This window comes from Pseudoroseicyclus aestuarii, from assembly GCF_003217255.1.
GTDB classification, from domain to species: domain Bacteria; phylum Pseudomonadota; class Alphaproteobacteria; order Rhodobacterales; family Rhodobacteraceae; genus Pseudoroseicyclus; species Pseudoroseicyclus aestuarii.
Genome location: NZ_QJTE01000001.1, coordinates 163609 through 221126 on the forward strand (window position 1 = coordinate 163609; position 57518 = coordinate 221126).

49 protein-coding genes, 1 tRNA gene and 2 pseudogenes (2 of these 52 only partly in view) are annotated in these 57518 nt (G+C 68.2%); 14 read left to right on the forward strand and 38 right to left on the reverse strand.

Going from position 1 to position 57518, the window contains the following annotated elements:
* From DFP88_RS00830 to DFP88_RS00840, 3 genes are all read right to left on the reverse strand, one after another.
* Nucleotides 1-587 carry the 5' portion of a hypothetical protein gene (locus tag DFP88_RS00830; RefSeq protein WP_110812556.1) on the reverse strand. Its footprint begins 523 nt before the window's first position, so the window shows 587 of its 1110 coding nt (coding positions 1-587); the start codon lies at nt 585-587; the stop codon falls past the left edge of the window.
* 249 nt (nt 588-836) lie between these two features.
* Nucleotides 837-2240: a type I glutamate--ammonia ligase gene (glnA, locus tag DFP88_RS00835; RefSeq protein WP_110812557.1), complete on the reverse strand. Its 1404-nt coding sequence runs from the start codon at nt 2238-2240 to the stop codon at nt 837-839.
* 45 nt (nt 2241-2285) lie between these two features.
* The gene (locus DFP88_RS00840; protein WP_110812558.1) at nt 2286-2624 is read right to left on the reverse strand and encodes a P-II family nitrogen regulator; all 339 of its coding nucleotides are present in this window, start codon (nt 2622-2624) and stop codon (nt 2286-2288) included.
* Between the two features lie 160 nt (nt 2625-2784).
* Between DFP88_RS00840 and DFP88_RS00845 the strand changes: the two genes are divergently transcribed.
* The 6 genes from DFP88_RS00845 (at nt 2785) to DFP88_RS00870 (ending at nt 9727) form a co-directional block, all read left to right on the forward strand.
* Nucleotides 2785-4308: an NAD(P)H-hydrate epimerase gene (locus DFP88_RS00845; RefSeq protein ID WP_245904621.1), complete on the forward strand. Its 1524-nt coding sequence runs from the start codon at nt 2785-2787 to the stop codon at nt 4306-4308.
* Nucleotides 4309-4338: 30 nt separating this feature from the next.
* Entirely contained in the window at nt 4339-5778 is a 1440-nt protein-coding gene (locus tag DFP88_RS00850; RefSeq protein WP_110812559.1) for a cryptochrome/photolyase family protein, read from the forward strand.
* Between the two features lie 4 nt (nt 5779-5782).
* On the forward strand, nt 5783-6997 hold the full coding sequence (locus tag DFP88_RS00855) for an SAM-dependent methyltransferase (RefSeq protein ID WP_110812560.1): 1215 nt from the start codon (nt 5783-5785) through the stop codon (nt 6995-6997).
* A 38-nt stretch (nt 6998-7035) separates the two neighbouring features.
* Entirely contained in the window at nt 7036-7479 is a 444-nt protein-coding gene (locus DFP88_RS00860; protein WP_110812561.1) for a TrgA family protein, read from the forward strand.
* 25 nt (nt 7480-7504) lie between these two features.
* The gene (locus DFP88_RS00865; protein ID WP_181418528.1) at nt 7505-8608 is read left to right on the forward strand and encodes an NUDIX domain-containing protein; all 1104 of its coding nucleotides are present in this window, start codon (nt 7505-7507) and stop codon (nt 8606-8608) included.
* 84 nt (nt 8609-8692) lie between these two features.
* Entirely contained in the window at nt 8693-9727 is a 1035-nt protein-coding gene (locus DFP88_RS00870) for a cysteine synthase A (RefSeq protein WP_110812563.1), read from the forward strand.
* A 133-nt stretch (nt 9728-9860) separates the two neighbouring features.
* On the opposite strand, the gene DFP88_RS00875 is transcribed toward DFP88_RS00870, so the two are convergent.
* Complete coding sequence (locus DFP88_RS00875) at nt 9861-11063, reverse strand: AI-2E family transporter (protein WP_110812564.1); 1203 nt, start codon at nt 11061-11063, stop codon at nt 9861-9863.
* Between the two features lie 249 nt (nt 11064-11312).
* On the opposite strand from DFP88_RS00875, the gene DFP88_RS00880 reads away from it, so the two are divergent.
* Nucleotides 11313-11402: transfer RNA gene (locus tag DFP88_RS00880), tRNA-Ser, on the forward strand.
* Nucleotides 11403-11756: 354 nt separating this feature from the next.
* Here the strand turns inward: DFP88_RS00880 and DFP88_RS00885 are convergent.
* The 10 genes and pseudogenes from DFP88_RS00885 to DFP88_RS17515 all read right to left on the reverse strand — a co-directional run.
* Nucleotides 11757-12794: an Ldh family oxidoreductase gene (locus DFP88_RS00885; protein ID WP_110812565.1), complete on the reverse strand. Its 1038-nt coding sequence runs from the start codon at nt 12792-12794 to the stop codon at nt 11757-11759.
* Nucleotides 12795-13055: 261 nt separating this feature from the next.
* Nucleotides 13056-14585 (reverse strand): aldehyde dehydrogenase (NADP(+)), encoded by a 1530-nt coding sequence (locus DFP88_RS00895; protein ID WP_110812567.1) that lies wholly within the window; start codon nt 14583-14585, stop codon nt 13056-13058.
* A gap of 89 nt (nt 14586-14674) precedes the next feature.
* The gene (locus DFP88_RS00900; RefSeq protein ID WP_110812568.1) at nt 14675-16333 is read right to left on the reverse strand and encodes a hydantoinase B/oxoprolinase family protein; all 1659 of its coding nucleotides are present in this window, start codon (nt 16331-16333) and stop codon (nt 14675-14677) included.
* A gap of 3 nt (nt 16334-16336) precedes the next feature.
* Nucleotides 16337-18418: a hydantoinase/oxoprolinase family protein gene (locus DFP88_RS00905; protein ID WP_110813264.1), complete on the reverse strand. Its 2082-nt coding sequence runs from the start codon at nt 18416-18418 to the stop codon at nt 16337-16339.
* 30 nt (nt 18419-18448) lie between these two features.
* Nucleotides 18449-19414, reverse strand: coding sequence for an ABC transporter permease (locus tag DFP88_RS00910; RefSeq protein ID WP_110812569.1), 966 nt, complete (start codon nt 19412-19414; stop codon nt 18449-18451).
* Nucleotides 19411-20949, reverse strand: coding sequence for a sugar ABC transporter ATP-binding protein (locus DFP88_RS00915; RefSeq protein ID WP_110812570.1), 1539 nt, complete (start codon nt 20947-20949; stop codon nt 19411-19413). Before DFP88_RS00915 ends, DFP88_RS00910 begins: the two co-directional genes overlap by 4 nt.
* Before the next feature lie 117 nt (nt 20950-21066).
* Nucleotides 21067-22098: a sugar ABC transporter substrate-binding protein gene (locus DFP88_RS00920; protein ID WP_110812571.1), complete on the reverse strand. Its 1032-nt coding sequence runs from the start codon at nt 22096-22098 to the stop codon at nt 21067-21069.
* An 86-nt stretch (nt 22099-22184) separates the two neighbouring features.
* Nucleotides 22185-22697, reverse strand: coding sequence for a hypothetical protein (locus DFP88_RS17275; protein WP_110812572.1), 513 nt, complete (start codon nt 22695-22697; stop codon nt 22185-22187).
* Nucleotides 22697-23047 (reverse strand): amidohydrolase family protein, encoded by a 351-nt coding sequence (locus tag DFP88_RS17435; RefSeq protein ID WP_281268136.1) that lies wholly within the window; start codon nt 23045-23047, stop codon nt 22697-22699. Before DFP88_RS17435 ends, DFP88_RS17275 begins: the two co-directional genes overlap by 1 nt.
* Before the next feature lie 94 nt (nt 23048-23141).
* Nucleotides 23142-23921, reverse strand: a pseudogene (locus tag DFP88_RS17515) (amidohydrolase family protein); the annotation flags it as partial.
* A gap of 188 nt (nt 23922-24109) precedes the next feature.
* Here DFP88_RS17515 and DFP88_RS00935 point away from each other — a divergent pair.
* The 4 genes from DFP88_RS00935 to DFP88_RS00950 all read left to right on the forward strand — a co-directional run bounded on the left by DFP88_RS00935 (nt 24110) and on the right by DFP88_RS00950 (nt 28283).
* Complete coding sequence (locus DFP88_RS00935) at nt 24110-24823, forward strand: GntR family transcriptional regulator (protein WP_110812573.1); 714 nt, start codon at nt 24110-24112, stop codon at nt 24821-24823.
* A gap of 178 nt (nt 24824-25001) precedes the next feature.
* Nucleotides 25002-25937 carry a dihydrodipicolinate synthase family protein gene (locus DFP88_RS00940; protein WP_110812574.1) on the forward strand — a complete coding sequence of 312 codons (936 nt, stop codon included), beginning with the start codon at nt 25002-25004 and terminating at the stop codon, nt 25935-25937.
* Between the two features lie 39 nt (nt 25938-25976).
* The gene (locus tag DFP88_RS00945) at nt 25977-26909 is read left to right on the forward strand and encodes a 4-hydroxyproline epimerase (RefSeq protein WP_110812575.1); all 933 of its coding nucleotides are present in this window, start codon (nt 25977-25979) and stop codon (nt 26907-26909) included.
* A 96-nt stretch (nt 26910-27005) separates the two neighbouring features.
* Nucleotides 27006-28283 carry an NAD(P)/FAD-dependent oxidoreductase gene (locus tag DFP88_RS00950; protein WP_110812576.1) on the forward strand — a complete coding sequence of 426 codons (1278 nt, stop codon included), beginning with the start codon at nt 27006-27008 and terminating at the stop codon, nt 28281-28283.
* Nucleotides 28284-28384: 101 nt separating this feature from the next.
* On the opposite strand, the pseudogene DFP88_RS00955 reads toward DFP88_RS00950, so the two are convergent.
* The 17 genes and pseudogenes from DFP88_RS00955 to DFP88_RS01035 all read right to left on the reverse strand — a co-directional run.
* A pseudogene (locus DFP88_RS00955) lies at nt 28385-28802 on the reverse strand (transposase); the annotation flags it as partial.
* A gap of 108 nt (nt 28803-28910) precedes the next feature.
* Complete coding sequence (locus DFP88_RS00960; protein ID WP_110812578.1) at nt 28911-30695, reverse strand: ABC transporter ATP-binding protein; 1785 nt, start codon at nt 30693-30695, stop codon at nt 28911-28913.
* Nucleotides 30692-31633 carry an acetamidase/formamidase family protein gene (locus DFP88_RS00965; RefSeq protein ID WP_110812579.1) on the reverse strand — a complete coding sequence of 314 codons (942 nt, stop codon included), beginning with the start codon at nt 31631-31633 and terminating at the stop codon, nt 30692-30694. The genes DFP88_RS00960 and DFP88_RS00965 overlap by 4 nt, the downstream gene beginning before the upstream one ends.
* Before the next feature lie 3 nt (nt 31634-31636).
* On the reverse strand, nt 31637-33256 hold the full coding sequence (locus DFP88_RS00970; RefSeq protein ID WP_110812580.1) for an ABC transporter substrate-binding protein: 1620 nt from the start codon (nt 33254-33256) through the stop codon (nt 31637-31639).
* 20 nt (nt 33257-33276) lie between these two features.
* Complete coding sequence (locus DFP88_RS00975) at nt 33277-34197, reverse strand: ABC transporter permease (protein ID WP_110812581.1); 921 nt, start codon at nt 34195-34197, stop codon at nt 33277-33279.
* A complete protein-coding gene (locus DFP88_RS00980; RefSeq protein WP_110812582.1) occupies nt 34197-35105 on the reverse strand; it encodes an ABC transporter permease in 909 nt (302 codons plus the stop codon). Before DFP88_RS00980 ends, DFP88_RS00975 begins: the two co-directional genes overlap by 1 nt.
* The gene (locus DFP88_RS00985) at nt 35102-35692 is read right to left on the reverse strand and encodes an ANTAR domain-containing response regulator (RefSeq protein ID WP_110812583.1); all 591 of its coding nucleotides are present in this window, start codon (nt 35690-35692) and stop codon (nt 35102-35104) included. The genes DFP88_RS00980 and DFP88_RS00985 overlap by 4 nt, the downstream gene beginning before the upstream one ends.
* Complete coding sequence (locus tag DFP88_RS00990; protein WP_181418529.1) at nt 35689-36816, reverse strand: transporter substrate-binding protein; 1128 nt, start codon at nt 36814-36816, stop codon at nt 35689-35691. The genes DFP88_RS00985 and DFP88_RS00990 overlap by 4 nt, the downstream gene beginning before the upstream one ends.
* Before the next feature lie 599 nt (nt 36817-37415).
* Nucleotides 37416-38129, reverse strand: coding sequence for a FadR/GntR family transcriptional regulator (locus tag DFP88_RS00995; protein ID WP_110812585.1), 714 nt, complete (start codon nt 38127-38129; stop codon nt 37416-37418).
* Nucleotides 38126-38965, reverse strand: a complete 840-nt coding sequence (locus DFP88_RS01000; protein WP_245904623.1) for a sulfite exporter TauE/SafE family protein — start codon at nt 38963-38965, stop codon at nt 38126-38128. The genes DFP88_RS00995 and DFP88_RS01000 overlap by 4 nt, the downstream gene beginning before the upstream one ends.
* A gap of 1 nt (nt 38966) precedes the next feature.
* Entirely contained in the window at nt 38967-39722 is a 756-nt protein-coding gene (locus DFP88_RS01005) for a DUF1028 domain-containing protein (RefSeq protein ID WP_110812586.1), read from the reverse strand.
* 2 nt (nt 39723-39724) lie between these two features.
* On the reverse strand, nt 39725-41515 hold the full coding sequence (locus DFP88_RS01010; RefSeq protein ID WP_110812587.1) for a gamma-glutamyltransferase family protein: 1791 nt from the start codon (nt 41513-41515) through the stop codon (nt 39725-39727).
* Between the two features lie 10 nt (nt 41516-41525).
* Nucleotides 41526-42425 (reverse strand): ABC transporter permease, encoded by a 900-nt coding sequence (locus tag DFP88_RS01015; protein WP_220032268.1) that lies wholly within the window; start codon nt 42423-42425, stop codon nt 41526-41528.
* Nucleotides 42425-43369 carry an ABC transporter permease gene (locus DFP88_RS01020; protein ID WP_110812588.1) on the reverse strand — a complete coding sequence of 315 codons (945 nt, stop codon included), beginning with the start codon at nt 43367-43369 and terminating at the stop codon, nt 42425-42427. Before DFP88_RS01020 ends, DFP88_RS01015 begins: the two co-directional genes overlap by 1 nt.
* 57 nt (nt 43370-43426) lie before the next feature.
* On the reverse strand, nt 43427-44941 hold the full coding sequence (locus DFP88_RS01025) for an ABC transporter substrate-binding protein (RefSeq protein ID WP_110812589.1): 1515 nt from the start codon (nt 44939-44941) through the stop codon (nt 43427-43429).
* Between the two features lie 58 nt (nt 44942-44999).
* Nucleotides 45000-46103, reverse strand: a complete 1104-nt coding sequence (locus DFP88_RS01030; protein ID WP_110812590.1) for an ABC transporter ATP-binding protein — start codon at nt 46101-46103, stop codon at nt 45000-45002.
* Nucleotides 46103-47104, reverse strand: a complete 1002-nt coding sequence (locus DFP88_RS01035; RefSeq protein ID WP_110812591.1) for an ABC transporter ATP-binding protein — start codon at nt 47102-47104, stop codon at nt 46103-46105. The genes DFP88_RS01030 and DFP88_RS01035 overlap by 1 nt, the downstream gene beginning before the upstream one ends.
* A gap of 301 nt (nt 47105-47405) precedes the next feature.
* On the opposite strand from DFP88_RS01035, the gene hisD reads away from it, so the two are divergent.
* On the forward strand, nt 47406-48695 hold the full coding sequence (hisD, locus tag DFP88_RS01040; protein WP_110812592.1) for a histidinol dehydrogenase: 1290 nt from the start codon (nt 47406-47408) through the stop codon (nt 48693-48695).
* On the opposite strand, the gene DFP88_RS01045 is transcribed toward hisD, so the two are convergent.
* Nucleotides 48692-50068, reverse strand: a complete 1377-nt coding sequence (locus DFP88_RS01045; protein WP_110812593.1) for an amidase — start codon at nt 50066-50068, stop codon at nt 48692-48694. The genes hisD and DFP88_RS01045 overlap by 4 nt on opposite strands.
* Nucleotides 50061-50222 (reverse strand): hypothetical protein, encoded by a 162-nt coding sequence (locus tag DFP88_RS16960; protein WP_181418530.1) that lies wholly within the window; start codon nt 50220-50222, stop codon nt 50061-50063. The genes DFP88_RS01045 and DFP88_RS16960 overlap by 8 nt, the downstream gene beginning before the upstream one ends.
* A 70-nt stretch (nt 50223-50292) precedes the next feature.
* Here DFP88_RS16960 and DFP88_RS01050 point away from each other — a divergent pair, with 70 nt between their 5' ends.
* Nucleotides 50293-51486 (forward strand): nuclear transport factor 2 family protein, encoded by a 1194-nt coding sequence (locus DFP88_RS01050; protein WP_245904625.1) that lies wholly within the window; start codon nt 50293-50295, stop codon nt 51484-51486.
* A 63-nt stretch (nt 51487-51549) separates the two neighbouring features.
* Nucleotides 51550-52554 (forward strand): LacI family DNA-binding transcriptional regulator, encoded by a 1005-nt coding sequence (locus DFP88_RS01055; protein ID WP_110812594.1) that lies wholly within the window; start codon nt 51550-51552, stop codon nt 52552-52554.
* 4 nt (nt 52555-52558) lie between these two features.
* On the opposite strand, the gene DFP88_RS01060 is transcribed toward DFP88_RS01055, so the two are convergent.
* The 5 genes from DFP88_RS01060 to DFP88_RS01080 form a co-directional block, all read right to left on the reverse strand.
* Nucleotides 52559-54226: an alpha-glucosidase gene (locus DFP88_RS01060; RefSeq protein ID WP_110812595.1), complete on the reverse strand. Its 1668-nt coding sequence runs from the start codon at nt 54224-54226 to the stop codon at nt 52559-52561.
* A 2-nt stretch (nt 54227-54228) separates the two neighbouring features.
* A complete protein-coding gene (locus DFP88_RS01065; RefSeq protein WP_110812596.1) occupies nt 54229-55287 on the reverse strand; it encodes an ABC transporter ATP-binding protein in 1059 nt (352 codons plus the stop codon).
* 4 nt (nt 55288-55291) lie between these two features.
* Complete coding sequence (locus tag DFP88_RS01070; RefSeq protein ID WP_110812597.1) at nt 55292-56167, reverse strand: carbohydrate ABC transporter permease; 876 nt, start codon at nt 56165-56167, stop codon at nt 55292-55294.
* A gap of 8 nt (nt 56168-56175) precedes the next feature.
* Entirely contained in the window at nt 56176-57210 is a 1035-nt protein-coding gene (locus DFP88_RS01075) for a carbohydrate ABC transporter permease (protein ID WP_110812598.1), read from the reverse strand.
* Between the two features lie 92 nt (nt 57211-57302).
* Nucleotides 57303-57518, reverse strand: partial view of an ABC transporter substrate-binding protein gene (locus DFP88_RS01080; RefSeq protein WP_110812599.1) — the final stretch only. The gene runs 1023 nt beyond the window's last position; only the last 216 of its 1239 coding nucleotides appear in the window; its start codon lies off the right edge, out of view; its stop codon occupies nt 57303-57305.

The window sequence follows — 57518 nt, forward strand, 5'->3', positions numbered from 1 at the left end:
ATGAAGATGTTCTCACCGCCAGCGGCGGGGCGGGGCGCGGCCTGAACGCGGGGCTTGGCGCGCCGCGCCTTGGACTCCGCCGGCTTGGCCGTGTCGTCGTAGCGTTGAAGCAGCCGGTCGAACTCGTCGACGGCGGAGGGTCCGAAGCCCGAGTTGGAGGGCTGCGCCGCCTCCAGCGCCTCGACGAGCTCGTCGATGAGGTCGGGCGAGGCGGGGCCGGCGAGCTGCTTCCAGATGATCCGGTCGGAGGGGTAGCGGCCGCTGACGCGGTCGGCGATCAGCCGGGCCAGAGCGCCCTGGCGCATCGCCAGGCCGCCGAGTTCGCCCTCGCCAAGCTGGGGGCTTCCGACGCTGATCGTCAGGCAGGTGTCGTAGGCGCCGCGAAGGTCGGGGGACAGGGCCAGCAGGATGCGCGCGCCCGACAGATCGAAGACGGCGGTGTCCTCGTAATCCCAGGTCAGCTCGCATTTCGTGGAGGGGCCGTCGTGCAGGGCAAGTTCCAGATCGCTCACCAGACGGCCGAAATCCAGCGCGGGGGCGCTGCGATACAGCAGTTGGGCGACGGTGCTCGTGCTCTGTCCAGACATACCGACCTCCGATCGTTGGTGCACCAACTATACGCCACTGAGTCTGTGACCCGGCCTAGGTCGAACTGAGGTCAATTGAAGGCAAACTACAATCCGCGCGCCATCATTTCGCCGCAATGGGCGAGGGTGTCGGGCTTTGCTGGGGCGGGGTCGGCGCTGCGGAGGACAGCGATCAAAGGCAGGAGGGACGCCCGAAGGCGCCCCTCGACCGGGTCGCGCGGCCCCCGCGGGCCGCGCCGTCCGGCAGGTTCAGCAGCTGTAGTACAGCTTGTACTCGATGGGGTGCGGGCAATGCTCGTAGGCATAGACCTCTTCCCACTTCAGCTCCATGTAGCCCATCAGCTGGTCGCGGGTGAAGACGTCCCCGGCCAGAAGGAACTCGTGGTCCTTCTCAAGCTCTTCCAGCGCCTCGCGCAGGCTGCCGCAGACGGTCGGGATCTGCGCCAGCTCTTCGGGCGGCAGGTCGTAGAGGTCCTTGTCCGAGGAGGGGCCGGGATCGATCTTGTTCTTGATGCCGTCGAGACCGGCCATCAGCAGCGCCGAGAAGCACAGGTAGGGGTTCGCCGAGGGATCGGGGAAGCGGGCTTCGATGCGCTTGGCCTTGGGGCTTTCGGCCCACGGAATACGCACGCAGCCCGAGCGGTTGCGGGCCGAGTAGGCGCGCAGCACCGGTGCCTCGAAGCCCGGGATCAGACGCTTGTAGCTGTTGGTCGTGGGGTTGGTGATCGCGTTCAGCGCCTTGGCGTGCTTCAGGATGCCGCCGATGAACCACAGCGCTTCCTGGGAGAGGTCGGCATACTTGTCGCCTGCGAAGAGCGGCTGGCCGTCCTTCCAGACCGACATGTTGACGTGCATGCCGGTGCCGTTGTCGCCCGAGATCGGCTTGGGCATGAAGGTCGCCGACTTGCCGTAGGCCTGCGCCACGTTGTGGATGACGTACTTGTACTTCTGGATGTCGTCGGCCTGCTTGGTCAGCGTGCCGAAGATCATGCCCAGCTCGTGCTGCGCGCTGGCAACCTCGTGGTGGTGCTTGTCGACCTTCATGCCGATGCGCTTCATCGTCGACAGCATCTCGGAGCGCATGTCCTGCGCGTCGTCGACCGGGTTGACCGGGAAGTAGCCGCCCTTGACGCCGGGCCGGTGGCCGGTGTTGCCGATCTCGTACTCGGTATCGGTGTTCCAGGCGCCGTCGATGGCATCGACCTGGAAGCTGACCTTGTTCATCGAGACGGAGTAGCGGACGTCGTCGAAGATGAAGAACTCGGCCTCGGGGCCCATGAAGGCGGTGTCGCCGATGCCGCTGGCCTTGAGGTACTCCTCGGCGCGCACGGCGGTTCCGCGCGGGTCGCGGTCGTAGATTTCGCCGGTGTCGGGCTCGACCACGGTGCAGTGCAGGCAGATCGTCTTCTCGGCGTAGAAGGGATCGATGTAGGCGCTGTCGCCGTCGGGCATCAGCTTCATGTCGGACTGGTCGATCGACTTCCAGCCGGCGATCGACGAGCCGTCGAACATGAAGCCTTCCTCGAAGAAGTCCTCGTCGACCTGATCGGCCATGACGGTAACGTGCTGCAGCTTGCCGCGCGGATCGGTGAACCGGATGTCGACGTATTCGACTTCCTCGTTCTTGATCATCTTCAGGACGTCTGTGCTCATGATGTCACTATTTCCTTCGTGTTGTGTCCGGACCTTCGCCGGAGCTTAGATGGCGTCGTCGCCGAACTCGCCGGTCCGGATGCGGATGGCCTGCTCGACGGTGCTGACGAAGATCTTGCCGTCGCCGATCTTCTCGGTGCGGGCGGCATCGGCGATGGCGGCGATGGCACGCTCCAGCTGGTCGTCCGGCAGGACCACCTCGATCTTCACCTTGGGCAGGAAATCGACGACGTATTCAGCGCCGCGATAGAGCTCGGTATGGCCCTTCTGACGGCCGAAGCCCTTGACCTCGACCACCGAAAGTCCCTGCACGCCAACTTCCTGCAGGGCCTCCTTCACCTCGTCGAGCTTGAACGGCTTGATGATCGCCTCGATCTTTTTCATTGCGTCCTGCTCCCTCTTCGCGGCTCCCTGCGCCTAAGATCACGGCGCTTCGGGCACCTCAATTCAAGCCGCCGGGCTTGGCAAGATCCCGGGCGTGAATGATGGGCATATGATTAAAAGTCGGGATAGTAGCCCAAGAAATGAGCACGAAGGAAACACCATGACCCTGCTTCCGCTGCCGCTTCTGACCGCCGCCGAAATGCGCGAGGCGGAGGCCGCGGCGATGGCCGGCGGCGCCGTCACCGGGCTTGACCTGATGGAGCGGGCGGGCGCCGGCGCGGTCGAGGCGCTGCTCGCGCGGCTGGGGCCAGAGGCGCAGGGGCGCGCGCTGGTTCTCTGCGGGCCGGGCAACAACGGCGGAGACGGATTCGTCGTGGCGCGGCTGCTGGCGGAGCGGGGCTGGAGAGTGACGGTCCATGCCATGGGCGGGGGGGGCGGCGATGCCGCCACGGCCCGCACCCGCTGGGAGGCGCTGGGCCCCGTCCGCCCGATGGACGAGGCGGCAGAGGCCGTCGCCGGGACGGAGGCGGCGGTGATCGTCGACGCGCTCTTCGGCACCGGCCTCACCCGGGCGCTGGATCTGCCGGTGGTGCAGGCGCTTGCCCGGCGGCGGGCGGCGGAGGCGCCGCCCTTCGTGCTGGCGATCGACACGCCCTCGGGCCTCGATGCCGACAGCGGGCGCGTGCTGGGGCAGGCGGTCTCGGCGGATCTGACGGTCAGCTTCCATACCGCAAAGCCGGGCCATGTCCTTGCCGAGGGACCGGCCCACTGCGGCAGCCTGCGGGTCTGCGATATCGGTCTGCCGCCCGCCGAGAGCGCGGCGCGGCTGGTCGCGGCGCCGGAGATCGAGAAGCGCGGCGGCCACAAGTTCGACTACGGCCATGCGCTGGTGCTCTCGGGCGGGGTCGGGCGCGGCGGCGCGGCGCGGATGGCGGCGCGCGGGGCGCTGCGCATCGGCGCGGGGCTGGTGACGCTGGGCTGTCCGCCCGCCGCCGTCATCGAGAATGCCGCGCAGTTGGACGCGGTGATGCTGCGCCCGCTGAAGGATGCCGATGCGCTGCGCGCCATGCTGGAGGATGCGCGTCTGAACGCCCTCTGCCTTGGCCCCGGCCTCGGCACCTGGGGGCGGGAGGCGGCGCTCACCGCCGCCGCGCTGGCCTCCGGGCGGCGGGCGGTCCTCGACGGGGATGCGCTGACGCTGATCTCGCAGGACGCGGGGCTGATGGCGGCGCTGCATCCCGGCTGCCTGCTGACCCCGCACGAGGGCGAGTTCAAGCGCCTCTTTCCGCAGATCCACGAGCGGCTGGTGGCCCCTGCAACCACCGGGCCAGCCGTCTCGCGCATCGATGCCGCGCGGCAGGCCGCAAGCGAGGCGGGGTGCACCGTGCTCCTCAAAGGGCCGGACACGGTGATCGCCGATCCGTCGGGCGCGGTGCGGGTCCATGCCGGGGTCTACCAGCGGGCCGCGCCCTGGCTGGCGACGGCGGGGGCGGGCGACACGCTGGCCGGTTTCGCCTGCGGCCTTCTGGCGCGCGGTCTGCCGCCGCTGGAGGCTGCCGCCGCCGCCGCCTACCTGCACGTCAGCTGCGCGCTGGAGGTGGGCCCGGGCCTGATCGCCGAGGATCTGCCCGAGGCCCTGCCGGCGGTGCTGCGCGGGATGACCCGCGCCGCGCAGCCGTCTTGACCGGCCCGGCGCCGCGCTAGCTTGCCCGGCATGACATCTCCCGTACTCATGTGGTTTCGCCGCGATCTGCGGCTGGCCGATAATGCCGCGCTGACGGCGGCGGCCTCTTCCGGCGGCCCCGTCGTTCCGGTCTTTCTCTGCGATGCCGTGCTGGAGGGGGAGGGGGCGGCCCCCCGCTTTCGCCGCGGCCTCTCGGTCGAGGCGCTGTCGCAGGCGCTCGAGCAGCGGGGAAGCCGGCTGATCCTGCGGCGCGGCAAGGCGGAGGAGATCCTGCCCGCGCTGGCCGAGGAGCTCGGCGCGAAAGCCGTCCACGCCGGGCGGCTGCATGGCCCGCGCGACAGGGCCAATGACGCCGCCGTCTCCGATGCGCTGACGGCGCGCGGGATCGCCTTTACCCTGCACGACGGTCACACGCTGCATCCGCCCGAGGCGGCGCGCACGACGACGGGGGGCAGCTACAAGGTCTTCACCCCCTTCTGGAAGGCCCTGCGCCAGCGCGATCCCGGCGCCCTCCTGCCCGAGCCGGCGCGACTGCCCGCGCCCGAGGCCTGGCCCGCCAGCGACGATCTGCAGGACTGGGCGCTGGGCGCGGCGATGCGGCAGGGCGCGGCGGTGGTGCAACCCCATTGCCATGCCGGCGAGGCGGCGGCGCAGGACCGGCTCGAGGCCTTCCTCGGCCGGCTGGACGATTACACCGAGGCGCGTGACCGGCTGGCCGACAGGGCGACCTCCGGCCTGTCCGAGAATCTGACCTATGGCGAGGTCTCGCCCCGCGCCTGCTGGCACGCGGCCTCCCGCGCCCTGCACGAAGGCGGGGCTTCGGGCCGGGGGGCGGAGGCCTTTCGCCGCGAGCTGGTCTGGCGCGATTTCGCCTGGCACCTGATGGCCCATGCGCCGGACATGGCGACGACGAACTGGCGCAGCGAGTGGGACGGGTTTCCCTGGGCCGATGGCGGACCGCAGGCCGAGGCCTGGCGCCGCGGCCGCACCGGCATGGATGTCGTCGATGCCGCGCAGCGCGAAATGTTCGTCACCGGCACCATGCACAATCGCGCGCGGATGATCTCGGCCTCCTACCTGACCAAGCACCTGATGACCGACTGGCGCGTCGGGCGCGCCTGGTTCGAGGATTGCCTGATCGACTGGGACGAGGCCTCCAATGCCGTGAACTGGCAATGGGTCGCGGGCTCCGGCGCCGATGCCAGCCCCTTCTTCCGCATCTTCAACCCCGAGACTCAGGCCAGCAAGTTCGACCCCGAGGGGCGCTACCGCCGCGCCTGGATCGCCGAGGGGCAGGAGAACCCGCCCAAGGGCGCGCTGGCCTATTTCGACGCGATCCCGCGCAGTTGGGGGATGAGCGCCACGGACGCCTATCCGCAGGTGCCGCTGATCGGCACGCGAGAGGGGCGGGAGCGGGCCCTTGACGCCTACCGCAGCCGCCGCGAAGAGCAGGGCTCCGAAGACGGGTGACTGCATGACCGAAATCTTGACGACGACACAGGGGCAGCAGGGCCTGCCGCGGTACTTCGCTGCCGTCTTCTCCCGCGCCGGGGCGATCACCCGCGGGCGCCTCGACGTCGTTCTGCCCGACGGGCGCCGCTTCCGGGCCGAGGGGGCCGAGCCGGGGCACCTCGCCGAGATCAGGGTCCATGATCCGGGCCTTTTCGCCCGGCTGATCCGCGAGGGCGATCTGGGCTTCTGCGACGCCTATATCGAGGGCGGCTGGACGACGCCGGACCTCATGGCCTTCATGGACTTCATCCAGGATGGCGCGGAGGCCGCGCTCGACGGGTTTCCGGGCCAGCGGCTGCTGCGCGCCTGGGAGCGGCTGCGATTCCGCCTGCAGGGCAACAGCAAGGGGCAGGCGCGGCGCAACATCGCCCGGCACTACGACCTCGGCAATGCCTTCTACGAGCTGTGGCTGGACGAGACGATGACCTATTCCTCGGCGCTGTTCGACGAGGGCGCGCAAAGCCTCGAGGCGGCGCAGCGGCGCAAGTACGATTCCATCATCGACGAGATGGGCGCCAAGCCCGGCGATCACGTGCTGGAGATCGGCTGCGGCTGGGGCGGCTTCGCCGAGCATGCCGCCGGCACCCGCGGGCTCAGGGTCACGGGCCTGACGATCAGCCGCGAGCAATATGACTTCGCCGCCGCGCGCATCGCCGCCGCCGGGCTGCAGGACCGCGTGACGCTGAAGCTGCAGGACTACCGCGACGAGCGCGGCCATTACGACGGCATCGCCAGCATCGAGATGTTCGAGGCGGTGGGAGAGCGCTACTGGCCCGTCTATTTCGAGACGCTCAAAGCGCGGCTGAAGCCGGGGCGCCAGGCCACGCTGCAGGTCATCACCATCGCCGAGGAGCGTTGGGAGGCCTATCGCGGCGGCGTCGATTTCATCCAGCGCTACATCTTCCCGGGCGGCATGCTGCCCTCGCCCTCGGTGCTGCGGGCGCAGGCGGCGAGCGCCGGGCTCGGCCTCGTACGGAGCATCGAGTTCGGCGAAAGCTACAGCCGCACGCTGCGGCACTGGTATGACCGCTTCGAGGCCCGGCGCGACGAGGTCGCGGCGCAGGGCTTCGACCAGCGCTTCCGCCGGATGTGGGACCTCTACCTCTGCGCTTGCGCGGGCGCCTTTTCGGGGGGTAACTGCGACGTGACGCAGATCACCCTGGCCCGTCCCGCCTAGGGCCATGTCCCGCCCGAGCCCACCGCAGGAGGCCGCCCTTGCCGACAGCCGCCCGTCTTGTCGCGGCCCTGATGCTCGGGGCGCTGGGCTGGGAAATCGCCGGATGGATCTCTCCCGTCTTGCCGGCCTCGGTCCGGATGGCGCCGCAGGCCGCGCCCTGGATCGGGGGTGGCCTGGGCCTGGTCGTCGGCTGGCGCCTGGGGCGTCACCCGGCACGCGGCCTGCTGGCCTGGGCGGGGCAGGGGCTGACACTGGTGGCGGTCCTCGTCTTCTGGATGCTTCTGACCTGCGCCACCCTGCTGATGGGCGCGCTCAGCCTGCGCGGGCGCTACGACACGCCGCTCGAGGCGCTGGAGGCCGCGGTCCGGCTGATGGGCGAGATGGCAGGGCCGCTGCTGGCGCCGCGGGCGCTGGGCCTGCTGCTGGCCTGGGCGCTGCTGACCGGGCTGGTGACCGGCCTTGCCCGGCGCTGGTGGCGGTGATGCGCTTGCACGAAAGGACGATGCCGTGATCTTTCTCTATGGCCCGCTCCGGCACCTGCCGCTGGCCGAGACCCTCCTGGCCGAGGCACTGCCGGGCGCGCAGGAGGCGGTCCTTCCCGGTTACGCCCTGCTGCAGTCCGAGGGGTATCCCGCCCTGCAGCCCGATCCGCAGGCCGCGGTCGAAGGGCTGTTGCTGGAGCCCGGGCCCGCCGCCCTGGCGCGGCTGGAGGCCTATCTCGAGGGGCTCGACCTTTCGCCCGCGCAGGCCGTCCTGCGCCTGCCCGACGGCTCCGAGCGGGAGGCCGCGCTCTGGTCCCGGCCCCCGTCCGGGCCGGGGGCGCAGCCCTTTTCGCGGGCGCAGTGGCTGGCCGATGACGCGCCCCGCGCGCTGCGCGAGGCGGCCGAGCTTGCCGGGCACGCCCCGCCGCTGGAGCCGGCGCTGCAGCGGCGGCAGGCCGTGATGCGCAGCGGCCGGGCCGAGGCCGGGCTGCGCGCGGCGCGCGAGACCGCGCCCGCGACATGCCGCCTCTCGCCCCCCGCGGGCGCCTTCGCGCTGGGCCATGCCGAGCCGCTGACGGGCGGTTTTTTCAAGTACGACCGGATGGTGGCCGCGCATCGCCGCTTCGACGGCGGGCGCGAGGAGGGGCTGCTGCGCGAGGTCTTCGTCGGCGTCGATGCCGCGCTGGTGCTGCCCTGGGACCGCGCCCGCGACCGCGTGCTGCTGGTCGAGCAGTTTCGTACCGGCCCCGCCCGGCGCGGCGATCCGAACCCCTGGTGCCTCGAGCCGGTCGCCGGCATCGTCGATCCGGGTGAAGAGCCGGCGGAGGCCGCGCGCCGCGAGGCGCTGGAAGAGGCGCGGCTGACCCTGACCGGTCTCGAGCTGATGTTCCACAGCTATGCCTCGCCCGGCAATTCGACCGACCACTACTACTGCTACCTCGGCCATGCCGACCTGCCCGACGACGACAGCTATTCCGGCGGCCTCGCCGAAGAGGCCGAGGACCTGCGCTTGCATGTCCTGCCGCTGGACGAGGCTGTGGCGCTGATCGGCACCGGAGAGATCAACGTGACCCCGACCATCGCCATGCTGCTCTGGCTGCAGCGGCACCGGGACACGGCGGCGGGTTGACGGCGGAACGCGCGGGCGGGGGCGCGGCTTGTGATGGCGGGGCGCGGCTTCTAAGGCTGGGCCCGAGAAGCGAAAGGGCCTGACATGGACATCAAGAGCGACCTTGCCGATGCGGTGGGCAACACGCCGCTGATCCGGCTGAAGGCGGCCTCCGAGGCGACGGGCTGCGAGATCCTGGGCAAGTGCGAATTCCTGAATCCCGGCCAGTCGGTCAAGGACCGCGCCGCGCTGTGGATGATCCGCGACGCGGTCGCGCGCGGCGCGCTGAAGCCGGGCGGCACCATCGTCGAGGGTACCGCCGGCAATACCGGTATCGGCCTCGCGCTGGTCGGCGCCTCGATGGGGTTCAAGACCGTCATCGTGATCCCCGAGACGCAGAGCCAGGAAAAGAAGGACATGCTGCGCCTTGCCGGGGCAGAGCTGGTGCAGGTTCCGGCGGTTCCCTACCGCAACCCCAACAACTACGTCCGCTATTCCGAGCGTCTGGCCGCGAAGCTGGCCGAGACGACGCCCGAAGGCGTTCTCTGGGCCAACCAGTTCGACAATATCGCCAACCGCCAGTCCCATATCGACAGCACGGGGCCGGAGATCTGGGACCAGACCGAGGGCCGCGTGAACGGCTTCATCTGCGCCGTGGGCACCGGCGGCACGCTGGCCGGCACCGGCATGGCGCTGCAGCCCAAGGGCGTGAAGATCGGCATCGCCGATCCCGACGGCTCGGCTCTCTTCGATTACTACACCAAGGGTGAGCTGGCCTCCTCGGGCAATTCGATCACCGAGGGGATCGGGCAGGGGCGGGTGACCGCCAACCTCGAGGGCTTTACCCCCGACATGGCCTACAACATCCCGGACAGCGAGGCGCTGCCGCTGGTCTTCGACCTGCTGCGCGACGAGGGGCTCTGCCTCGGCGGCTCCTCGGGGGTCAATCTTGCCGGTGCGATCCGCATGGCGCGCGAGATGGGGCCGGGGCACACCATCGTCACCATCCTGTGCGACTACGGCACCCGCTACCAGTCCAAGCTGTTCAATCCCGCCTTCCTCAAAGACAAGGGGCTTCCGGTGCCCGGGTGGCTGGGCGACGGCCCCGCGTCGATCCCCGGCGTCTTCGAGGACGCCTGAGGCGCAGGGGCGGCGGGCGAGGAGCCTGCCGCCCCTGCGGGGAGAGGAGCCGGCCGCCCGTGCGGGGAGAGGAGCCGGCCGCCCGTGCGGGGCGAGGGACCTGACGCCCCTGTGTGGCGAGGGGCCTGCCGTCCTATTCGCCGGCGGGCACCGTGGCCGGACCCTCCGCCCCCAGCGCACCGGACTCCCGCGCTGCGGCGGCCTGCTGCCGGTCGCGGGCGGCGGCCTCGACCTCCAGCACCTCGGGCTGGGGCAGCCCCTCGCGCGAGAGCAGCACGGCGATGGGCCGCAGCGAGGGCACCTCTGAGCAGATGATCATCAGCGCCACCATGATCGGCACCGACAGGAACATCCCCGGGATGCCCCAGACCGCGCCCCAGAAGGCGAGGAAGATGATGATCCCGAAGGAGGACAGCCGCAGCGTCCGCCCCATCAGCATGGTGTCGAGCACGCTGCCGTTGAAGAACTGGATGACCGAGACGACGATGAAGAGGGCCGCCGTCGCGCCGGGATCGCCCAGCTGCACGTAGCCCACCAGCGTCACGAGGCCGGTCGCGACGATCGAGCCGAGGTTGGGGATGTAGTTCAGGATGCAGCCCAGCACCCCAAGGGCCAGCGCCAGCTCCAGCCCGAAGGCCTTGGAGGCGATGTAGATCATCGCCCCCGTGACCACCGAGACGAAGGTCTTGACCAGCAGGTAGCGGTTGATCCGCCGCACGATCGAGGCCGAAATCCGCTCCACCCGATGGGCCTGCACCGGATCGCCGATCAGGTTGGTCAGCTTCGTCGAGAACCAGATCCGTTCGGCGAAGAGGAAGCCGACGAAGAGGATCACCAGCACCGTGCCCTGCATCAGCCCGCTGGCCTGCCCGGCAATGGTGCGCAGCCAGGCGCCGACCTCGACCGTGCGGACGGAGTTGTAGACGGCGCCCTGCACCTCTTCGCCGAACCAGGAGAACAGCGCCGCCACCGCCGAGGGCGCGCGGTCGGCATAGGCCAGCGTGGTGACGAGGACGCTGTTGATCTGCGACAGCACGACCGAGGTGACGGTCAGCAGCGCCGCGGCAACGGCGAGCACGGCGGCGGCGCTAGCCAGCCAGGCCGGAATCCGCAGCGGCCCGATCCGGGCGCGAGCGATCAGGCTGATCGCATCCGAGAGCAGCGCGAAGATCACCACGGCGGTCACGAGGCTGATCAGCACGAAGCGGGCCTGCACCAGAAGGAACAGCACGATCGCCCCGGCGATCAGCAGCAGGGCGCCGGCCTGGATCCGCTCGGGCTGCGCGAGGAGCGACGGGGCGCGGTCGCTGGGGTGGGGCGGTCTCGGATCGGTCATCGGTCCCCATCGCGGTCGTTGGAGCGTCGGTCGGTCGGCTGGCAGCGCTGCTTGCCCGGTCCCCACTATGCGCGCCGCGGCCCCGCTTCGCAACGCGCAGGGCCGGCTCCACCCGCCCCCGCCGCACCGGGGCGGCAGGCCCTGCCCAATCGGCAGGCAGCCGCAATCGCCCCCACCGCATCGCCGTGACGGAACCCGCGCGCCCGCTCTTGCCAAGCCCCGCCCAAACCGGCTAGGCAGCGCGGCAACGGAGCGGTGGCCGAGTGGTCGAAGGCGCACGCCTGGAAAGTGTGTAGGCGGGAGACCGTCTCCAGGGTTCGAATCCCTGTCGCTCCGCCATTTTTTCCCTAGTTTGCCCTAGAGTATCGTTCGACGATACCTTGCGATGCTCATCGGTAGCCTTGGCAGATAGTCTCGCCGCTTGATCCGCTGCCCATCACGCTACTCGCAGCTCTCCCGTGGGGGAGCCTGATCCCCGCGAGTCTAGCCTTCCGACGTCCCCTTCTTGCGGCACGGACCAGCGCAGGTCGCGCCGCCGTCCTCAACGGCTACGCCGCGCTCGGCGTACCTGTCACATGACCCGCGGAGTAAGTGCGGCTGGGGAAAGGAGAGGTCTGTGCTTCACCGCCTCGCGCAACGACCCCCTATCCGCAGCACCATCGGGCCCTGTGAGGCAGGATGGGTCCAGGCCGCTCATGTCTCCAGTCCTCGGAGACCGTGTTCGCGGAAATGAGCCAGCCGGTCCACCTCTGCCGTTGTCAGCGGGACGCCCTTTTCGAGCGATAGGGCGCGGGCGGCGAAGCGGCGTTGGGACGGCAGACGGGCGCCCTGCAGGTTAAAAGCCTGCAGCAGACGTTCGCCCTCTGCCAGCGGGTCGCGCCCGCTGCGCCTGGCAAAGACCTCGGGCGAGAAGGCGAGGATCAGCGCGCCGTGACGCGGCAAGACCGCCTTGCCGCCGGTTGCCTCCAGCGCCTCCTTGCTCATGATCTCGCCCAGCATCGCCCCTGACAGCAGTTCGATCATCGTGGAGATCGCCGAGCCCTTGTGGCCGCCGAAGGTCAGCATCGACCCCGCAAGCGCGGCCTCGGGATCGGTGGTGGCGTGGCCCTCTGCGTCTATGGCCCAGCCTTCGGGGATCGGTTTCCCGGCCTGACGGTGAAGCTCGATCTCACCGCGGGCGACCATGCTGGTCGCGAAATCGTAGACATAGGGATGATCTTTGGGACGGGGCCAGCCGAAAGCCATGGGATTGGTGCCGAGCAACGGCTTCGTGCCGCCGGCGGGGGCGACGAAGGCATAGCTTGGACACATGGACAGGGCCGCCAATCCCTCGCCGGCAAGCACCTCGACATCATGCCAGAGCGCAGAGAAATGCAGGCAGTCCCGGATCACCAGCGCCGCCAGCCCCAGCTTTCGGGCGCGGGCTGCCAGTGTGGCACGGGCGGCTTCGAAAGCCGGGTTCGAGAATCCGCCCTTGGCCTCGACCTCGATGATCGCCGTATCGCCTTCCAGAACACGGGGGATTGCGTCGGGACTGGCGCGGCCGGCCGCGATCACCCGCAAGCAGCCCTCGATCCGGTAGATCCCGTGCGACTTGCAGCTGTCGCGTTCGGCGTCCGTGATCACGTCGGCCACCGCGGCGGCATTGGCGGCGGTCATGCCGGCATTTCGAAAGATCCCGGTCACCTGCTGGCGCAGGGTCTCGACGGGAATGTGGTGGATCTCGGACATGGAGCCTTCCTTGGCAGTGATCAGGGGCGGAGTGCCGCGATGGTGGTCACCTCTGCCAAGCGGTCTGGAGAGGCTGGCCTTGCTGCGCCGCAGGTGCGGGGACGGGGGATGCCGTGCCGAGGCCGCGCCCGGTTCTGCCCGCCTCGGGGATGAAGGCTGCATCGGCGCGACAGGCGCGCGCCAGCCGGGCCTCCTGTACCAAACGCCCGGCCATGGTCATGGCCGGACGCTGCTGCGAGAGGCCCGGGGGCTGCGTGCTGCTCATCCGGCAGCGATATCCTCCAGGTCCTTGGGCAGCAGGGCCGCCGGCAGGTTCTGGTAGCAGACAGGGCGCAGGAAGCGGCGGATCGCCATGGTGCCCACGGAGGTGGCGCCGAAGTTGGTGGAAGCCGGGTAGGGCCCGCCGTGCACCATGGTGTCGCAGACCTCGACCCCGGTGGGGAAGCCGTTGGCCAGCACGCGGCCCGCCTTGCGCTCCAGCACCGGCAGCAGGCGGCGGGCCTGCGCGGCGTCGGCGTCGTCCATCTGCACCGTGGCGGTCAGCTGGCCTTCGAAGCTTTTCGCGACCTTCAGCATCTCGGCTTCGTCCTTGACGGTGACGACCAGGCCGAGCGGCCCGAAGACCTCTTCCGTCAGGGAATGGTTGTTCAGCCAGTCCTTGGCCGAGACGCGGAACAGGAAGGGCCGTGCCTCGCGGGGGCCATGGTCCGAGGTCAGAAGCGCCTCGACCCCGGACTGGCCGGCGATCTGCGCCGCGCCCTCGGCGTAGGCGCCCGCGATGCCCTCGGTCAGCATGACCTGGCTGCCGGTTTCAGCGAGGGCGGCGCGGGCGGCGTCGATCATTGCATCGGCCTCGGGACCCTCGATGACCACGGCGATGCCGGGGTTTGTGCAGAACTGTCCGGCCCCCATGCAGAGCGATCCGGCCCAGCCCTGGCCCAGCTGCGTGCCGCGGGCCTTCGCGGCCTCGGGCAGGACGAACATCGGGTTCACGCTGCCCAGCTCACCGAAGAAGGGGATGGGCTCGGCGCGTTGTGCGCAGAGGTCGAACAGCGCGCGGCCACCACCAAGCGAGCCGGTGAATCCCACGGCCTTGATCAGCGGGTGCTGCACCAGGGCCTGGCCGACCAGCCGATCACCGCCCTGCACCAGGCTGAAGACACCCTTGGGCATGCCGGTCTTCTCGATGGCGGCGTGGATCGCTTCGGCCACGATCTCTGCGGTGCCCGGATGCGCGCCATGGCCCTTGACGACGACGGGGCAGCCCGCGGCCAGGGCGCTGGCGGTGTCGCCGCCGGCGGTCGAGAAGGCGAGCGGGAAGTTCGATGCGCCGAAGACGGCCACCGGGCCGATCGGGCGCTGCATCATCAGCAGCTCCGGACGCGGCGCGGGGGCGCGGTCGGGCAGGGCGGCATCGTGGCGGCGATCGAGGTAGGCGCCGTCCAGGATGTGCTTGGCGAACATCCGCAGCTGGCCGGTGGTTCGGCCACGCTCGCCCTGCAGGCGGCCTTCGGGCAGGCCGGTTTCTTCCGTGCCGACCTGGGTGATCGCCTCGCCCCGGGCCTCGATCTCGTCCGCGATCGCCTCAAGGAAGGCGGCGCGTTCGGCGCGACTGGTGTAGGCGTAGGTCCAGAAGGCTTCTTCGGCGGCCTCGACGGCCTGGTCCACCAGCGCCGGGGTGCCGACCGAGAAGTCATGGGCAGGGCCATGCGCCGGTTTGGAGCGGAAGGTCGTTTCACCGGCGGTCCAGGTGCCGGCGATCAGGTGCTTGCCATGGGGTTCAAAGGTCATATGCGCCTCCTTGAGGTCGGGCCCGAAGCCCGGAGGAAAGGGAAGCCGCCTCTTGCGAGGCAGCTTGCGTTTGCAGGGGTGAGGGGGGCTCAGGCCTCGTAGCCGTAGATCTCTTTCGCGCGCTCCGGGCTCAGGTAGCCGTTGCGCAGATCTCTTGCGATTGCCTCGCGGCTGCGCTTCGCCGGGTCACCGTAGCCGCCACCGTTGCCGGTCACCACGCGGATCACGTCGCCCTTGTTGACCTGCAGGTTGGTCGCGAAGGAAAAGCGCTCCGTGCCACCGTCGCGGCGCAGCACCTCGACATAGTTGACCGAGCCGTCCAGCCCGCCGGAGGCGCCCCAGGGCGCGATCCGGTTGCGCGTGTAGCCCACCGACAGGAAGTTGTTGTCGGCGCGCACGCGGTAGTGGGTCTCGATCCCCTTGCCGCCGCGCCACTGGCCTTCGCCGCCCGGTTCGCTGTTCAGCGCGACCTGCTCGACACCCAGCCCGTAGCGCGCCTCGGCGACCTCGGCGGGGCAGTTGAAGGTCTCGCCGTGGAAGCCCGAGAACTGGCCCGACACGCCGTCGGAGCCTTCCCAGCCGCCCCAGCCGCCGACCTGCGGTTCCACGATGGTGTAGTGGCGCCCGGTTTCGGGGTGCGGGCCGCCCACGTTGGTGCCGCAGATCGAGGCGAAGTTGCCGGCTGGCACGACGCCGGGGAAGTGGTGTGCCAGCGCGCGCAGGATCATGTCGAACAGCCGGATCTCGACCTCGGAGTAATAGCCAAGCGCGCCGGGGGCCTCGACGTGGTAGATGGTGCCCGGCTTGGTCACCACCTTCAGCGGCTTGAAGAAGCCGCCGTTGCCGGGGGCGTCGGGATCGGTGAAGTCCTTGAAGGCCAGCTGAACGGCGATCTCGGTGCCTTCGCGCGAACAGTTGAGCGAGCCCGATTGCGCCGGGTTGTCGGTCAGGTCGACGATAAACTCGTCTTCCGTGATCGTCAGCTCAAGGCTGTGGATCGCGCCCGAGTCCTGCTCTTCCGAGAAGGCATAGGTGCCGCGCGGAATCTCCTTGATCGCGGCACGGGCCCGGCGTTCGCCTAGGTCCATGTAGTCCTGAACCGCGGCCTCGTAGGTGTCGGCACCGTATTTGTTCACCAGCTCAAGCACCCGGCGCTCGCCGATCCGCAGGCCGGCGATGCCGGCCCAGAGATCGCCGTGCAGGTAGTCGGGCAGACGCGAATTGATCTTCAGGATGTCGAAGACCGCGTCGTTCTGCATCCCTTCCATGAACAGCTTCACCGCCGGAATGCGCACGCCTTCCTGGAAAATCTCGGTCGCCTCGGAGGACATGGAGCCCGGGACGTTGCCGCCCACGTCGTTCCAGTGGGCGATGTTGGCCACCCAGGCGATCAGCGTGCCGTCGTGGAACACCGGCTGCGCCAGCACCATGTCGTTCAGATGGGTCACGCCGCCGAAATAGGGATCGTTGGAGGCCAAGACGTCGCCTTCGCGGATCGCCTCCAGCGGAAACTTCTTTAAAATGCCCATGATCGCCTTGTCGAGCACCCCGATGAAGGCGGGGATGCCCGCCCCCGACGCGGCGATTTCGCCCCGCGGGTTCAGGATCGAGGTCGACAGGTCGAGCACCTCGTAGATGATCGCGCTCATCGAGGTCTTGACCTGGGCGTAGAACATCTCGTCCGCGATGGCTTCCAGCCCGTTCTGGATGATGTCGAAGGTGACTGGATCGTAGGTCTTGTCCGCCATGGCTCAGCCCTCTTCCTCGGTACGCGTCTCGATATGCGTGTTGCCGAAATCGTCGATGAAGACGCGGTTGGTGGGGTGGACGACGATGGTCGTGCCCGGATCCTCGATCACGGCGGGGCCGTGGAAGGACATGCCGGGCTCGAACTTCGTGCTGTCGTAGATGGTCGCCTCGTGCTCGCCCTCGGTCGCGTAGTCGACCATGCGCGTGCCCTTCACGGCGTCTTCCAGCCTTGCCCCCGTCTTGGGCAGCGGCACCAGCTCCAGCTTGCCGACCTCGGAGGAGGCGATCAGGTGGATGCCGATGATCTCGACGCCGGCGGTCAGGCGGTAGGTGTATTCCCGCTCGTAGATCTCGTGGAACTCGGCCAGCATCCTTTCCATCACCTCTTCGGTGACGGGGCCGGCGGGCACCGGGACCTCGACCGCGAATTCCTGGTTCTGGTAGCGGCAGCGCACCATGGGCTCGAAGGTGACCTTGTCGGCTTTCACGCCCTCGCGGGCGTATTCCTCGCGCGCCTGATCCATGGTCGCGCCGAGCAGGTCGTTCAGGGTCTCGCGGTCCCGGCCGTCCATCAGGCGGGTCACGAAGTAGTCGCGCCGCAGGTCCGACATCATCATGCCCCAGGCCGAGAAGACCGGCGCGCCGCGCGGCACGACGACCTTCTTCACGCCCAGCTCCTGGCCAAGCGCCACGCCGTGCATGGGGCCGCCGCCGCCGAAGACCACCAGGGTGAAGTCGCGCGGGTCATAGCCGCGGTTGACCGAGACCAGCTTCAGCGCATTGACCATGTTGGAGTTGGCGATGCGCACGATCCCGCGGGCCACGTCCCGGGGCGTGTTGCCCAGGCGCCCGGCCAGCTTGCCCAGAGCGTTATCCAGCGCGGGCAGGTCGGCCTCGACCGAGCCGCCACAGAAGTAGTCCTTGTTGATCCGCCCAAGCGCCAGGTTGGCGTCGGTGGTCGTCGCATCCTCGCCGCCACGGCCATAGGCGGCCGGGCCGGGCGTGGAGCCGGAGGAATGCGGTCCCACGTGCAGCTTGTCGAAGTCGTCGACCCAGGCGATCGAGCCGCCGCCGTTGCCGATTTCCACAAGATCCACGACGGGCACCATGATCGGGTAGCCTGCCGATTTGCGATCCCGCTCAATCCAGTAATCGGTCTTGATCGTCACCTGGTTGTTCTCGATCAACGAGCACTTGGCCGTGGTGCCGCCGATGTCCAGCGCCAGGATGTTCGGCTCGCCGATGATCCGGCCCAGCTCGGCCGCGCCCCAGAAGCCCGAGGCCGGGCCGCTTTCGACCATGGTGATCGGCACGGCCTTGATCGCCTCGACCGAGTCCACGCCGCAGTTGGACTGCATGATGAACATCCGGCCCTTGTAGCCCTTGTCCGTCAGGCCGCTTTCCAGCTTTTCCAGGTAGCGCTGTGCCTTCGGCTGCACGTAGGCCGACAGGATCGCGGTGTTGGTGCGTTCGTACTCGCGCCACTCGCGGGTGATCTGGTGGCTGGCAACCACGGTGACCTCGGGCCAGCGGGCCTCGACCTCGGCCTTCAGGGCGGCTTCGTGGGCGGGGTTCGCATAGGCGTGCAACAGGCTGATGGCGATGGCCTCGATGCCCTCGGCGCGGAACAGGCTCAGCGTCTCGTCCAGCGTCGACAGGTCCAGCGGGGTCACTTCCTCGCCCTGGTAGTCCATCCGGCCGGTGATCTCGCGGCGCAGGTAGCGTTCCACGAAAGGCTCCGGCTTCTTGTACTTGAGGTTGAAGAAGTCGGGGCGGTTGCCGCGGCCGATCTCGATCGCGTCGCGGAAGCCCTTGGTGGTGATCATCCCGACCTTGGCGCCCTTGCGCTCGGTCAGGGCGTTGATGACCACGGTGGTGCCATGGGTGAAGAAGTCGACCGAGCCGATATCCACCTTGCCCTTGTCCAGCACGTTCAGCACGCCCTTCTCGAAGTCGGGCGGGGTGGTGTCGGACTTTTCGGTGCGCACGGTCTGCTTGCCGGTTGCCAGATCGGTCTCGAAGTAGACCAGGTCGGTGAAGGTGCCGCCGACATCGGTCGAAACGCGGGTAATCTTGTCAGTCATCATGGGGTCTCGGTTTCCGTTCAGCGGCCGCTACCGGCGGCGGTTGCCCGATGCGGCGAGGGCGACTGCGATCACGATGATCACGCCGGTGGTGAGGTCCTTGAAGAAGGGGTTCACGTTCAGGATGTTGAAGCCGTTGTTGATCAGCGCCATCAGCAGGACACCGGCGACCGACCGCCAGACAGCGCCGGCGCCCCCCAGGATCGAGGTGCCGCCCAGGATCACCGCCGCGATGGCCTCGAACTCCATGCCCGTCCCGGCCTGGGGTTCCGCCATCGAGATGCGCGACACGGCGATCACGCCCGCCAGGCCCGCGGCCATGCCGCAAAGCGAGAAGGTCATGATCTTGACGAGGTTGGTGCGGACACCCGACAGGATCGCCGCCTCTTCGTTCCCGCCGACGGCGAAGACCTTCCGCCCGAAGGTCGTGCGGTTCAGCAGGATCATGAAGATGATCATGAAGATCACCAGCGCGATCACGGCATAGTTCACCATGCCGATGCGCCCGCGGCCCAACCACGAGAATTCGGCGATGCGGACGGGGATCAGCGAGCCGTCGGTGACCAGGATGGCGATGCCGCGGTAGACGAGGCTGGTCGCCAGCGTGACCAGGAAGGAATGGACCCCGAAGCCGGTGATGATGATCCCGTTGACCGCGCCCAGCAGCAGGCCGATCAGCGGCCCGGCGACGATCACCATGTAGGGGTCCATGTTGACGGCGATCCACCCGGCCGAGACCGAGGCGACGCCAAAGATCGCACCCGTAGAAAGGTCGAACCCGCCGCCGATGATCACCAGTGTCAGCGCACAGGCGATGATCGCCAGGGGCGCCGACTGGTTGACGATGTTCAGCAGGTTGCGCGCCGTCAGGAAGCTGTCCGAGATCAGGCTGAGTCCGACAAGCAGGATGACGATGATCACCAGGACGCCGTAATCGCGGGCGAAATCACCGGCCGACATGCGGTTGGAGCGGGTGTTCGTTTGAGCGGTACTCATGCTTGGGAGACCTCCTTGCTGCGGGGGGCTGAGCCTTGTTCCCGGAAGATGCGGTTCAGCGCGTCTTCCACCGTGAGGGCGCGGCAGTCGGCTTCGGCGAAGATACGACCGTCGTTCATGAGGTAGCCGCGGTGGGACAGGTTGATGACTTCCTCCAGTTCGGAGGAGATCAGCAGCACGGCGACGCCGGCTGCCGCCATTTCGATGATGAATTCATGGATGCGCTGGCGCGCCCCGATATCCACGCCGCGGCTGGGTTCGTCGAGGATCAGGAGGCGCGGCTTCTCGACCGCCCACTTGGACAGGAGAACCTTCTGCTGATTGCCGCCTGAGTAGTAGGCGACCTCGCCGTCGATCTTGCCGGGCACGATGCCGAAGTGGTCGATCATCCGCTGCGTGCGCTCGCGCTCGCGCGCCTTGTTGATGAACCCGAAGCTGGCGATGCTGCCAAGCGAGGCCAGCGACACGTTCGGCCGCGTCACCTGTGTGAGCACCAGGCCCTGCTTGCGCCGGTCCTCCGGCACGAAGGCCAGGCCTTGTGCAATGGCACGGCGAACGTTCAGGCGCTTGTCCTGCCGAATGCCGTTGATGGAATAGGTTCCGGCGGTGATCGGATCCGCGCCGAACAGCGCGCGGCCCACCTCGGAGCGGCCGGAGCCGACAAGGCCGATCAGTCCGACGATTTCGCCGGGGCGCACCTTCAGGGTGATGTCGGACAGACCCGTCTGGGTGGAGACGCCCTCCATCTCGACCGCGGCGGCGTACTGGCGGGCCGGGGGCGTGGGCAGGGCGGGCCAGCTGATCTCGGAGGCCTCGCCCAGCATGGAATCCACCAGGCTCTGCTTGGTTTCGCCGTGCATCTCGTCGGTGCGGATGACATGGCCGTCCCGCATGACGGTCACGCGGTCGCAATTGGCCAGGATATGGTCCAGGAAGTGGCTGACGTAGATCACGGTCACCTCGCGGGCCTTCAGGCGCGCGATCAGCTGGTGCAGGCGCTCGGCCTCGTCCTCGGTGAGCGAGGAGGTCGGCTCATCCATGATGATCACCCGCGCCTCGCGGGCGATGGCGCGCATGATCTCGACCTTCTGGCGCTCGGCGATGCGCATGTCGGCGATCCGGGTATGCGGGTCGAGGCCGAAATCGCAGGTCTTCTCGAGCGTATGAAAGCGCTCGAGGTCGCCTTTGCTGAGGAAGCCGCGGATATTGCTTTCCAGCCCGAGGAAGACGTTCTCGAGCACGGTCAGCTCGGGGACGAGCTGCAGTTCCTGGTGGATCATCGCGATGCCGCGCCCCAGGGCGTCCCGTGGAGAGAAGCGTGTCACGGTCTGGCCAAAGACCTCTACCGCGCCTTCATCGGCCGCGTAGTAGCCGCCGACGATCTTGCCGACGCTGGACTTGCCGGCGCCGTTCTCACCGACGAGGGCGTGAACCGAGCCCTTCTCGAAGTCGATCGTGATGTCGTTCAGGATGCGCGTGCCGCCGAAGCTTTTTGCGACACCCTGGACGCGCACGGCGATGTCCTTGCTGGTCATGGCCTCCCTTTCCAGTTGTGGGCCTTTCGGCCGCCACCTCTGCCGGCGCGAAAGCGCCTGGCCGGAACGGCGAGAGAGGGGCGCGGCAGTGCCGCGCCCCGTCGGTCCGATCGTGGCTTAGCCCTGCCACTCGGCGTCGAAGTCGGGGTTGGCCTCCAGCCACTCCCTGTCCACGATCACCGGCACGTCGCGCAGGGAATATTCGTCGATCCAGGTGGGGACGTCTTCGCCGCGCAGAGAGGACACCAGCGCATCCAGCGCCGCGGCGCCCATGGTGTGCGGGAACTGGGCCATGGTCGCGTCGTAGGTGCCGGCACGGATGCCGTCGACGACGATCTGGTTCAGCCCGCCACCGATCGTGAAGATCTCCGCGGTGTCGATGCCGGCATCGGTCAGCGCGATCTCGGCGCCCATCAGGTGCTGGTCCGCGCTGCCAAGGACGGCGTCGATGTCCGGGTTGGCCTGCAGGATGTCCTGCATGGCAACCATCGAGGTCGCGGGGCTGTAGTTGCCTTCACCCGTGGCGACGACCTGGATGTTCGGATGCTGCGCGAAGACCTCCTCGTAGGTGTCGTTGCGCAGGTTGTCGAAGGGGAAGATCAGCTGGCCGACGATCACGACGACCTTGCAGGGGTCGATGTCGGCGCAATAGGCGGCGACGGCTTCGGCCTGCTCGCGGGCGCCGACGCTGGGATCGGCGGCGATGGTGGTGGTCAGGCCCTCGACCTGGGGCTCCATGTTGCTCAGCTCCGGGCCGATGGGGAACAACGTGGCGGCCACGGACATGCCCTGGGCGACAGCGTCTTCCAGCGCGGTGGCGATGCCGACGGTGTCATTGGGGGTGACGATCATGCCGTCGAAGCGGCCGCCGGCCACCAGATCCTCGACCTGGCTGAACTGCGTGGTCGCCGAGAAGGCGCCATCGAAGATCTCGACGCTGACGTCATCGTATTTCGCCGCGGCTTCCTCGATGCCGGCGTAGATCGACTGGTTGAAGCCGTTCTGGCTGGAGGCGGCGAGGAAGGCGATGGTGATGTCATCGGCCTGGGCAGCCAGCGGCGCGGCGAGGGCCGAGCACAGCAGGGCTGTCTTGAAGGGGGCGTTCATGAATGTCGTCTCCAAGTTGGTGGTGAAACGGGCGGGGGCCATTGTGCGGCTTCTTCACCGAAGCTCTGCGGCTTCTTTGGTGTCGTAGGGGCAGGGGGCGCCCGGCGAGGCGGGGCGCCCACCTTGCGTCAGCCGTCCTGGAAGGTGGCGGTGTCGTCGTTCGCGAGGTGCAGCAGAAGGAAGGCCGTGGTGACGGCCGGCTGCCAGGCCAGCGCCCTGCCGATCATTTCGGGGGCGAAATGGCCTTTCGGGCCCAGCATGTTGACGGTGCCGATGACGCGGCCATCCGCCACGGCGGGCAGGTTCATGTTGGACTGAAAGCCCAGATCGCGGATCTTCTCCCAGTCGAAGAAGACCTCGGCGATCTCCTCGATCGTGGTGCTGCTGAAATGCCGTGTCTCGGACAGCACCTCGTCGAAGTAGCGGTTCTTCTCCAGCACCTTGAAGCCGCCCAGCTCGTAGGCCTCGGGGTTCTCCGAGAACACGCGGCGCGAGCGCATGTTGGGGATGTCGTAGACCGAGGCCGTGGTCAGCCCCTTGCCGATATCGGCATTCAGCCCTTCCACCAGCCAGGCAAAGACACGGCGGGCGGCATCGGGGCCGGCGGCCAGCCGGAAGAGTGTCGCGGTGTCCATCGGCATCACGCGGCCTCCATGAAGTCTCGTGCCACGCGGCCGCCCTTGACGACCATGCGCAGGGTTTCCTCGGGGCGGCCCAGCAGGGTGACGTCGGCGAAGGGGTCGCCGTCCACCACGATGAAGTCGGCGCGGGCGCCCGCGGCGATCACGCCGATCTCGCCGTCGCGCATGCAGGCCATGGCGCCGATCTCGGTGACCGAGCGCAGGATCTCGGCCGGGGAGAGGACCTTGGCCAGAATGTCGAATTCCATGCCGCCGTACTTGCGCAGCTCGCCCAGCAGATCGGTGCCGAAGGCCATGGGCAGGCCGGCGTCGCGCATGATGGCCAGCGACTCGAGGCCCTTGTCTCGCACGATGTCGATCTTGGCCTGCTCGGAGGCGCCCAGGCCCAGGGCCGCGCCCTCGAGCTTCAGCCCCTCGTAGGCGACGAGGGTGGGGACAGCCGGCCTCTGCCGCCATCTTCGCGGTGTCGGCGGTGATCAGGTTGCAGTGTTCCAGCGACTTCACGCCCAGCTCCACGCAGCGGCGGATCGCCTTGTCGTGGTAGACGTGGGCAGAGACGTAGGTGTTGGCGTTCTCGGCTTCCTCGACCATGGCGAGGATTTCGTCACGGGAGTACTGGATCGAGTCGATCGGGTCATTGGGCGAGGAGACGCCGCCGTTGGCCATGACCTTGATGAACTTGGCGCCTTCCTTGAGCATCTTGCGGCAGGTGACGCGCACGTTCTCGACCCCGTCGACCAGCACGCCCATGTTGGCAAGGCGCCAGCCCATGGCATCGGGGCGGATATCGGTGCGGGCGCGCAGGTCGGTGTGGCCGCCGGTCATCGACAGGCCCTTGCCGCAGATCACCAGGTCCGGGCCGTCGATCAGCCCGTCCTCCACCGCCTGAACCAGGCCGATATCGGCACCGCCCAGATCCCGCACGGTGGTGAAGCCGCGGTCCAGCAGGCCCTCCATGATCTTCGCGGCGCGCAGGGCGGCCAGAGAGTCGGTGGCCGTGACGTTGCTCCACAGGTCCAGCGAATGGGCGACGACATGGAAGTGACTGTCGATCAGGCCGGGCATCAGGGTCCGGCCGCCCAGATCGACGATTGTCGCGTCCTCGGGTGCCGCATCCCCTACGGAGGTGATCCGATCCCCCTCCGTGACGACGGTGGTGGCCTGTCCCAGGCGCTCCCCGTCCAGGTCCAGCAAACGCGCGTTCGTATAGGCGGTCCGGGTCATGATGTCGTCCAGCGTATTTGGCGGGCCGGTGCTGCCGGTCTGGCGGGCAGCTGGCGTGCGAAAGGGCGTCCTTCGCCAAGCGGTCTAAAGATCATTATGCTATCTGTCGACAATAAAAATATAAATACAGCGTTGGATTGTATGCTGATCGCACTTATGCTGGGCCGAAATGCGATGGAGAATGTCCGATGGCCAAGGGTCCGGCAGAGCGCGACACGGAGCAGGTCAAGCGGGGCGGCGGGGTTGCCCGCGTCTATGAGACGCTGCGGAACGAGATCATCGACCTGCAGCTGCCGCCGGGCAGCCCGATCGACGAGACGGAGCTTTCGGCGCGGTTCTCCATGTCCCGCACCCCCATCCGCGAGGCGCTTGTGCGCCTTGCCGCCGAGGGGTTGATCACCACGCTGACCAACCGCGCCACCATCGTGTCGAATATCGACTTCGTGCAGCTTGGCGCCTTTTTCGACGCGCTTACCTTGATGTACCGGGTCACCGCTCGCCTCGCCGCGCAACGCTACGAGGAATCGGACCTGGCCAAGATCCGGGCGTGCCAGGCCGAATTTGCCAAGGCTGTCGAAGACCGGAACGTGCTGGGCATGATCGCGACCAATCGTGATTTCCACATCGCCATCGCGGAGGCCGGGCGCAACAAGTACTATACGGACCTGTTCCGACGTGTGCTGGATGACGGCCGCCGCATCCTGCGGCTCTATTACCATTCCTATGACGACAACCTGCCGCGGCAGTACGTGGTCGAGCATGAGCGGATGATCTCCGTCATGATCGCGCGCGATGCCGAGGAGTCCGATCGCCTCGCGGCAGAGCATGCCGACCAGATCGTGCGGCAGATCCGGTCTTATATCTCGGCGGACTCGCGAAGCGTCTCATCCCTCCCGCTCTGACCGGGCGGGTTTGGCGAGTGGTTTCCTGTAGACCGCCGGATTCAGTATTTTATTTGTCGACAGGTAATCCGCCCGATGCTAGGACGGTCGGCGAGAGGGGCGCCGATCCGGTTCCGGGATCGCCTGCGCTCCTGCCAGCCCTGTTCGCTACCGTTTCCTGACTCCGAAAGGCCCCGCCATGACCTCCTCATCGATCTTCACCGGCTGCATTCCGGCCCTGATGACCCCCTGCACGGAAGATCGAACGCCCGATTACGCGGCCCTCGCCCGCAAGGGTAAGGAGCTGATCGAGGCTGGCATGTCCGCCGTCGTCTACTGCGGATCGATGGGCGACTGGCCGCTGCTGACCGACGAGCAGCGCATGAAGGGGGTCGAGGCCCTGGTCGAGGCGGGCGTGCCCGTCATCGTCGGGACCGGCGCCATCAACACCAAGTCCGCCGTCGCCATCTCGGCCCATGCCGCCCGCGTTGGCGCCGCCGGCCTGATGGTCATCCCCCGCGTGTTGTCGCGCGGCACCTCCGTGGCCGCCCAGAAGGCGCATTTCTCGGCGATCCTGGACGTGGCCAAGGACCTGCCCGCGGTGATCTACAACAGCCCCCACTACGGCTTTGCCACCCGCGCCGACCTGTTCTTCGAGCTTCATGCCGCCTACCCGAACCTGATCGGCTTCAAGGAGTTCGGCGGCGCCGCGGACATGTCCTACGCGGCCGAGCACATCACCTCGGGCAATGACGCCCTGACGCTGATGGTGGGCGTCGACACGCAGGTCTTCCACGGCTTCGTGAAATGCGGCGCGACCGGCGCCATCACCGGCATTGGCAACGCCATTCCCGCCGAGGCGCTGCACCTCGTCGCGCTGTGCAAGGCCGCCGCCAAGGGCGACGTCGAGGCCCGCATCAAGGCGCAGGAGCTGGAAGAGGCCCTGGCCGTGCTGTCCAAGTTCGACGAGGGCGTCGACCTCGTGCTGTTCTACAAGTACCTGATGGTTCTGAACGGGGATGCCGAATACAGCCTGCACTTCAACGAGACCGACGCCCTGACCCCGGCGCAGAAGGCCTTCGTGGAAGAGCAGTTCACCCAGTTCAAGACCTGGTATGCCAACTGGGCGGCCTGACCGACCGATAGCGGATCCGGGGAAGCCGAGGACAGCGACATGCATGTGATCGACAGCCATACCGGCGGTGAGCCCACGCGAGTCATTCTGGACGGTTTCCCCGATCTCGGCGAGGGCCCGCTTTCGTTGCGGGCCACCCGCCTTGCGACGGACTTCCGCGACACCTACCGCGCCGTGGTGCTCGAGCCGCGCGGACAGGTGGCCATGGTCGGCGCCCTTCTGGTGCCGCCGACCGATCCTAGCTGCGTCACCGGCGTGATCTACTTCGACGTCGAGGCCGTGCTGGGCATGTGCGGTCACGGCACCATCGGCCTTGCCGCGACGCTCTACCACATGGGGCGCATCGGCCTTGGGTCGCACCGGATCGAGACGCCCGCGGGCATCGTCACGGTCGAGCTGCATGATGCAAACACGGTCACCGTCACCAATATCGAAAGCCGCCGCGTGTCCCATGCCGTCACCGTCGAGGTGCCCGGCGTCGGCCCGGTCACCGGCGACGTGGCCTATGGCGGGAACTGGTTCTTCCTGGTGGACGCGTCTCCGGTTGCGGTCGCGCCCGGCAATATCCGCGCCCTGACCGATGCCGCGGTTGCCACGCGCGAGGCGCTGCACGCGCAGAAGATCGGCGGCGAGGCGGGCGAGCCCGTCGACCACGTGATCTTCTACGGACCTTCCGATGATCCCTTGGTGCACAGCCGCAACTTCGTTCTTTGCCCCGATGACGCCTATGACCGGTCGCCCTGCGGCACCGGCTCCTCTGCGCGGCTGGCCTGCCTCGCGGCGGAGGGGCGGCTGGGCAGCGGCGAGGAGATCGTGCAGCACAGCGTCATAGGCTCGGCCTACCGGCTGTCCTGGATGCCCGGCGCGCGGGGCGGCGTGATCCCGCGGATCACCGGACAGGCCTTCGTGATGGCGACGGCCGAGCTGATCTTCGACGAGGCCGATCCGTTCCGCCACGGCATCGGGCCATAAGGACTCCCCGACTGCCGGGCCGGCCATCTGGTCGGCCCGGCATTTTTCTTCAAGGACGCGCGATGCCCGCGCCGACGGCTACGGAAGAGAGGCCCCATGACCGAAAGCCCGACCCAGGCCAAGGACAGGTCCATCATCGTCATCGGCGCTGGTATCGTCGGCGTCAGCGCGGCCCTTGCCTTGCAGCAGGAGGGCCACGCGGTGACGCTGCTTGATCGCCGCGGCGTCGCGGAGGAAACCTCCCGCGGCAATGCCGGGGCCTTCGCCTTCACCGATATCGAACCGCTGGCCTCGCCCGGCATCCTGCTCAAGGCGCCGAAGTGGCTGCTCGATCCGCTCGGGCCGCTTTCCCTGCGGCCCGCCTATGCCTTGAAGATCCTGCCTTGGGCCCGTCATTTCTACGCCGCCAGCCGTCCGCGCCGTCATGCGGCCTCGATCTCGGCCCAGGCGCAGCTCATGGCCCTGTCGCGCCATGCGCTCGAGCGGCAGATCGCCCGCGTCGCGGGAGAGCCGCTGATCCGGCGCGAGGGGCAGCTTCAGGTCTACGAGGGCGAAGCCGAATACCGGGCCAGCCTGCCGGCCTGGGCGCTTCGGCGGCAGCATGGCATCGCCTTCGACCTGATCGAGGGCGCCGAGGCGATCGCCGAGATCCAGCCGGGCCTGGCGCCGCGGTTCACCCATGCCGGCTTTACCCCCGATTGGATGAACGTCGTCGATCCCAAGCTCTGGACCGAGCACCTCGCCGCGCGCTTCACCGCCCTCGGCGGCGTGATCGAGACAGCGGAGGTGCTGTCGCTCGCCCAGACGGACGGCGCCGTCGAACTGACGACCGGTGCCGGGCAGCACCGCGCGGATCAGGTCGTCGTGGCCGCCGGGGCCTGGTCGCACCGCTTGGCGCGCACCCTGGGCGACCGCATTCCGCTGGAGACGGAGCGGGGATACAACACGACCTTCCCGACCCGCAGCTTCGATTTGCGGACCCACATCACCTTCAGCAACCACGGTTTCGTGGTCTCCCGGATCGGTGACGGCCTGCGTGTCGGCGGCGCGGTCGAGCTGGGCGGCCTCGACCTGGCCCCAAGCTACAAGCGGTCGGAGGTTCTCGTGCAGAAGGCGGTGACGTTCCTTCAGGGTTTCGATGGGACCGGGGGCACGCCATGGATGGGGTTCCGACCCTCCATGCCCGACAGCCTGCCCGCCGTCGGACGGTCGCCCCGCGCCGATAGGGTCATCTATGCCTTCGGGCACGGCCATCTCGGCCTCACGCAATCCGCAGGAACCGCCGAGCTTGTCGCCGATATCGCGGCGCGCAGGCCTCCGGCACTCGATATCGCGCCCTACGACCCGCTGCGCTTCGGAGGCCTAGCAGGCTAGGCGAAGGTCCGTCGCGTTAGGCTCCGGACGGCCTTGTCGCGCAAATCGCTCGGCGGCCGGAGTTCCCCTTCCCGGTTTGATGTTAGCTGACAGGGTGCGTGACGGGCGTGCCGCTCGCCTTTGATGCCGGTGCTGTCGACCAGAAGATGCAGTGGCCCGCCCGAGTTGCGGTTAGGCAGCTGCACGTCGAGCCTCTTCTGGCACCGGCACAGCGTCGAGGCATCCGGTACGGGCCACTCCAGTCCTGCGAGCTTCAGCAGGCTCGCCACGAAGCCGGCCGTATAGCGTGCTCGAACCGATGGCGCATCGACGTCGACCAGGCCGAAGAGAACCTTGATCGTCAGGCACGCCTGGACCGCGGCGTCCAAGAGGGCCTGCTGACGACCACGCTTTCCCGAAGGTGCCGCGTGCCAAATGAGAGCGATCAAACCAGACCGTTAGCGCCTCGCACTCACGCAGCGAAGCATTACAGGAAGGCCAGTTCAGGCTGCGGTAGCGGGTGGGCGCGGGCTTCGACATGCCGCATAGCTATGCCGCAGGCCCTCCAACGTGAATCCCAGCCAGCCTTTGCGCAAAGAGCCCGATCCCGTCCGACGGGTCGGTTTCGGTCAGCCCCGGGCGCGATGGTCAGGGCCGGGGCGTCTCGGCCCGGGCAACCCGATGTCCTTGGCCCAGGTCCTGCAAATCCACTCGAAAGGGCGCTGCGCCGACAGGGAAGACGGGGCTGTCCATCTCGACCCCTGCGAAATCGGGTATGGCCGAGCGCTGGCGGGTGGGGTCTGGCACCGGCACGGCGGCGAGGAGGCGCTTGGTGTAGGGATGCTGCGGTCTGCGCAGGACGGCGTCGCGGGGGCCGTCCTCCATCACCTGACCCAGCCGCATGACGACCACGCGGTCGGCCACCTGTTCGATGACCGCCATGTCGTGGCTGATGAACAGGTAGGACAGGCCGTCCTGCTCCTGCAGCTCCTGCAGAAGCTCCAGCACCTGGGCCTGCACGCTGACGTCCAGCGCCGAAACGCTTTCGTCGGCAATGATGACCTTGGGCGAAAGCGACAGGGCACGGGCGATGCAGACACGTTGGCGCTGGCCGCCGGAGAATTCATGTGGGTAGCGTGACAGCATGTCGGGGGAGAGACCGACCCTGCGGAACAGCCATTCGGCACGATCGACGAGTTCCGACCCGCTGGCGAGTCCATGGACACGCATCGGCTCCACCACCTGGTCGCCGACATTCATCCGCGCGTCGAGCGATGCGCCGGGATCCTGAAAGACCATCTGGATGTCGCGGAGCACCGGGCGCATGGCCGGGCGCGACCGGCCCCGCGTCTGGACACCGTCTATGCGGATCGACCCCTCCCAGGGCACCAGCCCGAGCAGCGCCTTCCCGATGGTCGATTTCCCGCACCCGGACTCTCCGACAAGGGCCAGCGTTTCGCCCTCGCGGATGTGAAAGGAGACGCCTTCGACCGCGTGGACCCGTGCGACGGTTCGGTTCAGCAGTCCGCTCGCGATGTTGAAGCGGACGCTGAGGTCGTCCACCTCGACGATCTTCTTCGCCTGTGACGGCACGGGCCGATCGGGTGCAGTCCCAAGCCGGGGCACGGCGGCCAGAAGGGTCCGGGTGTAGTCGGTTCGGGGCCGTGCGAAGAGCTCGCGCACAGGGGCGCCTTCCTCTTGGCGGCCCTGGCGCAGCACGATGACGCGGTCGGCCATCTCGGCCACCACACCCATGTCATGGGTAATCATCAGGACGGCGGTCCCGTGCTCGGCCTGCAAGGTGCGGATGAGATCGAGGATTTCGGCCTGCACGGTCACGTCGAGCGCGGTGGTCGGCTCGTCCGCAATCAGCACTTCGGGATCGCAGGCCAGCGCCATCGCTATCATCACGCGCTGGCGCATGCCGCCCGACAGCTCGTGCGGGTATTGCGACAGGCGCCGCTCGGGCTCGGTCAGGCGCACGTTCCTCAGCAGGCGCAGCGCCCGTGCCGGAGCCTCTCGGCGGGAGCAGGCGCCGTGCTCCAGCAGCACTTCGGTGATCTGCCGCTGGACCGTCATCAGCGGGTTGAGCGACGTCATCGGTTCCTGAAAGATCATCGCCACGCGAGCCGACCGGATCCTGCGGTAGCCGCTGTCGCCCAGTGCCGTCAGATCGGTCTCGCCCAGCCGGATGCTGCCGCCGGAGATGCGCGCCATGGGCTTGGGCAGCAGTCCCATGATCGCCAGCGCTGTCATCGACTTGCCCGACCCGCTTTCGCCCGCAAGCGCCAGCGTCTCGCCCGGCATCAGGTCAAATGACAAGCCATCCAACACCGTCTTGGCGCCGGCGTCAGTGGCCACCTGCACGCTCAGGTCGTGCACTGTCAGGACCGGGCGGCGGCCGCCCGATCCGATGTCCCCGGCCTGCGTCATTCCAGGACGACGCGGGGGAAGTAGAAGGAAACGACCCAGTTCGGCATGTCCACGATCTCGGAGATCCGCAGATCGCCTGCGACCGAGCACAGCAGGTAGGCATCCTCGGCCGATAAACCGTGCGTCTTGCACAGCAGCTCGATCATGCCCGCGACGGCGTCGCGCGCGCCAGACATCATGTCAGGCCCGATCCCTGTCGTCACCTCATAGCCGCTGGCATCGAGGTGCCGCGTCACCGGACCCGGCGTGGTGAAACGGGGAAAGGCCAGTTTTTCCTGCTTGATCAGGTCCAGCGTCACCTCGACGTCCATCGGACTTTCGATGGCGGTGCCGCAGACCTCGCCGTCGCCCTGGGCGGCGTGGGTGTCCCCGATGGAGAACAGCGCCCCCGCCACCTCGACCGGCAGGTAGAGTGTTGTGCCCGCCGCCAGGTCCCGGATGTCGAGATTGCCGCCCATCCTCCGCGGCGGCACCACCGAGTGCAGCCCGGGCTCTGCCGGGGCGAGGCCAATGGTGCCGGCGAAGGGCTTCAGCGGCACCTTCGCGATGTCCGAGAACAGCGCAGGTGCAAGGGTGTCGGGGTTGTAGGACCATGTCTTGAGGTGTGGGTCGGCGAACTGGTCTGCCAGCAGGCCGAAGCCGGGGATATTGGCCGTCCAGCCGAAGCCCGAGGGGTGGAAGGCCTCGATGCCCACCTTCAGGATGTCGCCCGGTTCGGCCCCGTCCACGTAGACGGGGCCGGTAACCGGGTTGATCTTGCCGAAATCCAGCGTCGGCACGTCAGCCGAGGTGCTCCGGGCGGTGAATTGACCGCCGGAGCTGTCGAGGCACTGGAAGTGCAGGCGCGATCCCGGTGCGACCGTCTCGACGGGGGGGATCGTATGATCCCACCCGTGATGATGATGGCCGTGAATCGTATAGTCGCAGTTCTTGCACATGGGCTACTGCGCCTCGGTCGCGTAGATGTAGTCGTAGTTCACCGGGATGTGGACGGGGTCCACGAACAGGCTGTCGTCGCCCGCGACGTTGTCGGAATGCAGGGTGAAGCGCTGCTCGTTGAAGACCGGCACCCAGGGCGCGTCCGCCATGATGTCGACGTAGATCTGCCGCCAGGCATCCTCGCGCGCCGCCGCCTCGCCGACCATCGCGTCGGCCTCGGTCGCACGGGCGTCGATGTCCTCGTTGCAATACCAGGACCAGTTCCAGCCACCCGGCGTCGCGCCCGCGCAGCCCAGGATCGGGCCGTAGAAGTTCGACGGATCGGGGAAGTCCGCGATCCAGGCCATGCCGCCCGACCAGATCATCGGCGCCTGATCTGCCTCGCCGCCGGCGGCGATGACGTTGGCCTGTGCGAGGCTGCGGATCTGGGCGGTGACGCCGATCTCGCTCAGGTCCTGCTGGATGGCCTGGGCAATGCGCGGGTTGGGGTCGACGTTCATCACGTAAAGCTCGGTCTCGAACCCGTCGGGGAAGCCGGCATCGGCGAGCATCTGGCGCGCGGCCTCGGGGTCGTAGGCATAGCCTTCGTAATCCGCGTCATAGCCCGGCATGGTCGGGGGCAGGGGCTGGTTCGCCGGCACCGCGCGGTTGTTGATCATCTGGACGATGCGGTCCTTGTTGATCGCCATGTTCATCGCCCGGCGCACTTCGACGTCGTCGAAGGGCGCCATCTGCGTGTTCATCGTGATGTAGCCGGTCTGCAGCTGACCGCCCTCGACGATCTGGTCGTCATAGGCGGCGTCGCCGGTGACTTGCAGGAACTGTGCCGGCGGGATCCCGTCGCCCGGAATGTCGGCGTCGCCGTTCTGGATGCGCAGGAGCGCCACCGTGGGATCGAGGCCGATGTTGAAGGTGACGCTGTCCAGCTTCGGCACGCCTGCGCGGTGATACTCCTCGAACCGTTCGAAGACGAGCTGCTGTCCGGGCGTCCACTCGGCCAGCCGGAAGGCGCCCGAGCCAACGGGCTGTCGGCCGAAATCCTCGCCTGCCTCTTCGACGGCTTCCTGCGGCACGATGGAGGCGAAGTTCAGCGCCATGACATGGCCAAAGGTAGCATCCGGGCGCGACAGGGTGATCTCAACCGTCTTGTCGTCGATGACAGACACGCCGGACAGGCCCTCTCCCTCACCCGTGTTCCAGCTGTCGAAGCCTTCGATCATGCCGAAGAAGCCCGCGCCGGGACTGCGCGTCTCGGGGTTCGTGACGCGCTCGAGCGAGTATTTCACGTCCTCGGCGGTAATTTCGCGTCCGTTGTGAAACTTGATCCCGTCCTTGAGGACAAAGGTGTGGGTCAGGCCGTCCTCGCTGACGTCGTAGCTTTCGGCCAGTTCGTTGCGCAGGGTCGTGGTGCCCGGCTCGTACCCCATCAGCCCGTCGAACAGCGACTTGATCATCGACCAGTTCTGCCAATCGTAGCCGATGGCGGGGTCGAGCGTCGCCACGTCGTCCTGATAGGTCACGGCCATTTCGCCGCCCTGCGGTGCGTCTTCGTCCACCTGCGCAAGCGCACCCGAGGCTGCCAAGGCGAACCCGGCGATTCCGGAAAGAAGGATCGTCTTCATTGGTCTTTCTCCACTGTTGGTCACTTGGTCTTGATGCGGGGGTCGATGAGCGGGGCGACCAGATCGGCGATCAGGTTGCCGAGCACGATGGCGGTGGCCGAGACCATGGTGACGCCCATGATCACGGGGATGTCGATGCGCTGGATCGCCTGCCATGCCAGCTGGCCGATGCCGGGCCAGCCGAACACGCTTTCGACGACGACGATCCCCGACATGAACAGGCCGATATCGATGCCGATCATCGCGATGATCGGCAGGATCGCGTTCGGCATGACGTGGCCGGCGACGATCCGCAGCTTTGACAGGCCCTTGGCCCGCGCGGTCCGCACCAGGTCCTGGTTGAGCACCTCGATCATCGAGGAGCGCATCATCCGGCTGTACCAGCCCGCCCCCAGCAGCCCGAGGGTGATCGAAGGCAGGACCAAGTGCGCGAAGGTGCCGTAGCCGCCGATCGGGAACCATCCAAGCTGCACGGCAAAGACGTAGAGCAGCAGGATGCCGATCACGAATTGCGGGGCCGAAATCGCCACGAAGGAGAAGATCATCAAGGAATGGTCCACGGGCCGGTTGCGGCGCAGTGCCGCGACCACGCCGATCGTCAGGCCCATGATCAGCTCGGTTACGATGGCCGAAACCATCAGCAGCAGGCTTGCCGGCAGGCGTGACGCGATCAGCGACGAGACCTCGGCCCGCTGTAGGTAGGACCGGCCCATGTCGCCCTGGGCAAGTCCGGTCAGGTAGCGCCAGTACTGGACGACCAGCGGATCGTTCAGCCCCAGCTGATTGCGGATGTTGTCGACCGTCGCCGCGGTGGCCGAGCGTCCGGCGATCTGCCGAGCGGGATCGGCGGGTACGAGATAGAGCAGCACGAAGGTGACGAAGGTAATCCCGAGCAGGATCAGCGCGCTCTCGAACAGGCGCCGCAGGAGGTAGCCCCACATCAGTGCCGCCCCTGCAATGTCGGATCGAGGATGTCGCGCAGGGCGTCCCCCACCAGGTTGAAGGCCAGTGCCAGCAGCACGATCAGCAGGCCGGGGAAGAACACCAGCCAGGGCGCCGTCGAGAAGTAGGTCTGGTTCTCGAAGATGATGTTGCCCCAGGACGGCATCGGCGGCTGTACCCCGACGCCAAGGTAGCTGAGCGTTGCCTCCAGCAGCACGGTCGTGGAAATGCCCAGCGTCCCGAAGACGATGATCGACGGCAGCAGGTGTGGCAGCAGGTGCCTGAAGAGGATGCGGATCGGCCCCGACCCGATCGAGCGCTGAACCTGTATGAACTCGCGCTCGGTCAGGCTGCGGGTTTCGGTGTAGATCACCCGGCTCATCTGCACCCAGTTCACCATGGCTATCACCAGCGCCACGATCAGCAGCGATGGCTGGAATATCGCGGCCAGCACGATGGCGAGCAGCAGCGCCGGGAAGGCCATCATCAGATCGGTGAAGCGCATCAGGATCGTTGCGGTCCAGCCGCCGAAATATCCCGCCGTGATGCCGACTCCCGCGCCAAGAAGGACGGCGATGCCATTGGCCAGCACGCCGATGATGAGCGACGTGCGCGTGCCAAGGATCAAGCGCGAGGCGAGGTCGCGGCCCAGCAAATCCGTGCCCAGAACGTAGACGCCGCCCGGCGGGAGGGGGCCGCCCATCAGATCAAGCCCGTCAAAGCTTTGCTCGAAAGGATCCGCCGGCATCAGCCACGGTGCGAAGAGGGCGGCGAGGAACATGGCCGCGATGATGACCATGCCGAAGGCCGCGCGGGGGCGCCGCATCAGCTGGCGCAGCACCTCGCGCGCGCCGCTGCGGCGTGGGCGCGTCGCGGGACCGACCACCGGATCGAGGGCCGCGTTCATCGCTGGCCCTTTCGGTGTGTCTGGCCCGCCGCCAGGACCGCGCGCGCCGCGTCCTCCAGCGATGTCCGGCCGACCATTGCCATCGTGCGCAGCTGTTTCAGCGCCAGCGCCTCGTTCTCGCCATCTGCGGCCAGGGCGATCACCGCGCGTACCACGTCGAGACGGCCGGCCCGCAGATGCGCGACCTCGGCCCGCTCCCGCGCAAGGTCCTGACGCCGCTCGAAAGTGGCATGGGCGATGACCAGTGCCGAGAACAGGTTGCCTAGCGCCGAGAGGGGAAGGAACGCGTCGACGTTCTGACGCAGGGCCCAGCCAAGCCGGCCGGGACTTTCTGATCCGATCAGGCCTATCACCGGCATCGGCGCTTCGCCTGCCGGCCAGGGCAGGGCGGCGTCATGGCCGGTGTCGACGTCGATCACGACCATGTCGGCGGCCATGGCCTCGGCGGTGGGCAGGTCGCGACGGTGTCCCGCCGCGCTAATGCCGAGCCTGTCGCAACGTTCGACCACCCGCGCGATCGCATCGTCCGAGCGGTGCAGGATCAGAGCAGACCGTCCGGCGAAGTTGTGCTGAGGGACATCGATCATTTCACGATCCTCAGTTGTGGCCGCGGAACAGGACGGCGGCGGTCGACGACAGGCAGACCCTGGCGCGACAGGTAGGGATCGGCGGCAACAGGCGCGGTGGCGCGTTCGATCACGCGAAACCGTCCATCGCGCGCGATGGCCACCCTGGGCGCGAGGGCGGCGTGACGCATGACCGGATCGATACTGATCGCACCGAGCGCGGTGCTCACCGGCGCCATGCTCGCCGCGCGGAAGACGGCCTCTGGGGCGTCTGTTCCGGCGCGTGTGACGGAGTCGGCGAAGATCTCAACCGCCGCATGTGCCGTCGCGAGAAAGGCCGAGACCCGGCCATTGGGCGCATGGGCGCGCGCAACGGCACACAGGGCAGGGTCGGCATCCTCCGCGAAGAAGCTGCCGACCGAGAGCAGCCCATCGGCGTGAGCGCCCAGTTCGTCCAGATCGGCTTCGGTCTGGTTGAAGCTGATCAGGTGACCCGCCTTACCTTGCCGGGACCTGTCACGCGCGCCAAGGCTGCGGACGAAGCCGACGCTGGACGGTCCGATCAGACTGTTGACCACGCAGTCGGGCGAAAGGGCCGTGATCTCGTCGATAACGTGGTCGTGCTGGTCCGAGCCCAGCGCGATGAAGCGTTCGCCGACCACCTCGATCCCGTAGGCCTGCAGACGGTCGCGCGCCAGCCGCAACGTCTCCCATCCCCAGACGTAATTCGAACCGACGAGGTAGGCGCGCGACATGCGCTGCGACGCGATCCAGTCGATGGCTGGCACGACATGGTGGTTTGGCGCGGCCCCGAGGTAGACCACGTGATCATTGCACTCGAACCCCTCGTAGGGGCAGGGGTACCACAGCAGCCCGCCCTTGCGTTCGAGGATCGGGATCATGTCCTTGCGGCTCCACGAGGTGATCGCTCCGATGATGTTGCGCACACCCGCATCGAGCAGCTCGGACGTCATTGCCGCGTAGAGGGCGGGATCGCCACCCGGATCGCGAATGACCGGCTCGATCTCGATCCCGCTTGCGCGCGCGACCTTGTCGATGGCCCCCAGCGCGCCGGCGAACGCGCTCTGTCCCAGGGCGGCGTAGCTGCCTGTCGTCGAGAAGATCAGACCAAGTTTGTAGGACACGTGCCCCCCGGAAACGAAAAAGGCCCCGCCCCACCGGAGATCCGGTGGCATGCGAGGCCCGATTGCCTGGGTCGATCGATGCGACCATGTGAAATCAGGCTGCGGCGAAGGTGCCGGGTTGTCCAGCGACGCGAAGGGCCCCTTTGGGCGAATACGCGAGTGCCTGTTTCGTAATCGCCGAACTGAGGCGAATGACCACCGATCTTGCGGAGCCATGAGGCTGTGCCTGACTTCGCGACGCTGAGCCGCCGCTAAAGACCGAAACCAGATCCTGCGGCAATCCGTCGCCTGGGTCGCGCTGAGATCGAACCAGTCGCATGACCTCAACCGGGAAAGGGGGAAGTGCGCTTCAAGCGGAATAGCGCAACGCCGTTGTTCTGCGGGTGTCGCTGTCAGCCGGCTCGGGCGTCAACAGCGCTGAAGGCGGCCTGTCGGGGCAGTCACTCGGGGCATTCGTCAACCTATCCCATATGGGTCAGCGGCCCAGCCCCCCAATTTCCTTTGCCTGAACAGGCCCTGTTGCACAGGTTCCGTAAGGGACTCATCGACCGTCCCCTATGACGGCCCCAAGGGGCCGCCGCCCGTCCCGCGCGCCGGGCTCAGCTGCCGGCGTCCGGGGCAGCGGCGCCGGGCAAAGCCGTTCGCTTGGCCCCGCGCATCACCGTCCGGTTCACGTCCAGAAGATGCTCTTCCATCAGCTGGGCCGCCCCATGGCCGTCCCTGCAGGATATCGCCGCGAAGAGGGCGCGGTGCTGCTCGCCGAAGCGGGCCATGACGTCGGGCGTGTGACTCTCGCGGCGGACCTCGCCCCAGGTGGCGAGTTTCCTGACCGTGCGGAGCGACTCGTACATCTCGAGAAAGAGCGGATTTCTGGCGGCAACCGCGATGTTGTAGTGGAAGATGTCGTCGGCGATCTCGTAGGCGGCGCGCTCGGACTGGTCGATGGTCGCCAGCATCAACTGCTCCAGCCGCGCCAGATCCTCGCTGCGCGCCCGGGCGGCGGCATGGGCGGCGAGGGCGGGCTCGATCTCGAGGCGCACCTCCATGATGTCCTGCGGCGTCGCCTCGCGGGCGATGCGCGACAGGGTGCTCGATCCCTGCGACACCGGCGGCGCGGCGAAGGTGCCGCGCCCCTGCCGCCGGTAGATCACCCCGTCGCACTCCAGCCGCTCGAGCGCCTGGCGCAGTTTGGCGCGGCTGATGCCGAAGCGGTCCGCCAGATCCCTCTCGGGCGGCAGGCGGCCATCGGGGGGCAGTGCGCCAGAGGCGATCAGCCTGCTCAGCCTCTGCGCCAGCCCCTCGTCCCCGGTCATGCCCGCAGGGCCGCGTAGAGATCGAGACCCATGCGGGCGGAGGTGATCAGCAGGAACAGCCCGAAGGTCAGGCGCAGGGCGCGGCGCGGGATCCGATGGGCGATGGCGACCCCGACCCGCGCGAAGACCACCGTCAGCGGGATGATGATCGCGGCCGCGGCAAGGTTGACGTAGCCGAAGGACAGCGGCGGCAGCCCGGTTTGCCCCAGGCCGGTCAGCACGTAGGTGATCGCGCCGGGCAGCCCGATGATGAAGCCGATGGCCGCCGAGGTGCCGACGGCGCGGCGGATCTCGTAGCCGAGAAAGCTCAGGAGCGGCACGCAGACGGTGCCGCCGCCGATCCCCATCATCGCCGAGATGGCGCCGGCGATGACGCCGAAGACCGCCCAGAGGGGCTTGGAAAAGCTGCGCGGGCTGTCGATCTCTCCGCCGCCGCGCAGGATCATGTCGAGCGCGACAACAAGCGCCACCACGGCAAAGACCGCGATCAGCGCCAGCCCCGAGACGATGCCGCCGAGCACGCCGCCGATGACCACCCCGACGAGGATCGAGGGCCCCCAGAGCTTGAGCAGGTCGAAGTCGATGGCGCCGCGCCGGTAATGCCCGAGCGAGGAGCTGAGCGAGGTGAAGATGATCGTGGCCAGAGAGGTGCCCACGGAAAGCTGCATCACCTGCCCGGCATCCATCCCCGTCAGGGACAGGGCGAAGTAGAGGGCGGGGACGATGACGATGCCGCCGCCGACGCCCAGAAGCCCGGCGAGGATGCCGCCGCAGATGCCCGCGGCGAGGGCGGGCAGGGCGATGGTGGCGAAAAGGGCCGAAAGCTGGTCTTCCACGTCAGGCCTCCGCCGTGTCCGTTGCCTGCGACAGGCTGGGCCGGCCCGCCGCGCGCCGCCGCTCCTCCGCCGCCCTTATGGCCGCGTCGATGGGGGCGCGATCCGTGCTGCCGGAGAAGTTGTCCGAGGTGGCGAAGCTATCCGCGACGTGGACGTAGCGCTCGCGCGAGACCTCGAGCAGGCGGGCAAGCTCGGCCAGCGGATCGGCGTGATCGTCTACCCGCAGGTCGAGCACGGCATAGCGCTCGCCGCGGTTGATCTTCAGCCCCGCCGCCTGCCGCCCGCGCTTGTCGCCGCCGGCCTCTTCGCCCGCGCGCATGGCATGGAGCAGCCGGTCGGGCAGGGGCAGATCGCGCGCCTCCTCGTAGGCGTCGAAGGTCGCCTGCACCACCTCGGGGCCGGTCAGCATGTTGCCGGCGACGGAATGCGCCTCGCCCGTCAGGTGACCGCACCAGTCGACACAACCCGCGCCGGTATGGGCGGCGAAGCGGCCCTCGGCGTCGAGCATGTGGCACTGCCGGATCGCCTGGCCGCCGTCACGCTGGACGAGATCGGCAAGCACCGTCTCCGCCGCCTCTCCGGCCTCGAGGCGAGACAGCCCCTCGATCCCCCAAAGCGGGTTGACGAAGGCCTGCGTGGCGACGGCCGAAGTTGCGCCGACATGGGGCACGATGGCGCCGCAGGCGAAGAAACGAGAGGCGACGGCGATGCCGATTTCCCCGGTCCGGGCGTCGCGGGCGATGATCGAATAGGTCATCCTCAGCGTCCGATCGCATAGGCCTGCATCAGGCGCGGTGTGGCCGCCGCCGTCAGGCTGCCGTCGGGCAGGCGCCGCGCGGCGGTCAGCCGCCCGACCGTCCAGGGCGCGGCAACCGTCACCCGGTGTCCGCGCGCGCGCAGGGCAGTGATGCAATCCTCGCCGACATTCGGCTCGATCATCATCTCGGCGGGCTTGACCGCGCGGGGGAAGAAGGACCCCTGAAAATGCATCGAATGGAACAGCGGCGCATCCATGCCCGCCTGCATCCCCAGCCCGTGATGGACGAAGCGCAGGAACCAGATCAGCTGCCACTGGTCCTGCTGGTCGCCGCCGGGCGTACCGAAGACCAGCCGCGTGCCGTCGCGATGCTCGGCCAGCGTCGGCGTCAGCGTGGTGCGGGGGCGGCGGCCCGGGGCGAGGGAGGTCGGCAGACCCTCCTCCAGCCAGAACATCTGCGCGCGCGAGTTCAGCGCAAAGCCGAGGCCGGGGATCACCGGGTTCGACTGCAGCCAGCCGCCCGAGGGCGTGGCCGAGACGCAGTTGCCCCAGCGGTCGATCACGTCGAGATGGACGGTATCGCCTTTCCTGTCGGTCAGATGCGCCATGGTCGGCTCCTGCGCGCCGACCTCTGCCACGCCGAAATCGCGGGCGGCGCGGGCGATATAGGCCTCGGCCTGATGCTCGAAGCCGGGAACGCGGCCGGGGCGCTGTTCGGTCGAGGCGTCGTGGCCGATGAGTTTCGCGCGCTCGGCGTTGTAGGCCTCGGACAGCAGGTGCTCCATCGGCACTTCGCTGTGAACGGGATCGCCGTAATAGGCCTCGCGGTCGGCGTAGGAGAGTTTCATCGCCTCGATGACCGTATGCACGAACTCCGGCCCCATCGGGTCCATCGCGGCGAGGTCGAAGTGCTTGAGGATCGCCAGCGATTGCAGAAGGACCGGGCCCTGGCCCCAGGGGCCGGTCTTGTGCAGCGTCCAGCCCTCGTAGTCGTAGGACAGCGTCGGCTCGATCTCGGCGCGCCAGCCCGCCATGTCCTCGGGGGCGAGGACGGCGCGGTTCTTGCGCTCGGACACGTCGTGGACCTCGGCGTCCTTCAGGTAGTCGAAGATCGCCTCGGCGACGAAGCCTTCGGCCCATGCGCCGCGGGCAGCGTCGATCTGGGCAATGCGGTCCTCGCCCGCGGCCTCGCCCGTCTCGACGAGGCGCTGGTAGGTCGCGGCGAGGTCGGGGTTGCGGAAAAGGGCATGCGCTTCGGGCGCCTTGCCGCCGGGGGTCCAGACCGCCGCCGAGGTCGGCCATTCGGCGGCGAAGTACTCGGCCAGCCCGCCGATGGTGTCAGCCACGCGCGGCAGCATCGGATGGCCGTCGCGGGCATAGCCGATGGCGGGCGCCATCACGTCGCGCAGGGTCAGGGTGCCATGTTCGCGCAGCATCAGCATCCAGCCGTCGAAGGCGCCGGGCACGACCGTGGACAGAAGGCCCGATCCCGGGATCAGCTCGATGCCTTGCGCCTTGTAATGCGCGATGGTGGCGGCCTGCGGCGCCACGCCCTGCGCCGCGACGACGCCGGGGCCGGTCTCGGCGCTGTGAAAGACCACGGGCAGATCGCCCGCCGGGCCGTTCAGATGCGGCTCGACGATCTGCAGGGTCAGGCCGGTGGCGACGGCGGCGTCGAAGGCATTGCCGCCCTTCTCGAGGATGGCCATCCCGACGGCCGAGGCGATCCAATGCGTCGAGGTGACGACGCCGAAGGTGCCGCGGATATCCGGACGGGTCGTGAAGTCGGTCATGAAGCCTCTGTCATTGTTCGCGGGGATCGAGCGCGTCGCGCAGCCCGTCGCCCAGAAGGTTGAAGCCGAGCACCACGAGGAAGATCGCGATGCCGGGGTAAAGCGCCATCCAGGGCGCTTGGCTGAGGAAGTTCTTCGCCGTGTTCAGCATCGACCCCCAGGAGGGTGCGGGCGGCTGCTGCCCAAGGCCAAGGAAGGAGAGCGAGGCCTCGGCGATGATCGCCGTGGCGATGGTCAGCGTGGCCTGCACCAGCACCGGCGGCAGGATGTTGGGAAAGATGTAGCGGGCGAGGATCTTGCGCGTCGGCAGGCCGATGGCGCGGGCGCTGTCGACGTAATCCTCGGCCGCGACGCTCAGCACCTGGCCGCGGGTCAGCCGCACGAAGAGCGGCGTCGCCGAGATGCCGATGGCGATCATCGCATTGGTCAGCGAGGGCCCGAGGAAGGCCGCGAGCGCGATGGCGAGGATCAGGAAGGGCGCGGCGAGCAGGGCCTCGGTGCAGCGCGAGATCACGGCATCGGTCCAGCCGCCGAAATAGCCCGCCACGATGCCCAGCGGCACGCCGACGGCGACGGCAATGGCGACCGAGACCACCCCCGCGAGGAGCGAGGCCTGGGCCCCCCAGATCATCCGCGCCAGCACGTCACGCCCGATCTCGTCCGTGCCTAAGGGATGCACCAGCGAGGGCGCCTGCCGCACCGCGCCCCAGTCGGTCGCGGTGGGATCGGCGATCGGAAGCACGGGGGCCAGCATGGCGATGATCACGAAGAAGGCCACCAGAACACCGCCCAGCATGGCAGAGCGATGGGTGCGGAACTTCTTCCACACGCGGTTCTCGGGGCGGCGGTCGAGGACCGGGTCGTTCGCGCTTTCGGCGTCGACGGTCATCGGGGTCGCGGTTTGGGCCATCACTGCTTCCTCAGACGCGGGTTGAGAAGGACGTAGGCGACATCCGCAAAGAGGTTCATCACGATGAAGCCCACGGCGGTGACGAGGACGATGCCCTGCACCACGGCGTAGTCGCGGTTGAAGACGGCATCGACGATTAGCTTGCCGAAGCCCGGCACGGTGAAGATCTGCTCGGTCAGCACGGCGCCGGCGATCAGCTCTCCGAAGAGCAGGGCCGACAGGGTGACGATGGGCGTCAGCGCGTTCCGGAAGGCGTGTTTCAGGATCACCCGCCGCTCCTTGAGGCCCTTGGCGCGCGCGGTGCGCACGTAGTCCGATGTCAGCACCGTCAGCATGGCCGAGCGGGTGTGCCGCATCAGCGTCGCGGCCAGCGCCGTGCCCAGCACGAAGGCGGGCATGATCATCACCTGGATCGAGCGCAGCGGATCCTCGTCGAAGGGCACGTAACCCGAGGCCGGCAGAAGCTGCCATTTCACCGAAACCAGCAGGATCAGCATGATCCCCAGCCAGAAGTTCGGGATCGACAGGCCCGACAGCGCCACGACGTTGGCGATGTAATCGGTGACCGTGCCCTTCTTGATCGCCGAGAGGATGCCCGCCGGGATGCCGATGACCAGCGCGAAGATCATCGCCATGGTCGCAAGCTGGATCGTCACCGGCAGCTTCTCACCGATCAGCTCGAGAACCGGCTGGTTGGTGCGCAGCGAGATGCCGAGATCGCCGATCAGGGCATTGCCGATCCATGTGAAATACTGAACCGGAAGCGGGTCGTTCAGCCGGTACTTCTCGCGCAGGAATTCGATGGTCGCGGGGTCACGCTCCTCTCCGGCCATGGCAAGGACCGGATCGCCCGGCAGCAGCTTCTGCAGCGCGAAGACGAAGATCGAGATCAGGATGATCGTCGGGATCGCGACCAGCAGGCGGCGAAGGATGAAGGACAGCATGGCGGCTCTCTGCATCGGGTGTCGGCCCCGCGCGCAGCACGCGGGGCCGGGAGGGGTTTAGCCCTCGGTCTTGGTGACGCCGCTGAGGCGGATCATCCCGTCGGGGTAGGGCACGAAGCCTTCGATCGCGTCGTCGATCGCCCAGGTCCAGGTCTCGTGGTAGAGGTACACCAGCGGCGCATCCTCGTTCAGGATGTCGCGGGCCTGGTCATAAAGCTCCTTCCGCTCGGCCTGGTCGTTCGAGGCGCGGGCCTCGTCGAGAAGGCGGTCGACCTCTTCGTTGGAATAGCCCGAGTCGTTGATCCCGCCGTCGGTGGTGACGAACTGGTGGATGTTGCCATCGGGATCGACGCGGCCCGACCAGCCGACCTGGCTTGCCGTGTAGTCGCCGGCAGTCTGGTCCTGCAGCTGGGTCGCGAACTCCTTCGAGGTGATTTCGATGGTGATGCCGGCTTCGGAGACCATGGACTGCACGACCTGCATCAGCTGCAGCGGCACGTTGGTGTTGGGCACCTGCACCTCAAGCGTGATGCCGTCGCCGTAGCCGGCCTCTTCCAGCAGGGCGCGGGCGGCCTCAACGTCGCGCTCGGGGACGGGGTAATCCGCGTCGTACCAGGGCGAGTTCGGCGGGAAGGGCTGGTTGCCCGGCGCGGCGGCGCCTTCGAAGACGACCTGGTTGATGATGTCGCGTCCGATGGCGAGGCTCAGCGCCCGGCGCAGGCGCGAATCCTGGCCCCAGGGGGTATCCGCCCGCTCGCCGTTGCCGACGTTGAAGGTGATGCCCTGGTAGCCCAGCGAGACGGCACTCTCGACATTGATGCCGCCATCGGCCTCGACCTGCGCCAGATCCGTCGCGGCAAGGCGCTCGAGGATGTCGATATCGCCCGACTGCAGGTTCGCCAGACGCACGGTGGTGTCCGGGATCGGCAGGAAGGTGACGGTGTCGAAGTGGTACTCGTCGGCGTTCCAGTAATCGTCGAACTTGCTCAGCACGATGCGGTCCTGGGCGATCCGCTCCTCGAAGGCATAGGGGCCCGAGCAGACGGGGTTCAGCCCGAAATCGGCGCCCGCCTCTTCGGCGGCGGCGGGCGAGATCATCATTCCGGCACGGTCGGCCAGCTGCGCCAGCAGCGTGGCGTCCGGCCCGGACAGGTCGAGGCGGATTTCGTATTCGCCCAGCACCTCGGTGCCGGTGATCGAGGCCAGCTCGGACTTGCGGCGGCTTTCCTCGAGCGTCTGGCTGCGCTCGATATTGGCGGCCACGGCCTCGGCGTTGAAGGGCGTGCCGTCGTGGAAGCTCGCGTCCTCGCGCAGGGTGAAGGTGACCGAGGTGTTGTCCTCGGACCATTCCCACCCGGTGGCGAGCTGGGGGATGATCTCGAGATCGGGGGTGATGTCGACCAGCTTGTCGCAAAGCGAGGTATAGACGATCCGGCCCACGAAGGTGCGCGACTGGTCCGGGTCGAGCACATCGGCATCCGATTGCAGCGCGATCCGCAGATCCTGGGCCTGCGCGCCGATCGCCGTCGCGCCCAGTAGCGCCGCGGCAAGCGTCATGCGTGTAAGTGTCATTGCAACATGTCTCCTTGTGTTGGGTCGTGCCGCCCTTGGCCGAGCGGTTCTTGGATTGTCAGGCCGTCTCGCGCGGGCGCAGCGTGCCCCCGGCAAGCGCATCGGCGTACATGGCAAAGCGCGCCTGGGCCGCAGCGGTGCGGCCGCTGCCTTCGGTGGCCCGGGGCAGGGGGGCCTCTGCCGCGATCTCCTCGAAGAAGTGGCAGGCGGCGCGGTGGCCGGGCGCGGTGTCGGTCACGCGCAGCGCCGGCACATCGGCCCGGCAGGCCTCGCGCGCGAAGGGGCAGCGGGTGTGAAAGCGGCAGCCCGAGGGCGGGTCGAGCGGGCTCGGCATCTCGCCGGTCAGGGCGATCTGGTGGCGGGCGCGGCCATGCTCGGCCACCGGGATCGCCGAGAGGAGGGCGCGCGTGTAGGGGTGGCGGGGCGAGGCGAAGATCTCGTCCGTCGGGCCTTCCTCGACCACCGAGCCGAGGTACATGACCGCGACCCGGTCGCTCATGTGGCGGATCACGGCAAGGTCGTGGGCGATCACCACCAGCGTCAGGCCCAGCGCATCGCGCAGGTCCGCCAGCAGGTTGATCACCTGCGCCTGCACGCTGACATCCAGCGCCGAGACCGGCTCGTCCCCGATGATCAGCTTCGGCCCGGAGGCGAGGGCGCGGGCGATGCCGATGCGCTGGCGCTGCCCGCCCGAGAACTCGTGCGGGTAGCGGTCCGCATGCTCGGGCCGCAGCCCGACCTGCGCCAGAAGCTCCGAAACCTTGGCGCGGCGGTCCTTGGCGGACATCTCTGGGGCATGGGTCTCCAGCGGCTCGCCCACGAGGCGCCCGACGGTCATGCGCGGGTTGAGCGAGCTGAAGGGGTCCTGAAAGATGAACTGCATGTCACGGCGCAGTTCCGTCAGGGCGCGCCCCTTGGCCCTGTCGATCTGGCGCCCCTCGAAGGTCATCTGGCCCGAGGTCGGCTCGATCAGGCGCATGAGCATCCGGGCCAGCGTCGATTTCCCGCAGCCCGACTCGCCCACGATGGCGAGGGTCTCGCCCTGCCGGACCGAGAGCGAGACATCCTCCACGGCCCGCAGCACCTTGGGCTTCGCGAAGAGCGAGCCGCCGATCTTGAAATGCCGGGTGAGGTTCAGCGCCTCGAGGATCGGTTCGGGCATCAGCCGGGCTCCAGCCAGTCGTTGAGGGGGGCGAAGTGGCACAGCGCGTGGTGGCCTCCGCCGAAGTCGCGGCTGGGCGGCTCTTCGGCGCAAAGCGGCTGCGCGAAGGGGCAGCGGGTCGAGAAGCGGCAGCCCTTCGGCATCGTCTCGATCGTCGGGACGGTGCCCGGCACGGTCGCCAGCCGCTCGCGCGGGCCGGTCAGCCGCGGCATCGAGGACATCAGGCCAATCGTGTAGGGATGCTGGGGGTCGTTGAAGATCGCCTCGGCCGGGCCGGATTCGACGATTGTTCCGGCGTACATCACCGCGACCTTGTCGGCGATCTCGGCCACCACGCCCAGATCGTGGGTGATCATGATCGTGCCCATGCCGGTCTCGGCCTGCAGGTCGCGGATCAGGTCCAGGATCTGCGACTGGATCGTGACGTCGAGCGCGGTCGTCGGCTCGTCCGCGATCAGCAGCGCGGGATCGTTGGCCAGCGCCATCGCGATCATCACGCGCTGGCGCATGCCGCCCGAAAGCTGGTGCGGGTATTCGCTCATCCGCGCCTCGGGCGCCGGGATGCCGACGCGGCCCAGCATCTCGACCGCGCGGTCGCGGGCCTGCGCCTCGGAGACCGGCCTATGGGCGCGCACGGCCTCGGCGATCTGGTCGCCAACCCGAAAGGCCGGGTTCAGCGAGGTCATCGGCTCCTGGAAGATCATCGCGATATCGGCGCCGCGGTGGCGCCGCAGCGCGGCGGTATCCGACAAGTCGTAGGGCGCCCCGCGGAACTGGATGTCGGCCTCGGTAATGGTTGCCGCGCCCTTCGGCAGCAGGCCCATGATCGCGAGCGAGCTCACGCTTTTGCCGCAGCCCGACTCGCCCACGATGCACAGCGTCTCGCCCGGGGCGACGGAGTAGCGCAGGCCCTTAAGAAGGTCGGTCTGCGAGGCGCCGAAGCCGAGGCTGAGCGCGCGCACGTCGAGCAGCGGAGCGGATGTGGTGGAGGGCGTGACCAATGTTCAAACCATTCATTGATTGGTTTCGACCGTATCCGGCAACTTTCTTACGTCAATGCCGCCCGCCAATTCGGAATGCATCACGGAGATTTGTGCATGGAATTTGTCACCTCTGCCTATCGATTGGGCAGAGCGCATTTGGCTGGCGGGCAGCAGCGCAGTCCCGCGCCTCCTAACCATGGCTTCGCAGGGGGGCCGGGGTGCAGGGCGCAGAGGGCGCGAAACCGCTCCGCTCTCACGATATTGCAATCGTATGCAATCGCCGTAAGCTGCCCCCGTGAAGACAGCAGGGACAGGTGACATGACCGCGCAGAGCAACCAGCCGCCCGCCGGGGCAGAGTACCTCAAGGCGCCGGGGCGCAGCATCGCCGAGGACGACAGCCGCACCGCAGAGCTGGTCGCCGAGGTGATCGCGCGCGTCCGGGCCGAAGGCGACGCCGCGGTCCGCGACTATTCCATCCGCTTCGACAAGGCCGATCTCGACAGCTTCGAGGTGACTGCCGCGCAGCGCGAGGCGGCGCTCGATGCGCTCGATCCGCAGACGCGGGCCGATACCGAGTTCGCCATCGCCAATGTCCGCCGCTTCGCCGAGGCACAGCTCGGCTCTCTCACCGAGATAGAGGTCGAGGTGCTGCCCGGCGTGCATCTGGGCCACCGCAACATCCCGCTCGAACGCGTCGGCTGCTACGTGCCGGGCGGGCGCTACCCGCTGCTCTCGGCGCCGATCATGACCATCGTGCCGGCCAAGGTCGCCGGCGTGGGCGAGGTCATCGCCTGTCTGCCGCCAAACGCGCACGAGGCGATGGTGGCCGGCTGCCACCTTGCCGGGGCGGACCGCATCTTCCGCATCGGCGGGGCGCAGGCCATCGCCGCCATGGCGCTGGGCACAGAGACCGTGCCGCGCGTCGACAAGATCGTCGGCCCCGGCAATGCCTTCGTGAACGAGGCCAAGCGGCAGGTCTTCGGCCCCGTCGGCATCGACCAGCTGGCCGGCCCCTCCGAGATCTTCATCCTCGCCGACGAGACCGGCGATGCCGAGATGATCGCGACCGATCTTCTGGCCCAGGCAGAGCATGACGTGCGCACCCGCGTCGGTCTGATCACCACCCATCGCCCCCTGGCCGAGGCGGTGCTGGCCGAGGTCGAGCGCCAGCTTGGCGATCTGTCCACCGCCGAGACGGCGGGCGCCGCCTGGCGCGACTTCGGCGAGATCGCCCTCGTGTCGGACGAGGCGGCGATGATTGCCTATTCCGACATCATCGCGGCCGAGCATCTGCAGGTGCATACGCTCGATCCCAAGGCCATGGCGAAGAAGCTGTCGCACTATGGCTCTCTCTTCATCGGAGAGCTGTCGAGCGTGGTCTATTCCGACAAGTGCTCGGGCACGAACCACACGCTGCCGACCATGGCGGCGGGGCGCTATACCGGCGGGCTCTGGGTCGGCAGCTATCTCAAGACCGTGACGCACCAGTGGCTGACGCCCGAGGGCGTCGCCGCCGTCGCCCCGCCCGCCGCGCGGCAGGCCGCGACCGAGCGGCTGGAAGGCCACCGCCGCGCCGCGCAGCTGCGGCTCGACCGGATGCAGGGCTAGGGCGCGCCGCTGTCCTGCCCCCGAGGTGGCATCGGGGGCAGGGGCGGGGCCAGCGGCAGCGAGGCCTCGAAAAAGGCCTGGGCGATCTGGCACAGCCGCGCCTCCTCGCCGGGGCGGCCGATGATCTGCAGGCCCAGCGGCAGCCCCTCTGCCAGCCCGCAGGGCACCGAGATCGCGGGATGGCCCGTCAGGTTGAAGGGGAAGGTGCGCATCGGCGTCCAGACCGCGCCCCCCTCGAAGGCCGAGAAGGGCAGGGCCGGTCCCAGCGTCGTCGCGCAGATCAGCACGTCGAAGGGGGCGAGGGCCGCGTCCATCGCCGCCGTCAGCCCCTTTGCCACCTGCCGTGCGGCGGCAAGATCCTCGGGCGTCAGCAGCGCGCCGCTGATCAGGTTGGCGCGGGCATCGCGGCCGTAGCGGTCGTAATGCTGCGCGAGGCGGGGGGCATGCACCTCCAGCGCCTCGGCCTGAAGGATCACACTCGCGGCCTCCTCGTAGGGCGCATAGGGCGGCAGATCGGCCAGCACGACCGGCATCCCCAGCCGCGACAGCAGCCCCACCGCATCATCGAGGGCCGGCAGCAGCGCCGGATGCGCCGCCGCATCCTCCAGCCAGCCGCGGGCATAGCCGATGCGCAGCCCGGTCGGGTCCTGCCCCAGCCGCTCCGTCACCGGGCGGCCCGCCATCACCTCCAGCAGCAGCGCGGCCTCTGCCGGGGTCGCGGCGAGGGGCCCAACGCAGTCGAGGTGCGGCGAGAGGGGGAAGGCCCCCTCCGCCGGCACCAGCCCGCGCGTCGGCTTCAGCCCGGTCACCCCGCAATAGGCCGCGGGGCTGCGGATCGAGCCGCCGGTATCGGTGCCCACCGCGCCGCGCAGCAGCCCGCCCGCCACCGCTGCGGCAGAGCCGGAGGAGGAGCCGCCGGTGATATGCGCCCCGTTCCATGGGTTGCGCGCCGGGGGATGCGGCTGATCCCAGGCCGGGCCGGTCAGGGCAAACTCGTAGGTCACCAGCTTGGCCAGCGGGATCGCGCCCGCCGCGCGCAGACGGGCCACGGCCTCGGCATCGCGCGCCGCCGGCACCGGATCGACGGAAGCGGAGCCGAAGGTGCCCGGCTGGCCTGCGACATCGACGATGTCCTTCACGCCCAGCGGCAGGCCGTGCAGCGGCCCGACCGCTTCGCCTGCGTCCAGCGCCGCCTGGGCCGCCTCTGCCGCCTGCATCGCGCCGCCTGCGTCCAGATAGGCCACGGCGCCGATACCGGGATCGCGCGCCGCAATCCGGTCCAGCGCCGCCTGCATCAGCGCCGGCGCCGTGAGCGCGCCCTGCCGCAGGGCCAGCGCCTGCTCGGCGAGGGGCGTGTCGAGCGGATCAGTCATCGCCGGCCTCCGCCCGCAGCCGCCGCGCCGTCTCGCGCAGCGACAGGGCCGCGGGCAGGGCGGCCGCGACCTCCGCTGGCGGCGGCGCGATGCCGAGCTCGGCAAGGGCGGCGGCCAGGGTGTCCTGGTCCGAAAGGGGCGCGGGATCGGGCATGGAACACTCCTCGCAAAGCACTTGAATACGTATGCACATCCGGTAGGGTCGGGGAAAGAGGCACAGCTCGATGAGGGACGCGATGGCAGGTCAGGACAAGGCCGAGGGGCCCATGGGCGAGGCGGCGCAGCAGGCAAGGCCGCAGGCGCTGGGCGCGGCGCCTGAGGCAAAGGTGCTGCAAAGCGAGCGGCGCGATTTCACCGATCTGGTGCCGACGGATCGCCCGCGCGCGCAGTCGATGCAGGGCTTTGACGACTGCTACACCGACATCGTCGACTACATCGTCCGCTGCACCCACAAGATCTGGGACGAGCGCGACGTGGGCCTGATCTATACCCATTACACGCATAACTGCGTCCTTTATGGCACCATGGGCGCGCTCTACACCCGCGAAGAGGTCGTGCGCGACACGATCCAGCGCCTCGTCTCCTTCCCCGAGCGGCGCGGGATGGCGACGCAGGTGGTCTGGGGCGGCGACGACCGCGAGGGGTTCTATACCTCGCATCTCGTCACCGGCTCGGGGCGCTATACGCAGAACGGGCATTTCGGCCCGGCCAGTGGCCGCCCCTTCGTCAGCCGCACCATCGCGGACTGCATGATCTACCAGAACAAGATCTATCGCGAATGGGTCGTGGCCGACCAGATGGCCATCGTGAAGCAGCTTGGCCTCGATCCGCAGGCCTGGGCCGAGAGGATCGCGACCGCGAAGCTGTCGCAGGGCGTCAACTCGCTCGATATCGGCGAGACGGGGGCGATGCTGGGCCAGTACCCCCCCGCGGAGGAGGCGGACCTCAGCCTCGCCTCCACCGACCTCGAGCGGCGGGTGCTGGACTGGATGCACCAGGTCTACAATCGCAAGATGTTCGGCCGCATCCGCGCCGAATACGCGCCGACCGCGCAGTACCACGGCCCCCTGATGAAGGAGCTGTATGGCGTCACATCGGTCATGCATCAGACCATCGGCCTCGTGGGATCCTTGCCCGACGCGCAATTCGCGCCGCAGCACATCTGCTCGACCCCCTGCGACGAGGGCGGCACCAAGGTCGCCGTGCGCTGGATCATGGAGGGGCATCACCTGGGCTACGGCGGCATCGAAAGCTTCGGCGATCCGACCGGCAAGCGGGTGCAGGTCATGGGCATCACCCATCTGCACTACAAGGACGGGCGCATCGTCGACGACTGGACGGTCTATGACGAGCTGTCGATGCTGGTGCAGGTCAAGATGGCGCAGCTTGCGGATCGGCCCTCGGCCCTGGCGGAGTGACCTGTTCCTCGCCGCCGGTGCCGCTATGCTGGGCGCCTGACGAGATTGGCGGCGAGGACGGACATGGCGGACAGACCGGTGACATCCGTGGACGTGGCGCGCCTTGCCGGCGTCAGCCAGTCCGCTGTCTCGCGCTACTTCACGCCCGGCGCCTCGGTCTCGGCCCGCATGGCCGAGAAGATCCGCGAGGCTTCTGACACGCTGGGCTATCGGCCCAACGTTCTGGCACGCTCGCTGATCACCGGGCGCAGCCGGATCGTCGGGCTGGTGGTCCATTACCTCGAGAACCAGTTCTATCCCGAGGTGGTGGAAAAGCTGTCCGTCGCGCTGCAGGCGCAGGGCTACCACGTGCTGCTGTTCATGGCGCAGCGCACGGTGGGCGATGTCGGGCCGGTGGTGCAGGACATCCTCGATTACCGCGTCGATGCCATCGTCATGGTCTCGGTCTCCGTCAGCTCGGTCCTGGCAGAGCGCTGCGCCGCGCTGTCGATCCCGGTGCTGCTGTTCAACCGCGATCAGCCCGCGACGGGGCTGCGGGCCGTCACCTCGGACAACATCGAGGGCGGGCGCCTTGCCGCGCAGGTGCTGCTGGCCGGCGGCGCGCGGCGCATCGGCCATCTCGCCGGCTTCGAGGAGGCGCAGACCCAGATCGAGCGCGAACAGGGCTTTACCGAGGCGCTGGCCGAGGCCGGGCAGTCCATCAGCGCCCGCGCGGTGGGCAACTACCATTATGCCCAGGCGGCAGAGGCGACGCGGGCGCTGATGGCGGACCGACCCGACGCGATCTTCGCGGCGGACGATCACATGGCCTTCGCCGCGCTCGACGTGATCCGCCACGAGTTCCGCCTGCGGGTGCCCGAGGATGTCGCCGTGGTCGGTTTCGACGACGTGCCGATGGCCGCCTGGCCCAGCTTCGACCTGACGACGATCCGGCAGCGGCGCGACCTGATGGTCGAAGGCGCGGTGGCCGACCTCATCGCCGCGATCGAGGGCGAGGAGGGGGACACCCCGCGCAAGCGCCGCATCCCGCCCGAGCTGGTCGAGCGCGGCACCACTCGCCGCGCCTGATCCCTCAGCTCCAGCGGCAGATACAGGCGCCCCAGCCGTCCAGCCGGATCTCCCGCCCTTCCAGATCGGCGCCCGAGGCCATGACCGGCTCTGCCGCGCGCGGCAGGGCGAAGCGCTGCGGCTCGCGCGCCATGTTCAGCACCACGCACAGACCCCCTTCGCCGATTTCGCGCGCATAGGCGAAGAGGGCAGGGTGATTCGGCGCAAGGTCGCGGTAGCCGCCGTAAACCAGCGCGGGTTCGGCATGGCGCAGGGCGATCATCGCGCGGGTCCAGTCGTAGATGCCCTTCGGGTCGGCGCGGTCGGCGGCGACATTGACCGCCTCCGCGTTCGGGTTGATGACCAGCCATGGCTGCCCGCTGGTGAAGCCGGCCCCCGGCCCCCCGTCCCATTGCATCGGCGTGCGCGTATGGTCGCGGCTGGTCCGGTTGAGGCGGGCGAGGAACTGCGCCTCGTCGGCGGTGCCGGCCTTCTGCGCGCGGGCCCAGGCATTGCGCACGGCGATGTCGTCGAACTGCGCGATCGCGGTGAAGGGGAAGTTCGTCATCCCGATCTCGTCGCCCTGGTAGAGGAAGGGCGTGCCGACCTGCGTCAGCAGCAGGGTCATCAACGCCTTGGCAGAGGGAACGCGCCAGCCCGGCGCGTCGTCGCCGTAGCGGCTGACCGGGCGGGTGGTGTCGTGATTGGCAAGGTAGACCGTGGTCCAGCCATGCGCGTCCATGCTGGCGGCCTGCCGGGCGAAGATCGCCTTGAACTCCGGCAGGGTCCAGTCGCGGGGCCAGCCGCCCTCGCCACGGTCGAACTCCACCACGTCGAACTGGAAGATCATGTCCAGCTCGCCGCGCCGGGCATCGACCATCCGCCGCATCTGCGCCTGGTCGAGGCCATTGCCCTCGCCCACCGTCATCACGTCGTACTGCGACAGCACCTCGGTGCGCATCTCGCGCAGGTAGTCGTGCAGATGCGGCCCCTCGGCATAATGCTTCTGCGGCGTGCCCCCCTCGGGGATCGGCGGAAAGCCGGGCGTCTTGGAGATGAAGGGGATCACGTCCATGCGGAAGCCGTCGACGCCCTTGTCGAGCCAGAAGCGCATGAGGTCCCAGACTGCGCCGCGCACCGCGGGGTTCTCCCAGTTCAGATCCGGCTGCTCGGGCGCGAAGAGGTGCAGGTAGTACTGGCCCGTCGCCTCGTCCCAGCTCCAGGCGGGGGTGGAGAAGAAGCTGGGCCAGTCGTTCGGCGGGCCGCCGCCGGGGGCGGGATCGGCCCAGATGTACCAATCGCGCTTCTGCGCATCGCGGCTGGCGCGGCTTTCCGCGAACCAGGCGTGCTGATCCGAGGTGTGATTGACCACGAGGTCCACCAGCAGCTTCATCCCCCGCGCATGCAGCCCCGCCAGCAGCGCGTCGAACTCCTCCATGCTGCCGAATTTTTCCGACACGGCGCGGTAGTCGCGGATGTCATAGCCGTTGTCGCGGTCCGGGCTGTCGTAATGCGGGGAAAGCCAGATCACGTCGACGCCGAGGTCCGACAGGTGGTCCAGCCGCGCGGTGATCCCGGCGAGGTCGCCGATCCCGTCGCCGTTGCCGTCCATGAAGCTGCGCGGGTAGATCTGGTAGGCCACGGCCTCCTTCCACCAGGCGCGCGCGATGCCGTTCACCCTATCTGTCGTCATGGCTAGAGACCGGGCGCCTCGACACGCTGGCCGTCCGGGCCGAAGACATGGCAGGCGCCCGGCGGGATGCGCGCATGCACCGTCTCGCCGATCTCCATGTCCGCCGCCTTGCCGGCCTTGAGCGCGATCATGTCCTCCTTGGCGCGGATCGCGAACATGGTGGAATCGCCCAGCTTCTCGACCGAGTAGACCGGCGCGGACAGGTTGCCGCCCTCGGAGACGACCTCCACGTCCTCGGCCCGGAAGCCCAGCGTGACGGGGCCTGAGACGGGATGCGGCAGCCCCTCGACGCGCAGCACGGGCGAGGTGAAGGTCCCGCCCGCGATCTCGCCCTCGATCAGGTTCATCGCCGGCGCGCCGATGAAGCTGGCGACAAAGGTATTGGCGGGGCGGTCGTAGATCTCCATCGGCGGGGCGACCTGTTGGGCCACGCCCTTGTTCATCACCACCACGCGGTCGGCCAGTGTCATCGCCTCGACCTGGTCGTGGGTGACGTAGATCGTCGTGGTCTTCAGCGTGTGGTGCAGGTTGGCGATCTGCGCCCGGGTCGAGACGCGCAGCTTGGCGTCGAGGTTCGACAAGGGCTCGTCCATCAGGAAGGCATTGGGTTCGCGCACGATGGCGCGGGCGAGGGCCACGCGCTGCCGCTGCCCGCCCGAGAGCGCGGCGGGCCGCCGGTCGAGAAAGCCGGTCAGTTCGACCATCTCGGCGGCCTTCATCACCCGCTCATGGTGCTGGTCCTTCGGCACCTTCCGGATGCGCAGCGGGAAGCGGATGTTCTCGTAGACCGTCATGTTGGGGTAGAGGCCGTAGGACTGGAACACCATGGAGATATCGCGGTCCTTCGGCTCCAGCCGGTTCACCATCTTGTCGCCCAGCCAGATCTCGCCCTCCGTCACCTCCTCGAGGCCGGCGATCATCCGCATCGTCGTGGACTTGCCGCAGCCCGAGGGGCCGAGCAGCACGAGGAACTCGCGATCCGGGATATGCAGCGTCAGGTCGTCGACGCCGACGAAGTCGCCCCAGCGGCGGCTGATGCCCTTGAGATTGATTTCGGCCAAGGGATTATCCTTTCACGGCGCCGGCGGTCAGCCCGCCGACGATCTGGCGCTGGAAGAACATCACCAGCAGGAACAGCGGCACCGTCGCCGAGACCACGGATGAGACGGCGAACATCACGTTCCCCTCGTTCTGGATCGAGCCGAGGAAGCTGGCGATCTTGGGGATCATGGTCTGGTTGTCCTGCCGCAGCAGCATCGCGGTGACGGCGAAGTCGTTGTAGGCGAGGAGGAAGCTGAAGAGCCCCGTGGTGATGATGCCCGGCCACATCACGGGCAGGATCACCGTGCGAAAGGCCTGGAAGCGGGTGCAGCCGTCGACCATCGCAGCCTCGTCGAGATCGCGCGGGACGCTCAGGAAGAAGCTGTGCAGCATCCACAGGGTGAAGGGCTGGTTGATCGCCACCAGCACGATGATCGAGGTGGTGAGCGTGCCCCAGATGTTCAGCTCGAAGAAGGGCACGAGGTAGCCGGAGACCAGCGTGATATGCGGCATCGCGCGGAAGATCAGCGCGACGATCAGGATCCAGAAGGCATAGCGATAGCCCGAGCGGGCAAGGGCATAGCCGCCCAGCGTGCCCAGGATCAGCGACAGCGTCACGGTGGCGACCGTGACGATGGCGGTCGACAGCGCCGCGGCCCAGAAATCGTTCAGCACCCAGGCGCCGTAGTAGCCATCCCCGGTAAAGGCCCCGCCGGTCTGGCGGACCGTGTTCACCCCGGTCAGGGCATTGGTCCAGTCCACCCGGCTGAAGAAGTCGGGCTCGACCTTGAAGCTGCCCCAGGCGGTCCAGAGGAAGGGGAAGCCGGCGGTGACCATCCAGACCAGCACGAAGAGCGTGGCGAAGACGGACAGCAGGCGGGAGGGGCGGTGCGCGGTCATGGCAATCCTCAGGCTGGCTTGCGCGAGAAGTCGCGCCATGTGCGGATCAGGACGGGCATCAGCAGGATGACCACGAAGAGGATCGTCATCATCGAGGTCGCGGCGGCACTGCCGAAAAGCTGGCCGTTCTCGGCCTTCAGGTCATTGAAGATGATGAAGGACAGCGAGGTGGCGCGGGCCTGCGCGTTGAAGCCGACGATGGGTTCGAGCACGCGGAAATTGTCCATCAGCTGCACCAGCGCGACGAAGGTCGCCAGCGGCACGAGGTGCGGGATCACGACGAAGCGCACCCGCTCCCAGCGGCTGGCGCCGTCGATCATCGCGCTTTCCAGCGTGTCCTGCGGCACGGTCTGCAGCCCGGCGTAGAACACCACGAAGGAGAAGGGCGCCGCGATCCAGATGCCGTAAAGGAACAGCACCGCCCATGTCAGCGGCCCCGAAGAGCCGATGGAAAGCGTCGGATCGTCGGCAATCCATTGCAGCGCGCGGCCAAGGATGCCGCGGCTGTTGAGCATCCAGTAGAGCACCAGCGATCCGATCAGCGGCGTGATGATCATCGGCAGGAGCGAGACGAAGATCACTGGCCCCTTCAGCACCTTGGGGATGCGGTTCACCGCCAGCGCGATCCAGAACCCCAGCGCGATGCCGCAGGGCGTCACGACCAGCGTATAGGCGATGGTGAACCCGAGGGCGCGGTAGAAGGGCAGCTGCGAGACCCGGCTCCAGAACTGGCCCCAGCTGCCCGAGGCGGACCAGAAGGCCGCGATCTCGCCCGTGGCAAGGTGGTTGCGGTTGAGGTAGGTGCCCAGCCCGTTGAACCGCCCCAGCGGCTGCGCGGCGCGCAGGGCGTTCGTCGCCTCGGCATCGACCCGCGTCTCGGTGGTGCAGCCGCCGAAGGGCGAACATGTCTCGACCTCGTGCAGGATCTGCCCGTGCTCGACGAAAAGCGACTGCACGAGGACCGAGCCGATGGGCAGCGCGATGAAGAGGATCATCGCGATGGCCGAGGGCAGGATGAAGAACAGGAAGCTTCGGTGCGGCATGGCGGGCAGCCTCCGGCGCGGGCGTCAAGGGGCGTCAGGGGGGCGCTAAGGCCCCCCCTTGGGGCCGGGGCCGCAGGGCCCCGGCAGGCGGATCAGTTCAGGAAGCCGCGTTCCTGCGCGGCGGCGGTATAGGCCGCCTCGACGCCTTCCAGCGCCTGCTCCGCGCTCTCGTTGCCCTGGAAGTAATCGACCAGCTCGGTCCCTAGCGCCGAATGCATAAGGTCCATGAAGGGCGTCGTCGGATAGGCGACGCCGCCCTCGAGGTTGGCGACGATGCCAACGGCATTGGCGGTCGGCTCGTAGCCCTC

Coding starts and splice junctions, on each gene's coding strand:
- DFP88_RS01030 (WP_110812590.1), bottom strand. CDS start 46,103: ATGCCCGAACCGATCCTCGAGGCGCTGAACCTCACCCGGCATTTCAAG.
- DFP88_RS01015 (WP_220032268.1), bottom strand. CDS start 42,425: ATGGCCCAAACCGCGACCCCGATGACCGTCGACGCCGAAAGCGCGAAC.
- DFP88_RS00965 (WP_110812579.1), bottom strand. CDS start 31,633: ATGTGCAAGAACTGCGACTATACGATTCACGGCCATCATCATCACGGG.
- DFP88_RS00960 (WP_110812578.1), bottom strand. CDS start 30,695: ATGACGCAGGCCGGGGACATCGGATCGGGCGGCCGCCGCCCGGTCCTG.
- DFP88_RS00975 (WP_110812581.1), bottom strand. CDS start 34,197: ATGTGGGGCTACCTCCTGCGGCGCCTGTTCGAGAGCGCGCTGATCCTG.
- DFP88_RS00905 (WP_110813264.1), bottom strand. CDS start 18,418: ATGACTGACAAGATTACCCGCGTTTCGACCGATGTCGGCGGCACCTTC.
- DFP88_RS00935 (WP_110812573.1), top strand. CDS start 24,110: ATGGCCAAGGGTCCGGCAGAGCGCGACACGGAGCAGGTCAAGCGGGGC.
- DFP88_RS01070 (WP_110812597.1), bottom strand. CDS start 56,167: ATGACCGCGCACCGCCCCTCCCGCCTGCTGTCCGTCTTCGCCACGCTC.
- DFP88_RS00950 (WP_110812576.1), top strand. CDS start 27,006: ATGACCGAAAGCCCGACCCAGGCCAAGGACAGGTCCATCATCGTCATC.
- DFP88_RS01075 (WP_110812598.1), bottom strand. CDS start 57,210: ATGCCGCACCGAAGCTTCCTGTTCTTCATCCTGCCCTCGGCCATCGCG.
- DFP88_RS00910 (WP_110812569.1), bottom strand. CDS start 19,414: ATGAGTACCGCTCAAACGAACACCCGCTCCAACCGCATGTCGGCCGGT.
- DFP88_RS01060 (WP_110812595.1), bottom strand. CDS start 54,226: ATGACGACAGATAGGGTGAACGGCATCGCGCGCGCCTGGTGGAAGGAG.
- DFP88_RS00850 (WP_110812559.1), top strand. CDS start 4,339: ATGACATCTCCCGTACTCATGTGGTTTCGCCGCGATCTGCGGCTGGCC.
- DFP88_RS00980 (WP_110812582.1), bottom strand. CDS start 35,105: ATGAACGCGGCCCTCGATCCGGTGGTCGGTCCCGCGACGCGCCCACGC.
- DFP88_RS00855 (WP_110812560.1), top strand. CDS start 5,783: ATGACCGAAATCTTGACGACGACACAGGGGCAGCAGGGCCTGCCGCGG.
- DFP88_RS01010 (WP_110812587.1), bottom strand. CDS start 41,515: ATGACCGACTTCACGACCCGTCCGGATATCCGCGGCACCTTCGGCGTC.
- DFP88_RS01005 (WP_110812586.1), bottom strand. CDS start 39,722: ATGACCTATTCGATCATCGCCCGCGACGCCCGGACCGGGGAAATCGGC.
- DFP88_RS01050 (WP_245904625.1), top strand. CDS start 50,293: ATGAGGGACGCGATGGCAGGTCAGGACAAGGCCGAGGGGCCCATGGGC.
- DFP88_RS01025 (WP_110812589.1), bottom strand. CDS start 44,941: ATGACACTTACACGCATGACGCTTGCCGCGGCGCTACTGGGCGCGACG.
- DFP88_RS17275 (WP_110812572.1), bottom strand. CDS start 22,697: ATGCCGATGGACACCGCGACACTCTTCCGGCTGGCCGCCGGCCCCGAT.
- DFP88_RS00845 (WP_245904621.1), top strand. CDS start 2,785: ATGACCCTGCTTCCGCTGCCGCTTCTGACCGCCGCCGAAATGCGCGAG.
- DFP88_RS00970 (WP_110812580.1), bottom strand. CDS start 33,256: ATGAAGACGATCCTTCTTTCCGGAATCGCCGGGTTCGCCTTGGCAGCC.
- DFP88_RS00915 (WP_110812570.1), bottom strand. CDS start 20,949: ATGACCAGCAAGGACATCGCCGTGCGCGTCCAGGGTGTCGCAAAAAGC.
- DFP88_RS00920 (WP_110812571.1), bottom strand. CDS start 22,098: ATGGCCCCCGCCCGTTTCACCACCAACTTGGAGACGACATTCATGAAC.
- DFP88_RS00945 (WP_110812575.1), top strand. CDS start 25,977: ATGCATGTGATCGACAGCCATACCGGCGGTGAGCCCACGCGAGTCATT.
- glnA (WP_110812557.1), bottom strand. CDS start 2,240: ATGAGCACAGACGTCCTGAAGATGATCAAGAACGAGGAAGTCGAATAC.
- DFP88_RS00840 (WP_110812558.1), bottom strand. CDS start 2,624: ATGAAAAAGATCGAGGCGATCATCAAGCCGTTCAAGCTCGACGAGGTG.
- hisD (WP_110812592.1), top strand. CDS start 47,406: ATGACCGCGCAGAGCAACCAGCCGCCCGCCGGGGCAGAGTACCTCAAG.
- DFP88_RS00895 (WP_110812567.1), bottom strand. CDS start 14,585: ATGACCTTTGAACCCCATGGCAAGCACCTGATCGCCGGCACCTGGACC.
- DFP88_RS00900 (WP_110812568.1), bottom strand. CDS start 16,333: ATGGCGGACAAGACCTACGATCCAGTCACCTTCGACATCATCCAGAAC.
- DFP88_RS01020 (WP_110812588.1), bottom strand. CDS start 43,369: ATGCTGTCCTTCATCCTTCGCCGCCTGCTGGTCGCGATCCCGACGATC.
- DFP88_RS00940 (WP_110812574.1), top strand. CDS start 25,002: ATGACCTCCTCATCGATCTTCACCGGCTGCATTCCGGCCCTGATGACC.
- DFP88_RS00995 (WP_110812585.1), bottom strand. CDS start 38,129: ATGACCGGGGACGAGGGGCTGGCGCAGAGGCTGAGCAGGCTGATCGCC.
- DFP88_RS01045 (WP_110812593.1), bottom strand. CDS start 50,068: ATGACTGATCCGCTCGACACGCCCCTCGCCGAGCAGGCGCTGGCCCTG.
- DFP88_RS00875 (WP_110812564.1), bottom strand. CDS start 11,063: ATGACCGATCCGAGACCGCCCCACCCCAGCGACCGCGCCCCGTCGCTC.
- DFP88_RS00870 (WP_110812563.1), top strand. CDS start 8,693: ATGGACATCAAGAGCGACCTTGCCGATGCGGTGGGCAACACGCCGCTG.
- DFP88_RS16960 (WP_181418530.1), bottom strand. CDS start 50,222: ATGCCCGATCCCGCGCCCCTTTCGGACCAGGACACCCTGGCCGCCGCC.
- DFP88_RS00885 (WP_110812565.1), bottom strand. CDS start 12,794: ATGTCCGAGATCCACCACATTCCCGTCGAGACCCTGCGCCAGCAGGTG.
- DFP88_RS01055 (WP_110812594.1), top strand. CDS start 51,550: ATGGCGGACAGACCGGTGACATCCGTGGACGTGGCGCGCCTTGCCGGC.
- DFP88_RS00985 (WP_110812583.1), bottom strand. CDS start 35,692: ATGATCGATGTCCCTCAGCACAACTTCGCCGGACGGTCTGCTCTGATC.